The sequence below is a fragment of the Paenibacillus sp. F024 genome (assembly GCF_057814255.1).
Map to the genome: position 1 here is coordinate 57,672 of NZ_JBVASZ010000018.1, position 48,515 is coordinate 106,186.

49 protein-coding genes, 1 pseudogene and 1 riboswitch are annotated in these 48,515 nt (G+C 45.3%); of the genes and pseudogenes, 42 read left to right on the forward strand and 8 right to left on the reverse strand.

Features of this window, described 5'->3' with window-relative positions:
- Nucleotides 1-2,158 precede the first annotated feature (2,158 nt).
- Together ACZYR9_RS18105 and ACZYR9_RS18110 are read left to right on the forward strand one after the other, a co-directional pair.
- Nucleotides 2,159-5,488, forward strand: a complete 3,330-nt coding sequence (locus ACZYR9_RS18105; protein WP_488979911.1) for a helicase-related protein — start codon at nt 2,159-2,161, stop codon at nt 5,486-5,488.
- Between the two features lie 408 nt (nt 5,489-5,896).
- Nucleotides 5,897-6,175, forward strand: coding sequence for a hypothetical protein (locus ACZYR9_RS18110; RefSeq protein WP_488979893.1), 279 nt, complete (start codon nt 5,897-5,899; stop codon nt 6,173-6,175).
- A gap of 55 nt (nt 6,176-6,230) precedes the next feature.
- On the opposite strand, the gene ACZYR9_RS18115 is transcribed toward ACZYR9_RS18110, so the two are convergent.
- A complete protein-coding gene (locus ACZYR9_RS18115; protein ID WP_488979894.1) occupies nt 6,231-6,506 on the reverse strand; it encodes a helix-turn-helix domain-containing protein in 276 nt (91 codons plus the stop codon).
- Nucleotides 6,507-6,737: 231 nt separating this feature from the next.
- Nucleotides 6,738-6,820: riboswitch (cyclic di-GMP riboswitch) on the forward strand.
- Nucleotides 6,821-6,832: 12 nt separating this feature from the next.
- On the opposite strand from ACZYR9_RS18115, the gene ACZYR9_RS18120 reads away from it, so the two are divergent.
- Complete coding sequence (locus ACZYR9_RS18120) at nt 6,833-7,681, forward strand: GGDEF domain-containing protein (protein WP_488979895.1); 849 nt, start codon at nt 6,833-6,835, stop codon at nt 7,679-7,681.
- A gap of 83 nt (nt 7,682-7,764) precedes the next feature.
- Here ACZYR9_RS18120 and ACZYR9_RS18125 read toward each other — a convergent pair.
- The 3 genes and pseudogenes from ACZYR9_RS18125 to ACZYR9_RS18135 all read right to left on the reverse strand — a co-directional run.
- Nucleotides 7,765-8,667 (reverse strand): annotated as a pseudogene (locus ACZYR9_RS18125) (IS3 family transposase); the annotation flags it as partial.
- A complete protein-coding gene (locus ACZYR9_RS18130) occupies nt 8,601-8,942 on the reverse strand; it encodes a transposase (RefSeq protein ID WP_488979896.1) in 342 nt (113 codons plus the stop codon). The pseudogene ACZYR9_RS18125 and the gene ACZYR9_RS18130, both read right to left, overlap by 67 nt.
- Nucleotides 8,943-9,122: 180 nt before the next feature.
- Nucleotides 9,123-9,371, reverse strand: a complete 249-nt coding sequence (locus tag ACZYR9_RS18135) for a helix-turn-helix domain-containing protein (RefSeq protein ID WP_488979897.1) — start codon at nt 9,369-9,371, stop codon at nt 9,123-9,125.
- 327 nt (nt 9,372-9,698) lie between these two features.
- On the opposite strand from ACZYR9_RS18135, the gene ACZYR9_RS18140 reads away from it, so the two are divergent.
- The 15 genes from ACZYR9_RS18140 (at nt 9,699) to ACZYR9_RS18210 (ending at nt 22,386) form a co-directional block, all read left to right on the forward strand.
- The gene (locus ACZYR9_RS18140; protein ID WP_488979898.1) at nt 9,699-10,058 is read left to right on the forward strand and encodes a response regulator; all 360 of its coding nucleotides are present in this window, start codon (nt 9,699-9,701) and stop codon (nt 10,056-10,058) included.
- Between the two features lie 29 nt (nt 10,059-10,087).
- Nucleotides 10,088-11,944 (forward strand): flagellar assembly protein A, encoded by a 1,857-nt coding sequence (locus tag ACZYR9_RS18145; protein WP_488979899.1) that lies wholly within the window; start codon nt 10,088-10,090, stop codon nt 11,942-11,944.
- 8 nt (nt 11,945-11,952) lie between these two features.
- Nucleotides 11,953-12,960, forward strand: coding sequence for an HD-GYP domain-containing protein (locus ACZYR9_RS18150; RefSeq protein WP_488979900.1), 1,008 nt, complete (start codon nt 11,953-11,955; stop codon nt 12,958-12,960).
- A gap of 375 nt (nt 12,961-13,335) precedes the next feature.
- Nucleotides 13,336-13,623, forward strand: a complete 288-nt coding sequence (locus ACZYR9_RS18155; protein WP_488979901.1) for a hypothetical protein — start codon at nt 13,336-13,338, stop codon at nt 13,621-13,623.
- Nucleotides 13,624-13,672: 49 nt separating this feature from the next.
- Nucleotides 13,673-14,623, forward strand: a complete 951-nt coding sequence (locus ACZYR9_RS18160; RefSeq protein WP_488979902.1) for a DUF3991 domain-containing protein — start codon at nt 13,673-13,675, stop codon at nt 14,621-14,623.
- Between the two features lie 166 nt (nt 14,624-14,789).
- Nucleotides 14,790-15,080, forward strand: coding sequence for a type II toxin-antitoxin system Phd/YefM family antitoxin (locus tag ACZYR9_RS18165; RefSeq protein ID WP_274364809.1), 291 nt, complete (start codon nt 14,790-14,792; stop codon nt 15,078-15,080).
- The gene (locus ACZYR9_RS18170) at nt 15,058-15,375 is read left to right on the forward strand and encodes a type II toxin-antitoxin system RelE/ParE family toxin (protein WP_488979903.1); all 318 of its coding nucleotides are present in this window, start codon (nt 15,058-15,060) and stop codon (nt 15,373-15,375) included. Before ACZYR9_RS18165 ends, ACZYR9_RS18170 begins: the two co-directional genes overlap by 23 nt.
- A gap of 282 nt (nt 15,376-15,657) precedes the next feature.
- Nucleotides 15,658-16,023 (forward strand): MobC family plasmid mobilization relaxosome protein, encoded by a 366-nt coding sequence (locus tag ACZYR9_RS18175; RefSeq protein WP_127608053.1) that lies wholly within the window; start codon nt 15,658-15,660, stop codon nt 16,021-16,023.
- Between the two features lie 13 nt (nt 16,024-16,036).
- Nucleotides 16,037-17,458, forward strand: coding sequence for a relaxase/mobilization nuclease domain-containing protein (locus ACZYR9_RS18180; protein WP_141336213.1), 1,422 nt, complete (start codon nt 16,037-16,039; stop codon nt 17,456-17,458).
- The gene (locus tag ACZYR9_RS18185) at nt 17,370-18,332 is read left to right on the forward strand and encodes a PcfB family protein (RefSeq protein WP_236595683.1); all 963 of its coding nucleotides are present in this window, start codon (nt 17,370-17,372) and stop codon (nt 18,330-18,332) included. Before ACZYR9_RS18180 ends, ACZYR9_RS18185 begins: the two co-directional genes overlap by 89 nt.
- The gene (locus ACZYR9_RS18190) at nt 18,329-19,222 is read left to right on the forward strand and encodes a hypothetical protein (protein WP_127608051.1); all 894 of its coding nucleotides are present in this window, start codon (nt 18,329-18,331) and stop codon (nt 19,220-19,222) included. Before ACZYR9_RS18185 ends, ACZYR9_RS18190 begins: the two co-directional genes overlap by 4 nt.
- Before the next feature lie 15 nt (nt 19,223-19,237).
- The gene (locus tag ACZYR9_RS18195; RefSeq protein ID WP_054795919.1) at nt 19,238-19,429 is read left to right on the forward strand and encodes a hypothetical protein; all 192 of its coding nucleotides are present in this window, start codon (nt 19,238-19,240) and stop codon (nt 19,427-19,429) included.
- Nucleotides 19,416-21,191: a VirD4-like conjugal transfer protein, CD1115 family gene (locus ACZYR9_RS18200; protein WP_127608050.1), complete on the forward strand. Its 1,776-nt coding sequence runs from the start codon at nt 19,416-19,418 to the stop codon at nt 21,189-21,191. The genes ACZYR9_RS18195 and ACZYR9_RS18200 overlap by 14 nt, the downstream gene beginning before the upstream one ends.
- Nucleotides 21,188-21,487: a glutamyl-tRNA amidotransferase gene (locus ACZYR9_RS18205; RefSeq protein ID WP_430016623.1), complete on the forward strand. Its 300-nt coding sequence runs from the start codon at nt 21,188-21,190 to the stop codon at nt 21,485-21,487. Before ACZYR9_RS18200 ends, ACZYR9_RS18205 begins: the two co-directional genes overlap by 4 nt.
- 59 nt (nt 21,488-21,546) lie before the next feature.
- The gene (locus ACZYR9_RS18210; protein ID WP_127608049.1) at nt 21,547-22,386 is read left to right on the forward strand and encodes a VirB6/TrbL-like conjugal transfer protein, CD1112 family; all 840 of its coding nucleotides are present in this window, start codon (nt 21,547-21,549) and stop codon (nt 22,384-22,386) included.
- Between the two features lie 7 nt (nt 22,387-22,393).
- Here the strand turns inward: ACZYR9_RS18210 and ACZYR9_RS18215 are convergent, their stop codons facing one another.
- On the reverse strand, nt 22,394-22,726 hold the full coding sequence (locus tag ACZYR9_RS18215) for a helix-turn-helix domain-containing protein (protein WP_127608048.1): 333 nt from the start codon (nt 22,724-22,726) through the stop codon (nt 22,394-22,396).
- A gap of 157 nt (nt 22,727-22,883) precedes the next feature.
- On the opposite strand from ACZYR9_RS18215, the gene ACZYR9_RS18220 reads away from it, so the two are divergent.
- The 13 genes from ACZYR9_RS18220 (at nt 22,884) to ACZYR9_RS18280 (ending at nt 35,111) form a co-directional block, all read left to right on the forward strand.
- A complete protein-coding gene (locus tag ACZYR9_RS18220; RefSeq protein ID WP_054795922.1) occupies nt 22,884-23,072 on the forward strand; it encodes a hypothetical protein in 189 nt (62 codons plus the stop codon).
- Between the two features lie 16 nt (nt 23,073-23,088).
- Nucleotides 23,089-23,460 carry a hypothetical protein gene (locus tag ACZYR9_RS18225; protein WP_127608047.1) on the forward strand — a complete coding sequence of 124 codons (372 nt, stop codon included), beginning with the start codon at nt 23,089-23,091 and terminating at the stop codon, nt 23,458-23,460.
- Nucleotides 23,444-23,794, forward strand: a complete 351-nt coding sequence (locus tag ACZYR9_RS18230; protein WP_127608046.1) for a PrgI family protein — start codon at nt 23,444-23,446, stop codon at nt 23,792-23,794. The genes ACZYR9_RS18225 and ACZYR9_RS18230 overlap by 17 nt, the downstream gene beginning before the upstream one ends.
- A gap of 5 nt (nt 23,795-23,799) precedes the next feature.
- Nucleotides 23,800-26,127: a VirB4-like conjugal transfer ATPase, CD1110 family gene (locus ACZYR9_RS18235; protein ID WP_127608045.1), complete on the forward strand. Its 2,328-nt coding sequence runs from the start codon at nt 23,800-23,802 to the stop codon at nt 26,125-26,127.
- A gap of 160 nt (nt 26,128-26,287) precedes the next feature.
- Complete coding sequence (locus ACZYR9_RS18240; RefSeq protein WP_127608044.1) at nt 26,288-26,548, forward strand: type II toxin-antitoxin system Phd/YefM family antitoxin; 261 nt, start codon at nt 26,288-26,290, stop codon at nt 26,546-26,548.
- Entirely contained in the window at nt 26,541-26,849 is a 309-nt protein-coding gene (locus ACZYR9_RS18245; protein WP_141336214.1) for a type II toxin-antitoxin system RelE/ParE family toxin, read from the forward strand. Before ACZYR9_RS18240 ends, ACZYR9_RS18245 begins: the two co-directional genes overlap by 8 nt.
- Before the next feature lie 891 nt (nt 26,850-27,740).
- On the forward strand, nt 27,741-28,994 hold the full coding sequence (locus ACZYR9_RS18250) for a cell wall-binding repeat-containing protein (RefSeq protein WP_141336215.1): 1,254 nt from the start codon (nt 27,741-27,743) through the stop codon (nt 28,992-28,994).
- Nucleotides 28,995-29,066: 72 nt separating this feature from the next.
- Nucleotides 29,067-29,450, forward strand: coding sequence for a DUF302 domain-containing protein (locus ACZYR9_RS18255; protein ID WP_141336216.1), 384 nt, complete (start codon nt 29,067-29,069; stop codon nt 29,448-29,450).
- 388 nt (nt 29,451-29,838) lie between these two features.
- Nucleotides 29,839-30,177 carry a metal-sensitive transcriptional regulator gene (locus tag ACZYR9_RS18260; protein WP_372814415.1) on the forward strand — a complete coding sequence of 113 codons (339 nt, stop codon included), beginning with the start codon at nt 29,839-29,841 and terminating at the stop codon, nt 30,175-30,177.
- A gap of 25 nt (nt 30,178-30,202) precedes the next feature.
- Nucleotides 30,203-30,403 carry a copper chaperone CopZ gene (gene copZ, locus ACZYR9_RS18265; protein ID WP_054798833.1) on the forward strand — a complete coding sequence of 67 codons (201 nt, stop codon included), beginning with the start codon at nt 30,203-30,205 and terminating at the stop codon, nt 30,401-30,403.
- A gap of 97 nt (nt 30,404-30,500) precedes the next feature.
- Nucleotides 30,501-32,930 carry a heavy metal translocating P-type ATPase gene (locus ACZYR9_RS18270; RefSeq protein WP_127608042.1) on the forward strand — a complete coding sequence of 810 codons (2,430 nt, stop codon included), beginning with the start codon at nt 30,501-30,503 and terminating at the stop codon, nt 32,928-32,930.
- A gap of 47 nt (nt 32,931-32,977) precedes the next feature.
- Nucleotides 32,978-33,601, forward strand: coding sequence for an NAD(P)/FAD-dependent oxidoreductase (locus tag ACZYR9_RS18275; RefSeq protein WP_127608041.1), 624 nt, complete (start codon nt 32,978-32,980; stop codon nt 33,599-33,601).
- A 319-nt stretch (nt 33,602-33,920) separates the two neighbouring features.
- The gene (locus ACZYR9_RS18280; protein WP_236595682.1) at nt 33,921-35,111 is read left to right on the forward strand and encodes a D-alanyl-D-alanine carboxypeptidase family protein; all 1,191 of its coding nucleotides are present in this window, start codon (nt 33,921-33,923) and stop codon (nt 35,109-35,111) included.
- A gap of 62 nt (nt 35,112-35,173) precedes the next feature.
- Here ACZYR9_RS18280 and ACZYR9_RS18285 read toward each other — a convergent pair whose 3' ends face one another.
- Nucleotides 35,174-35,617: a four-helix bundle copper-binding protein gene (locus ACZYR9_RS18285; protein ID WP_306439373.1), complete on the reverse strand. Its 444-nt coding sequence runs from the start codon at nt 35,615-35,617 to the stop codon at nt 35,174-35,176.
- 117 nt (nt 35,618-35,734) lie between these two features.
- Between ACZYR9_RS18285 and ACZYR9_RS18290 the strand changes: the two genes are divergently transcribed.
- The 5 genes from ACZYR9_RS18290 (at nt 35,735) to ACZYR9_RS18310 (ending at nt 41,565) form a co-directional block, all read left to right on the forward strand.
- Nucleotides 35,735-37,927: a spermine synthase gene (locus tag ACZYR9_RS18290; RefSeq protein ID WP_127608038.1), complete on the forward strand. Its 2,193-nt coding sequence runs from the start codon at nt 35,735-35,737 to the stop codon at nt 37,925-37,927.
- A 104-nt stretch (nt 37,928-38,031) separates the two neighbouring features.
- Nucleotides 38,032-38,856: a C39 family peptidase gene (locus tag ACZYR9_RS18295; protein WP_127608037.1), complete on the forward strand. Its 825-nt coding sequence runs from the start codon at nt 38,032-38,034 to the stop codon at nt 38,854-38,856.
- 8 nt (nt 38,857-38,864) lie between these two features.
- On the forward strand, nt 38,865-39,566 hold the full coding sequence (locus ACZYR9_RS18300; RefSeq protein WP_488979904.1) for a response regulator: 702 nt from the start codon (nt 38,865-38,867) through the stop codon (nt 39,564-39,566).
- The gene (locus ACZYR9_RS18305) at nt 39,563-40,642 is read left to right on the forward strand and encodes a sensor histidine kinase (RefSeq protein ID WP_488979905.1); all 1,080 of its coding nucleotides are present in this window, start codon (nt 39,563-39,565) and stop codon (nt 40,640-40,642) included. The genes ACZYR9_RS18300 and ACZYR9_RS18305 overlap by 4 nt, the downstream gene beginning before the upstream one ends.
- A gap of 23 nt (nt 40,643-40,665) precedes the next feature.
- Nucleotides 40,666-41,565 carry a WD40/YVTN/BNR-like repeat-containing protein gene (locus ACZYR9_RS18310; RefSeq protein WP_488979906.1) on the forward strand — a complete coding sequence of 300 codons (900 nt, stop codon included), beginning with the start codon at nt 40,666-40,668 and terminating at the stop codon, nt 41,563-41,565.
- Between the two features lie 62 nt (nt 41,566-41,627).
- On the opposite strand, the gene ACZYR9_RS18315 is transcribed toward ACZYR9_RS18310, so the two are convergent.
- On the reverse strand, nt 41,628-43,289 hold the full coding sequence (locus ACZYR9_RS18315) for a multicopper oxidase family protein (RefSeq protein ID WP_127608033.1): 1,662 nt from the start codon (nt 43,287-43,289) through the stop codon (nt 41,628-41,630).
- A gap of 173 nt (nt 43,290-43,462) precedes the next feature.
- On the opposite strand from ACZYR9_RS18315, the gene ACZYR9_RS18320 reads away from it, so the two are divergent.
- The 6 genes from ACZYR9_RS18320 to lgt all read left to right on the forward strand — a co-directional run bounded on the left by ACZYR9_RS18320 (nt 43,463) and on the right by lgt (nt 47,934).
- A complete protein-coding gene (locus ACZYR9_RS18320) occupies nt 43,463-43,897 on the forward strand; it encodes a BlaI/MecI/CopY family transcriptional regulator (RefSeq protein WP_127608032.1) in 435 nt (144 codons plus the stop codon).
- The gene (locus tag ACZYR9_RS18325) at nt 43,894-44,751 is read left to right on the forward strand and encodes a M56 family metallopeptidase (RefSeq protein WP_127608031.1); all 858 of its coding nucleotides are present in this window, start codon (nt 43,894-43,896) and stop codon (nt 44,749-44,751) included. The genes ACZYR9_RS18320 and ACZYR9_RS18325 overlap by 4 nt, the downstream gene beginning before the upstream one ends.
- 61 nt (nt 44,752-44,812) lie before the next feature.
- Nucleotides 44,813-45,526, forward strand: a complete 714-nt coding sequence (locus ACZYR9_RS18330) for a cytochrome c biogenesis CcdA family protein (protein ID WP_127608030.1) — start codon at nt 44,813-44,815, stop codon at nt 45,524-45,526.
- 61 nt (nt 45,527-45,587) lie between these two features.
- Nucleotides 45,588-46,103: a TlpA family protein disulfide reductase gene (locus ACZYR9_RS18335; protein WP_127608029.1), complete on the forward strand. Its 516-nt coding sequence runs from the start codon at nt 45,588-45,590 to the stop codon at nt 46,101-46,103.
- 13 nt (nt 46,104-46,116) lie between these two features.
- Entirely contained in the window at nt 46,117-46,974 is an 858-nt protein-coding gene (locus tag ACZYR9_RS18340) for a prolipoprotein diacylglyceryl transferase (protein ID WP_488979907.1), read from the forward strand.
- 144 nt (nt 46,975-47,118) lie between these two features.
- Entirely contained in the window at nt 47,119-47,934 is an 816-nt protein-coding gene (gene lgt / locus ACZYR9_RS18345) for a prolipoprotein diacylglyceryl transferase (protein ID WP_488979908.1), read from the forward strand.
- A 159-nt stretch (nt 47,935-48,093) separates the two neighbouring features.
- On the opposite strand, the gene ACZYR9_RS18350 is transcribed toward lgt, so the two are convergent.
- The coding region (locus tag ACZYR9_RS18350) for a transposase (protein WP_488979909.1) at nt 48,094-48,515 on the reverse strand (422 nt) is incomplete at its 5' end.

Consider the following 48,515-nt stretch of genomic DNA (forward strand, 5'->3'; position numbering starts at 1 on the left):
CACGGATATTCACATGAATTATGACAGCAAAGGTATCACGCTGACCCGCGGCTCCATCATAAACCCGGATACGCAAGTCGTGCTGCCGTGGATGAACGTGCAGAAACGTATCGGCGAACTGCTGGCAGCGGGTCGTTACTTGAACCGGCAGGAAGCCGAGCGATTGCCCGCCTTTGCGGAAGAACAGGAGGAAAAGCTGCGGCTGCAAGCGGCGGAATTGGCCAGGTCCGATGTGCCGCAGCCGGATGTATTGCCCTCGGAGGGGTTTCCCCACCCGGAAGCGCAAGCGGAACCGGAACACACGCCGGTGAATCGGGAACGGACGCGCTATGGTTATGACGCAGGCAGCACGGTCTGGATCGGTGCGGACGAATATGAAGTTGTGCAGCTGGAGCAACGAACAGTGGTGCTGCAAGACCGTCAGTTCCCGCTCTTCATCAAAGCATTGAATCGCCGGGATTTTGAGCGGATGCTGCGCGAAAACCCGCTGAACGATCATCTGATTACTGGAGAGCAGGAGCCGGAACGGTCTGACGAAGCGGCCTGGGAAACAGCGGAAGATGCGGTTTCACCGGAAGAGCCGGTGACGGAGGGGCGAGAGCCCATATCGCAGCCAGACACTTCCCTTTCCCCTGATCCTGTGGCCGGCCGCACCGCGCCAGCCCGCCCGTCTGTCCCGGCTATCAACTACCGGATTACGGATGATGAGCTGGGGCATGGCGGCGCAAAAACGAAGTTCAAATGGAACATGGAAGCGATTCGGCTGCTGAACAAGCTGGAGCAGGAGCAGCGGCAAGCGACAGCGGACGAGCAGGCGGTGCTGGCTCGCTATGTCGGATGGGGCGGCATTCCGCAGGCATTTGACGAAGCGAACACGCAGTGGGCAGCCGAATATGCGGAACTGAAAAATGTGTTGGAGCCGGATGAATATGCGTCCGCTCGCGCGTCGACGCTGAATGCCCATTATACGTCTGTGACCGTCATCAAGGCGATGTACGACTGTCTGGAATCGATGGGCTTTCGCAGCGGCAATATTTTGGAGCCGTCCTGCGGCATCGGCAATTTCTTCGGTCTGGTGCCGGAGTCGTTCCAAGGCTCGCGGCTGTTTGGCGTGGAACTGGACAGCATTACGGGCCGTATCGCCAAGCAGCTTTATCCGCAGGCTTCGATTGCGGTCAGCGGTTATGAACAGTCGAATTTGCCGGACAGCTTTTTTGATCTCGCTATCGGCAACGTACCGTTCGGCGGCTATGGCGTGGCGGATAAGCGATACGACAAGCATAAGTTTCTCATCCATGATTACTTTTTTGCGAAAACATTGGACAAAGTGCGTCCGGGCGGCATCATCGCCTTTCTTACGTCCAAGGGAACGATGGACAAGCAAAACCCGTCGGTACGCAAATATATCGCGGAACGCGCCGAATTGCTCGGAGCGGTGCGTCTGCCGAGCAATGCGTTTCTGGCCAATGCCGGAACCGAAGTGACCGCCGACATTTTGTTTCTGCAAAAACGGGATCGCATGGTCGCCGTCAGCGAGCAAACCGAAGCATGGCTATCACTATCCGAGACAGCGGACGGTGTGCCGGTGAATAGCTATTTCGTGGCTCATCCTGATATGGTGCTGGGCACAATGGTCTTTGACGACCGGATGTACGGCAACCGGCAGCAAACATCCTGCAAGCCGTACCCGGATGCCAACCTGGATGAACTGCTACGCGAAGCACTGTCCAACATCCATGCCGAATGGGTGGAGATAGAACGAGAAGACCAGCCGGAGGAGGAAGACCCTTCCCTCCCTGCCGACCCGTCTGTCCGCAATTTCAGCTTTGCGCTGGTAGACGGTCACATCTACTATCGGGAAAACAGCCGCATGCGGCGCGTGGACACTTCAGCTACGGCAGCAGGCCGCATCAAAGGAATGATTCAGCTGCGGGACACGGTGCGCGAGCTGATCGAGTATCAGACCGAAGACTACAGCGATGAGATGATTCAGGAGCAGCAGCGCAAGCTGAATGCGCAGTATGACCGGTTTACTGCACAATACGGCCTAATTAACAGCCGCGCCAACAGCCTTGCTTTTTCGGATGACAGTTCTTACTTTCTTCTTTGCTCGCTGGAAGTTGTGGATGAAGAAGGACGGCTGCTGCGCAAGGCGGATATGTTCACCAAGCGCACCATCCGGCAACGCACCCACGTGGAACAGGTGGATACGGCTTCGGAAGCGCTCGCCGTTTCCATCGGCGCGAAAGCGCGTGTCGATCTGCCGTATATGGCGCAGCTAACCGGCTTAACGGAAGAACAACTGACGGAGGAACTGCGAAACGTCATTTTTCCCAATCCCGAAAAGCGGGATGAAACCGATCAACCGATCTTTGAAACGGCGGATGCGTACTTGTCCGGCAATGTGCGGGAGAAGCTGCGGGTGGCCAGACAGTTTGCCGCATACGATGCCGAACGTTACGGCGAAAACGTCAAAGCGCTTGAAGCGGTGCAACCGAAAGACCTGGACGCCTCCGAAATTGATGTCCGCTTGGGCGCAACCTGGCTGCCGCCGGAAGACATTCGGCAATTTCTGTTTGAGCTGGTGGACACGCCGCCGATGTACCAGACCTACATCAACGTCATGTATTCCGAATATACGGCTGCCTGGAACGTCAAAGGCAAAAGCGATGACCGTAGCAACAATATCAAGGCGAACGTCACGTACGGCACAAACCGCGTCAATGCGTACAAAATTCTTGAAGATACGCTGAATTTGCGGGACGTGCGCGTATTTGACACCGTGTATGAGGATGGCGTGGAAAAGCGTGTGCTGAACAAGCAGGAAACGGCCATCGCCCAGCAAAAGCAGGAGATGATGAAAGAGGCGTTCCGCGACTGGATATGGCGAGATCCGCAGCGGCGTGAACGGCTGACAAGGCTGTACAATGACCGGTTCAACGCCATCCGTCCACGCGAATATGACGGCAGTCATATCCGTTTCACCGGCATGAACCCGGAAATCCGGCTGCGGCAGCATCAGGTCAATGCGGTTGCCCGTGCTTTGTATGGCGGAAACTCCCTGTTCGCCCACTGCGTTGGCGCGGGTAAAACGTTTGCCATGACCGCCGCGGCGATGGAGAGCAAGCATTTAGGGCTATGCAATAAGAGCATGCTGGTCGTTCCGAACCATCTGACCGAACAGTGGGCGGCGGAGTTTTTGCAGCTTTATCCATCGGCGAATATTCTGGTGGCGACCAAAAAGGACTTTGAAACGAAAAACCGCAAAACATTTTGCGCGCGGATTGCCACCGGAGATTATGATGCGATCATCATCGGCCATTCGCAGTTTGAAAAAATTCCGATTTCAACGGAGCGTCAGCGTCAGCAGTTGTATGAGCAGATTTCGGAAATTACAAACGGTATCCGGGAACTCAAGGAAGCCAGAGGCGAACGCTATGCGATCAAGCAGCTTGAAAAAACGAAAAAGACGCTGCAAACCAAGCTGGAAAAGCTGAATGACACCAGCCGGAAGGATGATGTCGTTACCTTCGAGGAATTGGGCGTAGACCGGCTATTCGTGGACGAAGCCGATTCGTACAAAAACCTGTTTCTTTATACGAAAATGCGCAATGTGGCCGGACTGTCGCAAACCGAAGCACAAAAGTCGTCGGACATGTTTGCCAAATGCCGCTATCTGGACGAATTGACTGAAGGCCGGGGCATTATCTTTGCGACGGGTACGCCGATCTCCAACTCCATCACCGAGATGTACGCGATGCAGCGCTACTTGCAATACGAGCGGCTTAAACGTCAAGGCTTGCAGCATTTTGACGCATGGGCTTCGACATTTGGCGAAACCGTCACAGCGTTAGAGCTTGCGCCGGAAGGAACGGGCTATCGGGCAAAAACCCGTTTTGCCCGTTTTTACAATTTGCCGGAACTGATGAATATGTTCAAGGAAGTGGCCGACATCCAGACGGCGGACATGCTCCAGCTTCCCGTACCGAAAGCCCATTTCCACAATGTTGCCGTGCCGCCGAGTGACTTTCAGCGCGACATGGTTGCGGATCTTGCCCGCCGCGCCGAGCGGGTGCGGGCGAAAGAAGTGGAGCCGCACGAGGACAACATGCTGACGATCACCAATGACGGACGCAAACTGGCGCTCGATCAACGGCTGGCGAATCCGATGCTTCCCGACGACGAAGGCAGCAAGGTCAGCGCCTGCGCGGACAATGTCTTCCGGTATTGGGCAGAATATCAAGAGCAGCGGCTCACACAGTTGGTGTTTTGCGATCTATCCATTCCTAAACAGGATGGCTCCTTCAACGTCTACGACGAGCTGCGGCGCAAGCTGATGGAGAAAGGTGTTCCTGCCGAGGAAATCGCCTATATTCACGACGCCAATACCGAGGTCAAGAAAAAGGAACTGTTCGCCAAAGTACGCAGCGGACAGGTTCGGATACTGCTTGGATCGACGTTTAAGATGGGCGCAGGCACCAACGTGCAAACGAAGCTGATTGCCCTTCACGACCTCGACTGCCCTTGGCGTCCGCGGGACCTGGAGCAGCGCAGCGGGCGCATTATCCGGCAAGGCAACGAGAATAGCGAGGTGCATATTTTTCGCTATGTGACGGAGAACACGTTCGACGCGTATTTGTATCAGACACTCGAAAACAAGCAGCGCTTCATTTCGCAGATCATGACCAGCAAGTCGCCGGTGCGTTCCGCCGAGGATATTGACGAGACGGCGCTCTCCTATGCCGAGGTGAAGGCGCTGGCGACCGGCAACCCGTACATCAAGGAGAAAATGGACCTGGACATCCAGGTATCCAAACTCAAGCTACTCAAAGCGAACCACTTGAGCCAACGTTATGCACTGGAAGATCGTCTGCTCAAGCTGCTGCCGCAGCAGATCAAGTCCACCGAAGAACGAATTGCCGGCTATGAACAGGACGTTGCTTTGTATACACGTTCTCTGTCATCCGAGGCGGATGGGACAGATAAATTTCTCGGCATGGTCATCAAGGATTTCACCTATACGGAGAGGGCGGCAGCGGGCGCGGCTTTGCTGGACGCTTGCAAAGGAATGACATCGCCCGATCCGCAGGAATTCGGCAGCTACCGGGGATTTTCCTTGTGGCTGTCCTTTGACAGCTTCCATAAGGAGTACAAGGTCACGCTTCGCGGCGCGCTCGGTCATACGGTGACGCTCGGGGCGGATGCCGGCGGCAATATAAGCCGTATCAACAACGCCTTATCCGACTTGCCTGCAAAGCTGGAACATGCCCGTGAACAGCTTGCTACTTTGCGGCAGCAAATGGAAACGGCGAAAGAACAAATCGCGGCTCCATTTGAGAAGGAGCAGGAGCTTCAAACGAAAGCGGCGCGGCTTGCGGAACTGAATGCCCTGCTGAATATGGACAAACGGGAGAACGAAGCCGTGGACAGCGTGCCGGACGAAGAACCGGAAGCGCTGGAACGGCGGGTGGTGGGCCGTGAGCGATAACGGTCTGACACCGTCGTTCCTCCTCTTGCTTCCTGTTATAGTGGAAGCAGGAAGGGGACGTATTTGGAATCGACGTATTTATCGCGAATGGAGGTCGTATTCGACCAGATTGAAAGCGATAGCGAGGAGATATACGTACGATTGTTCCGACAGTAAAATCATCTCGAAATATTCCGATGATGGCGAGTTGGGGGTTGCACCCTCAACCGATGACATCAACAATACTACTCTCTCTAGAGCTCCATTGGTGAGGATGCCGTATGCAATTTGGTTCAAGGAACTGTTGGAGATGGAGATTTAAGAATCTGGAAAGTAAAACTATAAACATAGAAGAGTTCCAATAATTACTTGAGATACCCCTCCTGTCGCTGTAACATCGGTACATTCTGAAGGAAAGGAGGGTTAAATATGCATCATATCGGTCCAGAATGGTTAAGACCAGCTTTTGATCAACGCTTTATTGAAGTTGCTAAGGAAGCTGGAAGTCAAATGGAGGTTGAACAATTCCGATTTAGGCAGAAAGAAATTAAAACGTTGCTTAAGGATGAATTGTCACAAACTCATTTGGATCTTATTCTCGAATTGGAGGACATTCTTAACCATCGGAGTACACTTGAAAAAGAATGGATATACTTCGCAGGTCTGAAGGATGGTATGCATTTATTGCGGAAACTCAATAACCTCTAAGTTGATCTGACGGAATAGGTAAGAAGAAATCGCATTGTCGGGGAATAAATTCCCTTCAATGCGATTTCCATTTGGTGCGATCATTATTGAGATTTTCATACTCAGTCTCCACAATAGTGAAGAAGTAGGAGGGTTTGATTTTTAAACCTTTGCAGATTTCAAATATTTTGCTGACTGATGGCTCATTCCGACCAACTTCAATCATGGAAATGTATGAACGATCCACATTGCATTCAAAAGCGAGATCTTCCTGACTTAATCCTTGCTTTATTCGAATAGCCTTTACGGTTTTTCCGATGATTTGTTTAATAATGAGAGGGTCATAATCCAATTGAAAAGCTCCTTTCATTCCCATTATCAATGTGCTAAAATGTGAAATACAGATAAAGTATTCAACAAAAAGGAAATATTATACATCCCAATATTTCCTAGGCGACAGTTTTCAAGCTTGTCACATCTAACACTCATGCAATCGGTAACTTTCAAGAGCATCTAAGTTATGGACTTGGAATGCTTATTTTGCTATAAAGGCAACGTTATAGGGAGAATAAATCCAGGTTGAGGACGAGAATGGCACAATTGTCGAGAGGCAGGGGTTCAAGCCGCTGATCAAAGGCAAATTGCACTGATTGCAGGGCTACAGAGAGGGAGATATCATTGATTAATCGTAAGTATATGCTCTTATTTATCATCATTTCATATATGGTTGTAATTATCGTAAATGTCTACATACCAATGGATACGTTGTGGATGCTGTTATTAATCCCTGCACTCGGGGTGGGATACTTGTATCCCAAATGGTTGATATCCTTGATTGTTGGAGCAACGATAGTAGTTACTACGTTGATTACAAAATACATTGCTCAAGAAAGTAATCTCTCGAGTGAGCTATTATTTAGGTTGGTAATAATATGGATCGCAATGTGGGCAATCTTCACCTTATTTTTGTTCCTGCGAAAAAGGTCACTCAAACTCATTTCGGAGTTGGAGAAATTAGCGTTTACCGATGCACTTACGAAAATCCATAATCGAAGATACTTGGAGATGTATATGGACAAGGCGATTCCTTTAGCGGAACGTCAAGGTCAGCCTTTGACAATGATCATGTTTGATATTGATCATTTTAAGAGTATCAATGATACATACGGTCATGGAGCGGGGGATATCATTCTGAAGCGAATGGGGCAGAAACTAAAAGAAATTCTCCGCAAATCGGATGTATTCATTAGGGTTGGCGGTGAAGAGTTCATCATCATTTCTCCGAGTTGTTCTTTATCTGAAGGGTTACAACTTGCCGAACGTATCCGAAAAGCAGTAGAAAGAATTGATTTTATATATAATCAAAATCGGATTCAAGTAACTATTAGTGTCGGGATCGCTGAGTATGTTTATGGATTGAGTCTAAACGAGTTTCTTGAAAGTGTGGACAAAGCCTTGTATCTCGCTAAAGAGTCAGGGAGAAATAGAGTTATGGTCGCTAAAGACTCTATAGTTGGGGTAACATAGGGCACTTGAATACGTATAATCAATTAATAATAAAAATCCGGCGAAATTGATCATACCCCTGTCAAGTAGACATAAGAAAAAAGCTATGCCGCCAGCGCGTGCCGATACTCAATCGGCGCTCGCTGTTTAAGTTTTGCTTGAAATCGCTGATAGTTATAGAAGTAAATATAATCTTCGATGGCTTGATGTATTTCTGCTTCTGACTTAAACTGGTGGAGATACAACTTCTCTGTTTTGAGATGCGAGAAGAAGGATTCGATGCATGCGTTATCCAGGCAGGTTGCTTTGCGAGAGTGGCTGCCTTTGACGCTGAGTGCTTCTAATCGTTTGTTGTACGCTTGAGACGTGTACTGGAAGCCCTGGTCCGAATGGAGCACGGCCCCACCAACGTCTCTTTTTCTTGTCCACTTCTCGATCGTATCCAGCACGAGTTGCACATCATTGCGCTCAGATAATTTCCAGGCTACAATCTCATTGTTAAACAAGTCCTGAATGGCGGACAGGTAATAGAAACGCGTACCATCTGAGATATAGGTGATGTCGGTGACTAACTTCTGCTGAGGACCTATCGCATGGAACTGATGCTGCAGTCGGTTCGGATATATGACGGAAGGCTTGTAGCTGAAGCGTTGTCGTTTCTTCCGAATTACGGACTGTATGGATAGTTCCCTCATCAATCGCCATACTTTCTTGTGGTTAACACAGTATCCAGCCTCCCATAAGGCGTTCATCATGCGAGGGTATCCGAAATAGGGATGGCTCGCGTGTATGGCCATCATATGCTCTTTTAACTCCTGATCCTGATCTTGTTTTTCTAAGCGTAAGGCACGGGTTGTACGCCATTTGTAATAGCTGGCTCTAGGTATGTTCGCGATATGCAACAGACGGGTAACACCATGTACACTACGTAATTCTTCGATTAGCTGGTAGTGATCTTGCTGCTCGAATTGGCCTCCTTTACCAGATTTGGATACCGCTTTTTTAAGTAGTCTACCTGCGCTTTCAGGTAATCTCGCTCTTGCTCTATGCTGGCGAAGCTTGTCCGAGGACGTCCTTTTAGTGGGTTGGCCACACCCTTACGCTCATCAAACTTGACTCCGTTTTTCCATTTCTTTACCCACACCTTTAACTGGGAACAATTACGTATCTTCATTTGCTCTGCGATCATCTTGTAACTAGAAGATCCCTCTAAATAAGCTTTAACCGCCGCCACCTTAAATTCTTCTGTATAGCTCTGAAATATCTGTCCCTTTTTTGCCATAAAGAAATCCCCTCCAAGTATTCACTCATTCCTCATGATAACATGACGGTTTTTTTCGAGTGTCTACTTAAAGGGGATAATACTAAAATGTGGTCACATTTGCCGGATTTTTATTTGTTGGGGGCACTGGGGGCAGAGTCAACTCTTTCGAACTTTTTGCTATTCTCGTATGTAGATAGTTTAGTTTTGATCTGATTCATTATCATTTTCACATTCAATTTCAACAAGTTTAATCATCTCGGAAGCTTTGATGTTCAGTGCTTTTGACAAGGCAAAAAGCGTGGAAATGGTCGGCTGATGAATACCTCTTTCCAGCATGGAGATGTAAGTTCGATCTAGATCACTTCTAAAGGCTAGTTCCTCTTGGCTCAACTTATTATTTACCCTTATCGTTTTTAGAATTTTAGCGAACGATAGTTCAATCTTCATAGTTACCCCCTTTAGAGCTTTATCATTAGTTAGTATGGGAGTAATATCTACTGAGTATACTCTACAAAATGGTTTGATTTAGTGAAAACTTGTAGTAATATTGAACTATACAAGTTTTACCTCGTTAATTGTCACTTTTTGATAGATGATAATGTGTCTAGATTACGACATATTTTTTCTTGGGTGCTTTTTGTTGAAAAATAGGATGCAAATTGTGGACCAAAGGATGTAATTCTATAGTCGCCAGGTTACTGAAAGTGTGGTGAACCTCTAGTACATCTGAACATCTTTATGGGATGTTTTTTATTTTTATATTGGGGGATGCCTATGGCGAGAATTATGATTGCAGACGATAACCCTTCTATTCGTTTGTTGATTTCTGCCTTAGTTACGCACGCTGGTCATGAAGTCGTCTTACAAGCGAAAAACGGTCTAGAGGCATTGAACGCCTATTTCCATACAAAACCCGATTTGTTGATAGTCGATTATCAAATGCCTGTCATGGATGGCATTTCGCTTATAGAAGAAATCACAAAAGTTGATCCTGAAGTCAAAGTCTTGCTATGCACTGCTTCCACTGATGCGTTAGGAAATGATTCTAGATTGATTAAAGACATTACAGTTATTTCAAAACCATTCGACAACAATGAATTTTTAGGATTAGTTACAGTTGCTCTAGAAAATTAGTTCTCACTGCTGTCGATGAGGTGATTCGTATGTCAGACTTTATCAGTGAGCAAGAAGTATTGAAGCTAATGAAGAAACTCGACCAAGATTCCCAAGAGTCGGAAAGTGAACGGATGGGGTCATCTTCAGTAAGGGGGATTAACAATGGTCAAGTAGTGGATGGATATATCAGAGTTGAACACGGTAAAATCATCGTCGTAAATCCCTTAAATGGGGGTAAGATTCCGACTATCGAGGCCCATTCACCTGTGCTCCTATTTGTGGATGGTCAAGAGATCCACAAAAGGATTAAAGTATCATCAGAAAGCGTCATTGAGTGGAAGATTGAAGAAAAGCCATTATTCGAGATTGAAGTTTCAGATGATAAGTTAACAGCGTATTTGATTGTTCATCGTCCACAGAGGTATGCGTGGGTGTTATCTGATAAGACCTCGACTTTAGATTTAAACCTTACAGCCGAGGAAGATTCAACGATTATTTTGGAAACTCTAAACCTGCAAGATATTCTCTCAGTAGTTGAAAACATGAACATCAAAATGAATCTTGATGTGGCAGCGATACAAACCGAAATTATGCAACCTACTTGTAAACCTGTGAAAATAGCCAATGGAAAAGCTCCAACCCAAGGGCAAGACGCTCGCTTAGATATGTTCTTTTCGGAGAATATCGAAAATATCTTTACAGAGGTAAGAGGTTTTGTTGATTTTAAGAATCATATGAATATTCCTTCTGTCAAAAGCGGAGATGTGATTGCAAAGAAGATAGCTCCCGTAGAAGGTCAGGCTGGGTATGATGTCTTTGGTAATGTTTTGCTTCCAGATCCGGTTCATGATATTCGTATTGCAGGGAAAGACAACGTTGAAATAACACCTGAGGATATCGCTATAGCTCGGAAAGAAGGAAGACCGCGAGTCACCGGAAATAAGATAAAGTATTTCGACATTAACACTGCATTCATCGTGCCAGGTAATGTTGATCTGCAGACAGGTAATATCGTTTTTGCTGGAGACGTTATTGTATATGGCGATATCATGGACAACATGATTATTGAGTCGCTTGGGAACATTTATATATCTGGCAGTGTTTATAATTCAACCTTAACCGCGACAGGAAGTATTGCAGTGAAGGGTAATGTAATTGGAAGTAATCTTTATTCGGGGTATTTCGGCATGCTCTACAACAGACTTTATAACGGTTCTAAACAGTTAATGGACTACCTCGAGAAGATGGCGGAAAGTGTAAAATTGTTATTGAATGAAATCAGTAAAAAGAATCTAAACGTTAAGTATGGACAAGCATTATTGTTAATAACGGAGAGCAAGTATCAGCAGGTATGGGGAGTTGTGAAGGAACTGCTTGGCGTTATTTCAAGTCTACAGACTTATAATAAGGACGCTATGCCACAATTGAAAGATTATTTGGAGTTATTCTTGCTACCGACCAAGATAGTTGAAGTGATGTCGGCCCCAAGAATGGAAGATTTCATTCGTGTATTGAAAGAAGTGCACATGAGCGTTGCGTTAAGCCAAGAATCACAAGTTCAGATCAATATTAACCAAGCTCAAAATTCTACATTAAAGTCAAATGGGAATATTTTGATTCGAAGAGAAGGTGTTATTCAATGTGATCTCTATTCAGCGGGCAATATCGTATTCTTCCTAGATAACTCTGTATGTAGGGGATCTAAACTGGAGGCTGGAGATACCATTTCTGCAATGTATGTAGGTGGATTCACTGGAGTTGGGACAAGCCTAAAAGCAATAAATAACGTTATTGTAAAGAAAATGTTTGAAGGCAGAGTAACTGTTGATCGGTATAGTATCGATATCTTTGAACCAGTAGAAGAAATGACTTTTGATCAGAACAGCATCAAGAGACTTGCATAGGGAAGGGAGTGATTCCTATCGACAATACAACATTCATCGGGAGAAGATTAAATAACAATATTTATTCCAGACAAGGCAGTTTGCTTTTACCAAAGAGTACCATATTAAATGATCATAATCTCGATCTCCTACAACAACATGGTGTTAATTTATGGGATGCGGACACCCAACTTATTACCGAATTTATAATAGATGAAACAATCTCTGAAGTTCAATCTATATATGAAAAGATACACCACAGTACCGAGAAGCCATCAAATCAAATGATCCGTCAAAAGGTAATGCCAAAGATTCAGGAATTGTGTTCCAATTATAATATTTCGAATGTCTTATTGGGTTTAAGAAAGAAAGATCATTATACGTATCGACATTGTATTGGGGTTTCTGTGCTATCCTATTTAATTGGTAAATGGTTGGGTCTACATGACATAGAATTGAATGACCTTGCTATTGCGGGTCTGTTGCATGACTTGGGCAAACAAAGAATTTCGCATTCAATCCTGAATAAGGCAGGCAAATTAAGTTCGGATGAGTATGCTGAAATGAAGCTGCATACGGTGTTCGGGTATGAGATGATTATTAAACTTCCAAACATGACGGATCAACAAGCGCTGGTTGCCCTACAACATCATGAACGAGAAGATGGCAGCGGGTATCCATACGGAAAATCTAGTGAAGAGATTGCATACTTTAGTAAGATTGTGGCTGTTGCCGATGTGTTTCATACGATGGTTTCAGAGCGAGTATATAAGAAATCAATTCCACTATACAAAGTTCTTCAGGAAATATATCAACGAGCATTCGGATTATTTGATCCAGTTATTGTTCAACGTTTTATCACTAACTTAATGAACAGAATGATTGGAGATAAAGTTCTATTGTCAGACGGTAGAGTGGCTCGAATTGTTATGCTAAATCCTGATGATTTGATCAATCCACTTGTTGAATCGCAAGGAAAATATTATGATTTAAGGCGGTCTAAAAACAAAATCATGGACTTTGCCAGTAACCAATAATTATTCCGGACTAGTTGACTTTGATAAGTTCATTTAGTGATGTATCTTTCGTGCTTTTCGACCTAAAACCGGATACATTATACTACAGGCGGAGGGATGTGAAATGGACACTTTTCAGGATGAAATTGCATTGACCTGACAACAGAGCTTGTTACTGGCCATAAAGAAATGGGACGAAAATATTTATTGCGGCATGATCGGTAAGAAAGCTTGTTGCGCTTCATCGCGCGGCAGGCTTTTTTGTTGTTTGGGGAATTATGACTTCGATGCGTAGCATTTACAGGTCGAAGATAGCCCCACCTGTTAAAGTAATAAATTACATGACGAAATGGACTCCGACTTCGGGGTCTTTTTCGCATTTCCGGAGGAATGCACATGATGTATGCCATCCCACGCGGTGGCGGATGCTTTTGCCCGATTCTACCGCCTTTTTGTTACGGAACCGGCTTGATCGAGGAGGGAGAAACCGTGCCAACATTGGAGTTGATATCCAAAGAGAAGAACGGATTTGGCGACACGTATTATTACATCCGTAATTCGAACGGGGTGACCAGTAAAGTTTATGAAGGCGATTTAGACGCATATTTGAAAAAGAATGGCGCTACGGAGTTGAAGGAAGGCAGAGCTTATACGTACCCCAAAAAGCGGGGTAAGGCACGATGAACAATATACCCATCGGACGCTGTTTGGATTTCCAAAAGGGGCTGCGGCAATGAGCTACGTAAACAAGGAACAGATCGAACGTGCAAAAAGGCTGGATCTGCTCACGTATTTGCATATGTGCGAGCCTGGAGAACTGGTTCGATGCTCTCGCAATGTCTACACCACCCGGACACACGACAGTTTGAAAATTTCCAACGGCAAATGGTACTGGTGGTCAAGGGGGATCGGCGGACGCTCGGCGCTGGACTATTTGATCAAAGTGCGGGGCATGTCTTTTCCCGATGCGGTGCTGCAAATTGAAGGCGTTCATCCAGTCAGCGCACCTACATTTTCGCAATCTTTGCAACAACGCTCTTCTCCAGCGCGGTTTGAGCTTCCCGAACCGAATCATACATCGCATCGCGTCATGGCCTATGTCAGCAAACGTGGTATCCATCGTACGTTGATCGACTACTGTCTCGAAACGGGGCGTTTGTATGAAAGTCGCCGTTACCACAACGCGGTATTCGTCGGTTTCGATCAGCAAGGAACGCCGCGCTATGCGGCAATACGCGGTACGACAAGCACCCGTTATATGGGGGAAGCCGCCGGCAGCGACAAGCGGTATTCGTTTTCCATTCCGGCCTCGGAAAACAGTACGGAACTGCATCTGTTTGAGAGCGCCATTGATCTTTTATCCTACTGCGCACTGGAACATCTCGCCGGCCGGGATTGGCGGCAGGCGCATAAGCTGTCGCTGGCCGGAATATACAGGCCCAGGACAAATGGGGAGGACTCTACTCCCCCGTCTGCCCTAACGCATTACTTGCAGTGCTTTCCCCAGGTGAATCGACTTGTCTTGCACCTGGACAATGATGAGCCGGGGCGATTGGCGGCAGCCACGATACAGAGGCTTCTCTCCCCCGCCCTTCTCATATCCGATGAGCCGCCTAAGTTCGGAAAGGATGTAAACAACGATTTGATGGAATTCCGACGAAGACGCGGTGAACCATCCCGATAGCGGCAGACGTTGAACGGGTCGGCATCTTTTCTTTTTGCGTGACGGAAAATTCCCACTATATGTGGATGGGATGTGGATAGTTTGGGGATAAGCGCAGCCACGTTGATTGTATAGCATGTAATAGGTATAATAAAATCAAAATAACGCTATGTAAGGAGTGGGCAAGATGATTATCAAGCCTTCCGCCAGTATCCGGCAAAACTATAATGAAATCGCCGATCTATGCAAATCTTCCGGGGAACCGGTTTATCTGACCAAGAACGGTGAAGGAGATCTCGTCGTGATGGACATTGAGACGTTCTCCCGTCGCGAGAGGATGTTAAAGCTGCGCGAAGAACTGCTCGCTGTGCAAGAGGATCGTTTGGCGGGCCGTGTTGGTGTGACGCCGGATGAACTGGACACTTACCTAGAGGGCATTATTGACGAGGTTCAGCATGGAAAAGATGTCCCGTTATAAGATCATCGTTTCCGATCGCGCCCGCCAAATGCTGGCGGCTCATGTGCGATTTCTTGCGGAGAAAAGTCCGGATGCGGCGCGGAAAACGAAAAACGAATTGCTGCATGCGATACGTTCCTTAGCGCGAATGCCGGAACGTTATCCTTTTCTGGAAGCGGAATTTATCCCGTCAAACAAGTATCACAAGATGTTCGTGGATAAGTGGTATCTGGTCTTGTATCAGATTCAGGATGAAATCGTGTATGTCGATTTCATTGTAGACTGCCGCCAAGATTACAGCTGGTTAGTGCGATAACAAAAAAGTTCTGAGGAAGACGCTGAGCGGATCGGCGTCTTTTTTGTGTTTTTGGGCTCCTCTCTTTTTCTCGGCAGGTGCTTTGAAGGCAACGCGAGACGAATGTCTCGTGTTGCAGCAAGCACTGAATTTGGATATCCAAATTCGCTTGTTAGGGGCGCAGCCCCTAAGACCCCATCATCGCGATGCTATCGTTTCGATGATCGAATCGTGTTCAAACTGGTTGTTCATCGCGGCAGCGTTCTGCTTCAAGGAGACATTTATGGAAAGGGGTGATGGTCGATGAGGAAACGTTCGATATCATTTCTGCTTCGCCTGAGTGAAAGCGAACATGCTCGCCTTACTAGAGAAGTGGAAAAAACAGGACTTTCTCGGGAGGCGTACATCCGAGCGCTCATTAATGGATATGTACCGAAGCAGCTGCCGCCACTGGACTACTACGCGATGATTCGTGAGCTGCACGCCATAGGCAATAATCTGAATCAACTGGCTGTGAAGGCACATACGACCGGTCGTCTGGAAAGAGCTGCCTTTCAGGAGGAAGCCGATCACTTGCGCCGTGCTGTTCAGCACATTCAACAGGCGGTAACCGAACCGGAGCGAAGAAGCGAACTACCTTCGATGCATACAAGCGGACATCCGCCGTAAGGGGGCATGACAAATGGCAACGACCGCGATCTGGGATGTGACTGACCGTTTGAAGCGCGTACTGGACTACGCTCGAAATCCCGACAAAACGACACAAGATCGCGCCGAACCAGATAGCTTGCAGCAGGCGCTTGGCTATGCGACAGCGGATGCGAAAACGGAGAGGCAACTGTACGTGAGCGGCATCAACTGCGACCCGCTCACCGCTTATGAGCAAATGCAGCGCACCAAGCGACAATTTCAAAAAACGGATGGCATTGTCGCGTTTCACGGATATCAGTCGTTCGCGCCGGGCGAAGCGACGTCGGAAATTGCCCATGCCATCGGGGTTAGGCTGGCGCAAGAACTATGGGGAGAACGCTTTGAAGTCGTCGTAGCGACCCATCTGGACAAGGGACATTTGCACAATCATTTTGTGTTGAATGCTGTTTCTTTTGTAGATGGCAAGCGGTACTACGACAACAAAGCTTCCTACGCTTTGCTGCGGCAAACGTCCGACCGGCTTTGCCGGGAGCATGCGCTGTCGGTCATTGAACATCCCGAACCAGGTAAAGCTAAGCACTATGGGGAGTGGCAGGCGGAACGCGAAAACAAACCAACTTGGCGGGGATTGATTCGTGAGGACATCGACACCGCCATCGCAGCTTCCATGACAATGACCCAGTTTTTCGCCGCTCTGCAAAAACAAGGGTATGCGATCAAAACCAATGTGAAACATCTGGCAGTGCGTCCGCCCGGCAAGGAGCGCTTCGTCCGCTTGCGCAGTTTGGGATACGAATATACGGAGGAAGCGTTAAAGGAGCGCATCTTGCAAAACCACATGCCGAAGCGCCAGCCCTCACTTCCGCTACCGCGCCGAAAGCGAGTTGTCAGGGTTCGTGGAGTTTGGAGGGCTGGACGTAAATTCAGCGGCTTGCAGGCGTTGTACCTACGCTATTTATATGAAATGGGCATCCTGCCCCGTCAACGTGCGTCCCCGCGAAGGACGCATTTTTTGTTGCGTCAAGACTTGCGCCACTTGACGGTCATCACCGAGCAGACAAGACTGCTGTGTCGCCGCCGCATCACCACGAAGGATGAGCTACTCGCAAATCTCACCGGGCTTCAGGAGGAAATGAAACAAGGGTACAGCGCGCGCAAGGCATTGTACAACCGGCTGCGCCGTTGTAAGCAGCCGGAGCAGCGTGAGGCAATCAAAAGACAAATTGCCGAGGCGACCCGGCAGCTTGCGAAACTGCGAAAGGAGGTGAAGCTTTGCACGGGTATTCTCGCCCGTTCGGAGGGGATGGTCCATTTATTGCGTGAACGTGAACCCGAACATCACATACGAAAGGAGATGAACGCCGATGAGCGGAAACGAAGCGGCCGATCAAGTCGTCAGCATGAGTCTGCGGGGCATCGAGATGGTGGCCAAAATTTCCGGGGAAGGCGCTAAGCATTTGGCGGTGTATTTGTTCGCCGCCTTGCAGGGACAGAAACGGACAAAAGGGCGCATCCGTTTGGAAAGTTTGCTCCGCAGCGGCAAGGAACTCAAGGTGTTTGCCGTGAAAACCGAGGATCTCCCGACTTTTTGTAAGGAGGCCAAGCGGTACGGTGTGCTATATTGCGCGCTACGCGACAAAAAGAACGTGGACGGGCTTTGCGATGTGATGGTGCGTGCCGAAGATGCGTCCAAGATCAACCGGATCGTCGAGCGCTTCAAACTGGCGACGGTAGACACGGCCAGCATCAAACAAGAAATTGCAAATACCCGCAGCGAAAAGCAGCCGGACGAGAGCCAAACTGCGCAAACGCCGGAGTTAAACGGCGAAGCGCCTGAGCGGGAAGGGAGTCCGCCATCTGTCACGGAGGAAGTTCGAGAAGATTTTTTGGACGAACTGCTGGGAAAGACCGAACAGCCGGAGGAGGTTCGGGCAGCAAGCCAGCAACCGGAAGCCGCGCCTCCGGAACCGACTCCCCCGGCAGCCGCACCTTCGGCCGACGAACGAGTGCAGCAGCAGACACCGCTGCCCTCTCCCCCGATGCAGGAGGGAAGAACGATGGAACCGGCCATTCCGTCCGTGCCTATCTCCGGGCACAGCGTCGACAACGTAAGGGATTCGACTGATCGTAAACCGGCGCAGGAAAAGGTGTCGATCCGTCAACTGTTGCGTGAAATTCGTGAAGAAAATCGCGAAGCGGAGAAAAGACGGCGGCAAATGGAGCGTGAGCCGTCTTTGCCTAAACGCAGGGATCGTGGCAAGGCAACATCGGGCGACAAAACGCCAACGCCCACTACCCGGAATCGAAAGCGAGGGAAATCCAAATGAACGAACTGGACGAATTATTCTCTACTCCTTCCATCCAGCGAGAGCAGTCGTTTGACAAGGAAGCGTGGGTTCACCAAAAACAGGAACAGCGGCAGTGGACTTACGACACGATTGATACGACGACGATGACGATTGTTCAAAATGGAGAACAGTTTCAGCGTTATCTGGATGTGCAAAGCCGTTTTGACCGTTACAGTGTCTCCAATGCGCTGCTGATTTTAGCACAACGCCCGGAAGCGACACGCATAGCGGATTTCGAGGGTTGGAAGGAACAAGGCGTATCGATCCGCCGCAAGGAAACCGGTTTTTATATTTTGGAACCGGGCGAGGAATACCGGCGGGAAGATGGAAGCACCGCGACCAGCTACAACCCGAAGAAGATGTTCGATATAGCCCAAACCACTGCAAAGAAACCGGATCAACCGGTCTACCCGGATGATCGCACCCGCATCAAGGCGCTCATGGATCGTGCGCCAGTACCGATCACAATCAGCGATGCGCTTCCTGCGGATGTGCATGCGCTCTACCAACCGGATGTGCGCAACATTGTCATCCGCCGCGGGCTGGCAGCTGGAGACATCTTCCGCGCACTGGCGCAGGAACTGGCGCATGCGGAAATGGATCGCGGCGATAGTCGCTACAGCCGATCAGAATATCAGTTTCATGCCTACAGTGTTGCCTATATCCTTTGCAAGCAGGCTGGAGTTGAAACGACCGCGTTCCGGTTTGACCGGGTGGCAGAACGGTTCAAAGACATGGAGCCGCAGCCGATTCGTGCGGAATTGACGACGATGAAAGAAGCTTCGCATACGATTTCCCGGCGTATGCACCGCATACTGAACCCGCAGCGGCAACCTTCGCAACCAGGTCGAACCGATCCTACCCGCTAAGGAGCGTGAGGAACCATGAAAACGGAAGAACGCATACTCAGTCTCGACCACTACGAGCATGGCATTGTCATCAACGCGTTGAATAAGCTGCGTAATGACTTGATAGGCGAGCGGCGGCCGACCGATGCGGTGGACGATCTGCTACTGAAAACGTTGGATGCGCCCTATCAAAGAATGAAACGCCGGAGTCGCCATGAAACGCGCTAAAGCCGCAAGGAGTCAACTTGTACTCGTTGCGGTTTTTTTTATTCCCGTCATATGGGTGGCGCTGCTCGTCGCCCCGGTGTTATCTGGGGGATTGCCTGCAATCCTGCTTCATCTAAGCGAGGCGAATCCCTTTCAACTCCAGTGGGTTGAGGATTCAATCCGAAGCCTGCTCGTCTGTACGCTGGCTTATGGGCTGGCGGTTGGCGCGTATCTGGCTTCGCCGCGTAATTATCGTCGCCGCGAAGAACATGGCAGCGCCAAGTGGGGCAAGGCGAAACCGATCAACGCCAAATACCAGAGCAAGCAAGCGGAGCAAAACAAAATATTGACGCAGCACGTGCGCATCGGTCTAGATGGACGCAAGCACCGCCGTAATCTGAATGTTCTCGTCGTAGGGGGTTCCGGTTCCGGCAAAACGCGGTTTTATGCGAAGCCGAACGTGATGCAGGCGCACACCTCATATGTCGTACTTGATCCGAAAGGCGAAATATTGCGTGACACCGGTCATTTGCTTCAGACGAAAGGGTATGACATTAAAGTGTTGGATTTGATTCATCCGCACCGTTCCCACGGCTATAACGCTTTCTCCTATTTGCAGGATGATAAGGATGTGCTAAAGCTGGTCACCAATCTGATTCGCAACACGACGCCCAAAAACAGCAATACGAACGATCCCTTTTGGGAACGTTCTGAAACCGCCTTGCTGGAAGCGCTCATGCTGTACTTGCTCTATGAAGCGCCGCCGGAGGAGCAGAACTTCCCGATGATTATGGAAATGATTGCTGCTGCCGAGGTTCGGGAAGAAGACGAAACGTACCAAAGCCCGCTAGATGAATTGTTCGAGCGGCTTGCCATGCGCGACCCGGAACATCTCGCCGTCAAGCAATACAACATCTTCAAGCTGGCTGCGGGCAAGACAGCCAAATCCATTCTGATCGGACTTGGCGTGCGATTGGAAAAATTCAATTTGCACAGCATTGCCGGAATGAGCCTGGTCGATGAAATGGACTTGCCACGTATCGGCACCCGGAAGACGGCGCTATTTGCCGTCATCCCCGACAACGACAGCAGTTTCAATTTTATCGTGGGCATGCTGTACACGCAGCTTTTTCAATGCCTCATGTACGAAGCGGACTACCGTTACGGCGGCCGTCTACCAGTGCATGTGCATTTTGTCATGGACGAGTTCGCGAATGTCGCCCTGCCCGATGAGTTCGACAAGCTGCTCTCAACGATCCGCAGTCGGGAAATATCGGTGTCTATCATTTTGCAAAACTTGGCACAGCTTAAAGTGTTGTACAAGGACGCATGGGAATCCATCGTCGGCAACTGCGATCTGTTCCTGTATCTGGGCGGCAATGAACAATCCACGCACAAGTATGTGTCGGAGCTACTTGGCAAAGAAACTATTGATACGAACACCTACGGCCAAAGTAAAGGACGCAGCGGCAGCTATTCCATCAACTACCAGCAGTCTGGCCGGGAATTGCTTACCCCTGATGAAGTGCGACTCCTTGATAATCGTTATGCGCTGCTGTTTATTCGTGGGGAACGACCGGTGCTTGATGACAAATACGAGGTACTGCGCCATCCTCATATCGCGCTGACGACAGACGGCGCAGGTCAGGCGTACCAGCACGGCGGTACGGAGCATGCGCTCGATTGGAGGACGGTGCAATTGGATGAGAACGGTGAATATGAGCTTTTGTCAGAGGAAGAACTGGAGGCATTATTTTTACATGAAGGGATGGATCGCGTTTGAAACGTAAAACGAAATGGCTGATTGCTTTCTACATGATGACGGTGCTGTTCGGGACGATGCTAGTTTCCACCGCCTATGCCCAAAGCGACCCGATGACGACAGTCAACAACTTGTCCAATTTTATCTTCGGGTTGATTCGCGCGGTCGGCATGATTATTTTGGGGTTTGGCGTTGTGCAGATCGGCTTGTCGCTCAAGTCGCATGACCCTTCGCAGCGAGCGAATGGTTTTTTAACCTTGGCCGGGGGCGTCATCATCACGTTTACCAAAGAGATTTTGGACCTGATCACAGGTTAAGCCATGGAGGATGAGGAATGAGCCGACGCCCGTTCCTCCCTCGACAGAAGGGTGAGCGTATGTCGAAAAACAGTTGGATTGCAGATAATTTGGAGAATGCTCTAGATACCTGGGAGCAGAAAATGAATGAAATCTGGCACCTTGTTACCCAGTCACCAGTCGATTTCAAGGGGGGCACCATTTGGCGCATCATCACGGATATTCACGGCGCGTTACAGGCAACGGGACTGGCGCTGCTGGTTTTATTTTTTGTCGTCGGTGTGATGAAAACAGCGGGTAATTTTGCCGAACTGAAGCGGCCGGAGCTGGCGGTCAAGTTATTTGTCCGATTTGTGCTGGCCAAGGCAGTTGTCACCTATGGTTTGGAACTGATGATGGCTCTGTTTACGATTGTGCAGGGCATCATCTCGACGATGATGTCCCGTTCGGGGTTTGGTGCGGTGGATGGCATGTCGCTGCCGGACACGATTACCCAGGCGATCGAAGATGTCGGGTTTTGGCAAAGCATACCACTCTGGGTCGTCTCTTTGCTGGGCAGCCTGTTTATTACCGTTCTGTCCTTCATCATGATTCTTTCTGTGTACGGGCGTTTTTTTCGGATTTATCTGTATACAGCGATTGCTCCGGTTCCGCTCGCCTCATTCGCTGGCGAGCCGAGCCAGAGTATCGGCAAATCATTTTTGAAAGGATATGCAGCCGCCTGTATGGAAGGGGCGATCATCGTGCTGGCGTGCATCATCTACGCGGCGTTTGCCAGCGCGCCCCCGGCTGTCGAAGCTGGCTCTGGCGCGGTCACGATGGTATGGACGTACATCGGAGAACTCATTTTTAACATGCTGGTCTTGGTCGGCACGGTGAAGATGGCCGACCGGGTCGTTCGGGAGATGATGGGTTTATAGGCGGGAATTATTGGATGGCGGTCAGAAACAGCTTCAGCAGCGCCAGCGAGTCTTTGCGCTGTTTGTCTGTGCATTGCTGGAGCGCGGCCATAATCAGCTCAATTTCATTGGAAGGTTCAGCGTAAACGTTTTGTAGCAGCAAATCATTCGGAGACAGTTTCAGCACATGACAGATGCTGAGCATCGTTTCTATCGACATGCCGGCTTTCCCCCGCTCAATGTCCGCGCAAAACCGGGGAACACGCCCGATCTGCTCGGCCAGTTGCTCGCGTGACATGCCCCATGCTTCTCTCCGTTTGCGTATCCGCTGGCCTACTATTTTTTTATCGTAAACGTGCATCGCTTGTCATCTCTTTCCGAATAGGAGTTCATAGTTCCTATTATGGACAAGCACAGAATTGACTTACATGAGTTTTGAAATTACTATCAGGGGGGGCTAAAAACTCATATCCAGATATGTTAATCGGTAGCCCATCTGAAAACAAGGCGGTGGAAGAATGAGCAATCTATTGCGTAAATTGGAGAAAGAACGACAGGAGCTGAACAAGCTAGGCGAGCAGTCATTGAAGCAATCCATTCGATTATCCGACAACCAGGAATTGCAGGAGCAAAGTCGCAAAGTGGATGAATTGCTCGTTCGTTATGAGCGTACCCGACGCAAACGGCATCGGAGACATGGTAGATGAGAGGTGTGGGCAAACGATGAAATTTCCGCCATGGTTCAGAGAAGCGATTCAAAAACGGCTAGACAATGTATCCGATCTTATTGAAAATCACTCCGAACTTAGCCGCATTCGGGAAAACGAAAGAAAAGCATTTGAACGCTTATTCGCGGGCATGGACATCGGGCGCATGCCGGAATTTGCGGGTTGGGAAGATTGTCAGCACCTCAAGCAAGCAATTATGAATGAATGGCTATATCTGCAAGGTCTGAAAGATGGCATACAGCTTGCGTCCGCGTTATCGAGTCATCTTCATCCGTTCGATGAGCAGGGCTTCGCCAACATAGATAGTCGCCAGCCCGATGCACGGGCGGCAGATTCGGGAGGTCCTACACATGGAAGTCAAAATTAACCGGGAAATCCGGGAATATACCGAGAGCTTGTTTTTTGGACTGTCCTTGCGGCAGTTCTTTTTTTCAGTATTGGCCGTTCTGGTGGCAATTGGCTTGTACTTTGCTTTGCGAGACCGCTTCGGCGTGGAGACGCTCAGTTGGATGTGCATTCTGGGAGCCGCCCCCTGCGCCGCGCTCGGGTTTATTCACTACCACGGCATGACGGCAGAGCAGCTTCTGTGGACGTATGTAAAATCCGAATTTCTCATGCCCAAACGGCTGGTTTATCGCGCGACGAACATTTACTACGAGGTGCTGCATAAGTATGTCCAGCAGCGTGAGCAAGGAGAGTGAAGCTCGTGATTAAAACGCTTAAACGAATTATCAAGCAAGACAAGGAACGGTTCGCCATTCCGAAGGGTGTCCAGCAAGTCATCCCGATTCGTGCCATCTGGCCGGATGGGATTTTTTTTGTGGGCAACAAGTTTTCTAAGTCGTACCGATTTGAAGACATGAACTACGCTGTCGCCTCCAGAGAAGACAAGGAAGCAATGTTCCTAGCCTATTGCGAACTGCTTAATTCTCTCGATAGCGGCGCGACGACGAAAATCACGATTCATAACCGACGTTTAAATCGGCTGGACGTGGAAGACACCTTGCTGATCCCCCATCGTCAGGACGGACTTGATGGATACCGCGAGGAATACAACCAGATGTTGCTCGACAAGGCGATGGGCGCAAACGGCACTTTTCAGGAAAAATATATTACGGTATCTGTGGTCAAAAGAAATGTGGAGGATGCCCGTCAGTATTTCGCCAGAATCGGTTCGGAACTGATGGCGCATTTCTCGCGTCTTGGTTCCGCATGCGTGGAACTGGATGCGATAGATCGCCTGCGCATGCTCCATGATTTTTTTCGAATTGGCGAGGAGGCTGACTATCACTTTGACTTGTCCGCTACCATGCGCAAGGGACATGACTTCAAGGATTACATCAGTCCGGATACGTTTGAGTTCGAACGGGATTACTTTCGGATGGGACGCTACTTTGGCCGTGTCGTTTTTCTACGGGAATACGCGAGCTACATCAAGGACAGCATGGTGGCTGAATTATGCGACCTAAACCGGAACTTGCTGCTATCTCTTGATGTGATACCGATTCCGACCGATGAGGCCGTCCGCGAAGTGGAAAACCGGCTGCTCGGCGTGGAGACGAATATAACGAATTGGCAGCGGCGGCAAAACAACAATAATAATTTCTCTGCCGTTGTTCCTTATGATATGGAGCAACAACGCAAGGAAAGCAAGGAGTTTCTGGACGATCTGACGACACGCGACCAGCGCATGATGTTCGGACTGCTGACAATGGTGCATATTGCGGAGAGCAAGGAGCAGTTGGACAACGATACCGAAGCCCTGTTGACAACTGCTCGCAAGCATCTATGCCAGTTAGCACCGCTGACCTTTCAGCAAATGGACGGACTCAATACGGTGCTTCCGTATGGATTGCGCAAGGTACATGCGTTGCGAACTTTGACGACGGAAAGCACTGCCGTTTTCATTCCATTCCGGGCACAGGAGGTCATCCATCCCGGCGGTATGTATTACGGCCAAAATGTCATCAGTAAGAATATGATTATGGCCAACCGCAAGCAACTGTTAAACGGGAACAGTTTCATTCTGGGGGTATCCGGCTCAGGTAAAAGTTTTACGGCAAAGCGTGAGATAGTCAATCTGGTGCTAGCAGGCGATGACGACGTGATCCTGATTGACCCTGAGCGTGAATATTCTGCGCTGGTGGAAGCACTGGGCGGCGAAACGGTCCATATTTCCGCAACCTCGCCGAATCATATTAATGCCATGGATATCAATCGGCAGTACGGCGACGGGGCCAATCCAATCATCCTCAAGTCGGAGTTTGTTCTGTCGCTGTGCGAACAACTGATGGGCGGCTATCCCCTTGGCGCAAAGGAGAAGTCGTTGATCGACCGCTGCACCGCAAAAGTGTATCGAACTTATTTGCAAAGCAATTTCAAAGGCGACCCGCCTACTTTGCAACATTTTCACGCTGAACTGCTCAAGCAATCTGAACCAGAAGCGCAAGACATTGCTCTGGCGATTGAGTTGTTTACTTCCGGCAGTCTGAATACGTTCGCAAAGCCTACTAATGTTAATGTCTATAACCGGCTCATTTGCTATGATATTCTTGACTTGGGAAAGCAGCTGCTCCCGATTGGCATGTTAGTCGTACTGGATAGTATCCTGAATCGGATTACACAAAACCGGGCAAAGGGAAAAAATACGTTTATCATTATCGACGAGATTTATCTGTTGTTCCAGCATGAATATAGCGCCAACTTTCTTTTCACGCTTTGGAAGCGTGTCCGAAAGTATGGCGCCTTTTGTACGGGAATTACGCAAAACGTGGACGATTTGCTGCAAAGCCATACGGCACGTACCATGTTAGCAAATAGTGAATTTATCGTCATGTTGAATCAGGCCAGCACCGATCGGATGGAGCTTGCCGAGTTGCTTAATATTTCAGACCTGCAACTCTCATACATCACGAATGTAGACGCCGGAAATGGACTTATGAAGGTAGGCAGTTCCCTTGTTCCATTTACCGACAAATTCCCGCGGAATACGAAACTGTATCGCCTAATGACGACAAAGCCCGGGGAGGGATAACAAAACAGCAGTAAGCGGTTGGTCGCCATTAGATCCATCCGCTTACTATTTTATAAAGATGGTGACAGATAGTAGGGATGATTAATAAGATGATTAGTAAGATCATTGAATGTAGGGGATATTTATGGTACAATAAGGCCACGAAAAGGAGCTGGATGTTATGCCTAAAATAATCCCAATTCGCGATTTGAAAAATACGAGTGAAATTTCTCAAATGTGTCAAGAATCTGATGAGCCTATTTTTATTACCAAGAACGGATATGGAGACATGGTTCTCATGAGCATGAAAACGTATGAGGAAAAGATGTTTATGCTTGATGTCTACGAAAAGCTGAATGCAGCTGAAAAACAATTGGCGGAAGAAAAAGTTCTTGATGGCGAATCTTCATTAAAAAGCATAAGAGAAAAATACGATGTATAGATTGATTGTCACAGAACTTGCTCATCAGGATTTAGATAATATTGTTTCATACATTGCAGTTCAGCTGGCAAATCCAACAGCTGCTTCTGATTTCCTTGACGAGGTTGATAAGTGTTATGCTCATCTAAGAAATAACCCTGTAATGTATCCTAAGTGTCAAGATAATCGATTGGAGAAGGAAGGTTATCGAAAGGCGGTTATAAAGAATTATATTCTTGTCTATAAAGTGGACGAAGCCGCAGAAAAGGTAGTTATTTTACGCTTCTTTTATGGAGCACAAGACTATAATAAATTAATATAGAAACATAATATAATCGAAAGCAACTCTTATCTAGGTTGCTTTTTTCTATGCTTTATATATAAATAACAATGCAGTTACCAAGGAAATACGAAATAAGAGATTTTTCAACTGAATCATTCTATAAAGATCGAGATAGATGGAAGAAGCAAATAATTAGGAACAACATACCAATGTAGAATAACCCCTGGCCAACGGCTAGGGGTAACACATTCCTATATAGGCACAGATAAATGGTCAACTTTTTGGGAGTTCAGTTCTCGTTCAAAGTCTTCGCAAACCTCGCTATACACGGATCTCTCCATCATGCTTATCATACATTATGCAACGGTGTCGTTACTAGGCACGTGCGCTCTTTCCCCGGCAAGTTTTGAAAATTTCTTCTCCTGTTTCGAGTAATTAGTTTTTTGTTGCTCAAGATAAAGTTTCATTTTTAAATGCCAATCCACCTTTTTTGTCGGCAACAATCTTCATGATTGAGGGTGTAGGCACCGCATTGTGTAATAGGTGAAGTTATTGCATACCTCCCTTAGGGGCGAATTCGTGATGTTTGCATCACGTATAACAGTCTATGCTAGATAGCATAACATGAACACGGCATGTGCCCAAAATATGATACGAAACCTGAATTCAACAAAGTATGGAAAGATGTATAAATCAAATGGCAAGTTTGATTTATCGTACGCAAAGTAGACATTTTACGCTGTAACCGATTGTTCGTGACCTCATACAGTAGCTTTACTTGTAAATCAAGACTAATTGGGGCGTAAATTCCCCAGAAACAAATGGATAAGACTTTCAGCCGTTTGGAAATAATATACGGGAAGCCGCAAAGGCAGAAGTTTGAAGTACATCTAAAAGTTACAGATGAAAATCCAAGATGGAGGATTTCGCATGAATAAGCGTTTAAAGATCAATATCCTTTTCTTCGCAGTAATATTGACATTAACTGCATGCACACCGGGAGCTACACAAGGCCAACAAACACAAAAAGGTCAAGTAAACGTCGATCAACAGAAAAACAAAGCGTCAGAGCCTCCTTGGATCGCTTCTAAAAATACAACACGTATTAACAACAGTGATCCTTTTCAAACGGCCGTATTGGTGTCCAAAACGGTTTGGATGGCGACAAACGAAAAGAACCAGCCCGGTGGTGTTATTCTGGCCAACCCAGAAGATTGGCAATCCGCACTAGTAAGTGCAGATTTAATTCATCATCCGAATAATGGCCCCGTATTATTTGTGAATAAGAATAATGTGCCAGAGATTACGAAAAATGAATTAAAAAGGCTCAATCCTGTAGGATCGACTTTGAATAACGGAACACAAGTTATTTTGGTCGGAAATCTGGATCAAAATGTTGAGCAGGAAATCAAAGGAATGGGCTTTAAAACAGATTGGATTAAGGGTGAAGGTCCCGCAGCTATCGCTAAAACAGTAGATGATTATTATGCAAGAATTTCACAGGGCTATCCACAATCTGTAATTATAGGCTCTCTGGATAGCCAAGAATATTCACTGCCAGCAATTAACTGGATTGCACACATGCCTGAGCCGCTACTGTATGTAACAAAGGATGAGATTCCAACGGATACAATAGAAGCATTAAAGCTTAGAAATGGAAAGGCATCTATTTATTTATTGGGACCAAAGAGCATTATATCCGAAAATGTTGAAAAACAATTAGGACAGTACGGAAAGGTCGTTCGGATCTCTGGAAACGACCCTTATGAAAATGCCGTTGCATTTGCTAAATATAAAGACCCCGAGACCGGATTTGGATGGGGAATCACTTCACCGGGACATAACTTTTCGTTTATTAGTCTGAATACAGCATCATTGGCTCTCGCAGCAGCGCCTTTCTCACATCTGGGCAAACATGCTCCTATTCTTTGGACTGATAAGGAGAAGATGCCGGACACTGTCATGGATTACATGATGACGGTTCAACCCAAATATAAGAAATCTCCAACGGAAGGGCCGTATAACCATTCTTGGTTAGTCGGCGATGAACAATCGTTGAATAGGGCTGCACAAGGAGAAATTGACGATATGCTGGAGATCATTTCTTCCACAGGCGAAGGACATGGGCAACATGAGGGAAATTCTAAAAACGGCATGTCGGAAATGCCGGCTATGGGTCATTAGATGTTAAATAAAAGGACTTACTTGCGATTGTCTTCATCGCGGGCGAGTTGAACAGGGAAAAGAGGAAAAGTCATGTTCCATTACACTGTTAAGACAGCAAAAACGCCTAAAGAAGCAATTTCAGCCCTTACTGAAAACCTAAAGGAAGAAAAATTCGGTGTCCTCTGGCAATTAGATATGCAGGAAAAACTTCATGAGAAAGGTGTTGATTTTGACAATACTTATCATATTCTTGAAGTATGCAATCCAAATGAAGCCAAACGTGTGCTTTCAGAAAATGCTTTGGTTGGTTATTTCCTCCCATGTAAGCTTGCCGTTTATGAAGAGAGCGGGAGTACCCGGATCGGCTTGCCGAAGCCTACGGCTTTAATCGGACTTGTAGAGAACGATGAACTGATGGCTATCGCTTCAGATATCGAGAAGCGGCTTATAGCCTGCGTGGAAAAAAGCCGTTAATCCGCGATATCCAAAGGACGTTGTGATTAACGCCTCTGGTCTGAAAATATCATTAGCTATAAGGTACGTCTAGACACTGCCTCCGGGTATGTGTCATTTTTCATTGAAATTTAGTGTTTTTGGTATGAGAAAAATGGACTTAAAAAAAAAACTACTGTTCGAAAAAATAGTGACATAAGGGACGGATTAATGAACTGGATGATGGATGGTATGTTCGGAATGTGAATCGTCATGTTTATTGGAATGGCTTTGATTATTGCGGTATCCGGATTTACTGTCTATATCGTTATTAGAAAATTGCTTCAGCGCAAACACCCGAATTTGCGGATAATAATGATTGACAATTACCATAGGGGGGTATACTATAAATACAAGGAGGTGCAATTTAGTGGAAATCATACAAACTGGGGTTACAGATGTTCAAGAACATTGTTGTTCGAGTTTAGATGAACGGAAAAGTCATCATTCCAGTAAAACGAAAGCTGCACTAACAGCTCGATTAAATCGGATTGAAGGACAGGTCCGAGGTATAAAAGGGTTAATCGAAAAGGATACTTATTGTGATGATGTTTTGAATCAAATTGCCGCGGTTCAATCCGCTCTGAACGGCGTAGGAAAACTGTTATTGGCCGAACATTTAAAAAGCTGTGTTGTGGAACGAATACAAGATGGTGAAGTCGAGGTTATTGAAGAACTATTGAAAACAATGAATACTTTAATGAAGTAAATTTCAAATAAAGGAGACCCGTAACATGCAAAATCAAACATTGAAAGTGGAAGGCATGTCTTGCAATCATTGTGTAAATTCTATTGAAGGAGCACTGCGAAATATTGGGGTAACCGCAAAAGTTGATCTAAAAAATGGTACAGTTCAGGTTCAGTATGATGAAAATAACGTTAATCTTGAGAAAATCAAACATGAAATTGAAGAGCAAGGCTATGATGTGGTTTGAAATTTAACGAAGTAGTCACTCGCATCGAGTGACTATTTTCCATCATTTTTTTACTCAAAATTATACCCCCCATGGGTACATGAAAAGGTGACTACAGATGGAATCCAATCAAATCGAATTGAAGCAAAGTTCCCTGCAAATTACTGGTATGACCTGCGCCGCGTGTGCGAATCGTATTGAAAAAGGCTTGAATAAGTTGGAAGGGGTTAAAGAGGCCAATGTTAATTTCGCGATGGAGCGGGCGACGATAACGTACGATCCTACAGTAATGGATCTTTCAAAAATGGAACAAAGCATACAAAAACTGGGGTACGGGACGGCAAAGGAAACAATCGACCTGCAGCTTAGTGGTATGACGTGCGCAGCCTGTGCAAACAAGATTGAAAAATCGCTTAACAAGCTGCCGGGTGTTACGAATGCAACTGTCAACTTTGCGATGGAAACAGCTCATGTGGAATATAGCCCGACGGAAGTTACTGTCGCCGATATGCAGAACCAAGTAGAAAAACTAGGTTATAAAGCAATGCCAAAACAAGCTCAAAGTAATTTGGAGGAACATCGGCATCAAGAGATAATACATCAAAAGCGTAAGCTATTCATTTCAGTCCTATTAAGTTTGCCGTTGTTGTGGTCGATGGTTAGCCACTTTTCATTCACATCGTGGATCTGGATGCCTGAATTATTTATGAATCCGTGGTTCCAATTGGCACTTGCCACCCCAGTCCAGTTTTATATCGGAAAGCAGTTTTATGTGGGTGCCTTTAAGGCTTTACGTAACAAAAGCGCCAATATGGATGTGCTTATTGCACTAGGAACGTCTGCAGCCTATTTCTATAGTTTGTATTTATCGATTGTGTGGGCATCATCTGCGGATGCTGCACATCATGGACCGGATCTGTATTTTGAGACAAGCGCCGTATTGATTACATTGGTTGTTCTCGGAAAACTATTCGAATCTCAGGCGAAGGGACGAACGTCCGAAGCGATCAAAAAACTTATGGGCTTACAAGCCAAAACCGCGCTAGTCGTGCGCGATGGACAGGAACTGACCATTCCGGTTGAAGAAGTAGTGACCGGAGATATCGTACTTGTGAAGCCGGGTGAGAAAGTTCCCGTAGATGGAGAAGTGGTCGAGGGAACGTCATCCGTAGATGAATCGATGTTAACCGGAGAGAGTATTCCCGTAGAGAAAAACGTAGGCGACTTTGTCATTGGAGCGACCGTTAACAAGAACGGAAGATTGAGAGTAAAGGCAACAAAAGTCGGTAAGGAAACAGCGCTGGCTCAAATAATTAAAGTTGTGGAAGAAGCACAAGGTTCGAAAGCGCCGATCCAACGGGTAGCGGATCGCATCTCCGGCATCTTTGTACCGATTGTAGTCGCCATTGCGGTTTTAGCCTTTGGGGTTTGGTACTTCATTGTAACACCAGGCGATTTTGCCAGTGCATTGGAAAAATCGATAGCTATCCTTGTTATCGCTTGTCCGTGTGCGCTAGGTCTTGCAACGCCAACCTCAATTATGGCGGGCTCCGGTCGTGCAGCAGAGATGGGCGTTCTGTTCAAAGGCGGAGAACATTTGGAATCGACGCATAAAATCGAGGCGATCATCTTGGACAAAACCGGCACGATTACAAAAGGTGAGCCGGAATTGACCGATGTATGGGTCGATAATATGGAGGAATCGGATTTCCTGCGCCTAGTCGGTGCAGCTGAGAAGAGTTCGGAACACCCGCTTGCGGAGGCGATCGTGTCAGGTGTTAAGGGGAGAGGTCTGGAACTTCCCGAAGCTAGCGAGTTTGAAGCCGTCCCGGGATACGGCATCCGCGCTGTTGTAGAAGGAAAGGTGATCTTGGCCGGTACCCGCCGTTTAATGGCCAAGTATGGCGTAACTGCGGAGCAGGCGTTCGATCAGATGTCGAAGTTAGAGCAGGAAGGGAAAACAGCGATGCTTATTGCGATCGATCAACAATATGCCGGAATAGTAGCCGTGGCTGATACGATTAAAGAGACTTCAAAAACGGCTGTTGATCGCCTCAAGCGGATGGGACTAGAAGTAATCATGATTACGGGGGACAACGAGCGGACGGCTCGGGCCATTGCATCGCAAGTCGGTATTGATAATGTGTTGGCCGAAGTGTTGCCAGCGGGAAAAGCGGAAGAGGTCAAGAAATTACAGTCGCAAGGCAAAAAGGTGGCGATGGTTGGCGACGGTATCAACGACGCTCCAGCCCTGGCACTGGCGGATATCGGGATGGCGATCGGTACTGGAACCGATGTAGCCATGGAAGCAGCTGATGTAACATTGATGCGTGGTGATTTAAATAGTATACCTGATGCGATATTTATGAGCCGTAAGACAATGCGGAACATTAGGCAGAATTTATTCTGGGCTCTTGCTTATAACTCCGCTGGAATCCCGATTGCGGCAATTGGCTTGTTGGCGCCATGGGTGGCTGGAGCGGCAATGGCGTTCAGTTCCGTTTCCGTAGTGTTAAATGCATTGAGATTGCAGAGAGTGAAAATTTAAGTTTGAACTAAGCTTCATATATATTGAAAAGGGAGAGTGAAAATCAAATGGCTTTTCAGAAATTTGCCGTAACACCTGGGTTTGGAGTGGGTGGTACAATATTTAAGCCTAACCAGCTTGCATTGCTAGGTTCCATCGTAGGGGAAGATGCCCAGATTGAAATGACGACATTCAAGCAGCTTTATGTGGCATTGCAAGAAGAACGTGTGCAAGAAGTGCAGAAACAATTGCAGGAAGCAGGCTTGGAGATTCACCCTGCAGGCTTTTATTCGAAAAGTTTAATTGCATGCAATTTTTGCAGAGGAGCAGAGGATGCAGGGTTGGATGTAGCCGAAACACTCGATAAGGCAATTGTCGGTCATCCAGTTCCCAGTCCATTGAAGATTGGTTATGCAGGTTGTGCGCTCGGTACGAGCGAGCCTTTACTAAAAGACATTGCTATCGTGAAAATGAAAGATAGATATGATCTCTATGTTGGTGGCGATGCCAAAGGTTTGAAGGCGCGGCTTGCGCAGTTGTTAGTACCTGGCCTTAGAGCAGAACAGCTTATTCCTGCAGTCACCCGATTGATTACAGACTTTCAGCAGAACGGAAAAAAGAAAGAGACCTACGCCAGATATGCGGAACGTATATCGCTGGAAAAATTACGAGAAGTTGCTGAAGCAGCTTAATATTTCAGAGGGGACTACTAGTGAAAGAACAGTATAAGGTTGGTGCTGAGCGGTATTTTAGGAAAATCCAATTTAGTTATATCTTATAATCGCTGTATAAATAAAGTAAATGGATGCCAAGGAAATAGTATAGCAGTCCGAAGTTATTTTAACTTTGTACTGCTATACTGTAATTCTTAGATAAAAACTAAAGCGATATGCATTTTCAAAATATTACAAAGGATATTTCAAGGATCTTAAGATCTTGACATTGCACTTTTTAATACACTACAATAAGTAGTGTATTTTTTCAATTCCGTTCATGAAAAGGAAAAGTTCAGTGAAAACATTCTATCATTTTTTTCTTCTATTCGTCTCGTTCATATTCGTTTTTCAAAATACGGTATATGCAACGAAAGATGATCAGCATTTTTCGCTCAACAGCGAAGCTGCTATCTTAATTGACGGAGCAACAGGCACCATATTGTATGAAAAAGAAAGTAATCGCTTAATGTATCCCGCAAGTATCACGAAAATCGTAACAGGGATAATAGCTATAGAAGAGGGCAATTTGGACGATATTGTAACCGTTAGCGAAACAGCTAGAAATGTTATTGGTACGAGAGTTTATTTACTTGAAGGGGAACAGGTTACATTATTAAAACTTGTCCAAGGACTGCTTATTAATTCAGGCAATGATGCGGGAACAGCGATTGCGGAATATTTTGATGGAAGTGAAGCCCAATTTGCAGAACGTATGAATCAATTTGTCAGGGATACGGTTGGAGTTAAGAACACAAATTTTCAAAACCCGCATGGGCTATTTGATGAAAAACATCAAACAACTGCTTATGATATGGCAATTATTACGCAATACGCGATGAAAAACCCGATATTTCGTTCCATCGTTGGAACAAAGGAAATGGAGTGGATCGGGAAAGGATGGGAAACAACACTCTATAATCATAACAAACTACTATGGCGATACGAAGGAACAACAGGTGTAAAAAACGGATATGTGAGTCAGTCCGGAAACACGTTGGTTGCCTCTGTCAAGAGAGGGAATTCAGAATGGATTGCCGTTACCTTGAAAGCCGATTCGTCAGAATTAGCTTACGGTGATATGGTAAAATTGTTCGACTATGGATTTGAACATTTTCAAACCAATAAGATTACTTTAAATCCCTCAGCATTTGAGTCTTATATCGACCGTTTTGTAATCCCGGAACAATTAATCTTTACAAGCGATAAAGACGAAAAATTTGATATCCAGATCGATGATTCTGCTTTCCTAATCGTTGTTTTGAACTTTGACGGAAAAAAAATATATTCAAAAGAATTGGAAATCAATAATAATAAAGAACTTAAACGAGATAATACGGAAGATCCTTCAATTGAAAAAAAGGCAGCATCATCCCCATTCAGCACCAGTATAACATTTATGTTTATGTTAATTCTTACGGTCGTTATTCTAATCTTAAGGAAAAAGAGAAAGCAAAAAAAATTATCTAAACAAATTTTCGAAAATTAGAGAAAAATCCAAATAAAAAAAGAGGGATAACTGAAAGGGGGACAACCGTCCCCCTATCTCAGTCAAGCTGCCATTTTTCTGCATTCTTCAGCGCATTTTCTGCAAAGTTCGGCGCAGTGTTGGCAGTGTTCGTCTTTAAACTTCGCACATTCCGCCGCACAAGCATCACAAATGCTTGCGCAGATATTACAGATTTGTTTGGCATAGGGACTGTTACGTGACATGAATTGAGATGAGATTGAGCAAATATCTGCACAATCCCGCAGCAACTGAATGCATTGAATTCTTGCCTGCACATCCGGTTCATTCAAACACGCGGTTAGGCAATGTTCACAAGCTTGTACGCAGGCATTACATGTGTCGATACAAGATTGGTGATGCTGTGCAGTATGCGTTGTGACTGGCATGGAATAACACTCCTCCTTATATCGTTGGTTACTTCTTGATGTATAATTCCCAAATGATACATCTATATTCGTGAGGGCAGAGAACCATCTTCCTTTCATTTAATTAATCCGGAAAGATATTATAAAAACATCACCCCTTGCTTGGTTTTAAGGTCATCACGATTTGACCAAACTGTTAATATTAACAGGATTACCTTATGAAGGGGAACTATGTCATTGAAGCGAAGCGATCGTAAAGATATGCTGATTACATTTTCATCGGCTTTTGCTTTTTTAGTATATGAAGTATTCCTCTCCCGTTTTTTTTCGGTGATACTGGATTATAACTTCGTCTTTTTAACGATTTCCCTGGCAACATTAGGAATCGGTCTTGGCGGGTTTTTAGCCTACAAATCTTCAGGATTCGTCTTTAGAAACCGCAATGAATGGTTAGGGCTATTTGCTATCCTGTTGATTATTTCAGTTTTAACAATATATGTGCTTCCTTATCAGAATATATGGTTCTATTCGGCTGTAGCACTTTTACCTTTTTTCGCGGGTGGTTCGTTGCTTGCCGCAATCATGCAGGGGCAACGTGAAAATATTCGGACGATATATTTTTTCGATTTAGCCGGTGCCGGAATTGGTGCGGTATTTTCTATATGGTTAATGGATGTACTAGGTCCGATCGAAATGGTCAGTCTAATATCAGCGGCGCTAGTGTTCATTAGTTTTGTTTGCAGCGTCAAAACCGCTGCAAACCCATTAAAATATATATATATAACGGGTCTTGCTATCTTGATTTTCAACTTAGTTCAACCTTTTACTAACTTTCTTCCATTTCGTGCTTACCAAACGAGCCCGGCAAATTTGTTTTTAGGTGAAAAAGACACTCACATTGTTTATTCGGATTGGAATTCATTTTCTCGCACAGATGTATACGACGCGGGAGATGGGCAATTGTTATATATCACGATCGATGGCGGAGCAGTATCGCCAATTTCGAAATATACAGGCGATTTGCAGCAGGTCGATTATTTGCGATGGACAACGAGTTTTCTTGCTTTTCAAGATGTTACAAAAGAACGGGTCTTAATTATTGGTGCTGGCGGGGGACAAGAAGTCCTGACTGCAAAAATGGCCGGTTTTGAGCAGATTGAGGCAGTCGATATCAATCCAGGAAGTTTTCGGGCTGTTGAGGCAATGTCATCTTTTTCAGGCAATGTATTTAAACAGCCTGGCGTTAGGGAAATTGTATCCGATGGCCGTAACTATATCCGGCAAACCCAAAATCAGTATGACTTAATTTACTTATCGTTGGTAAAAAAGGAGTCAGAAAACGCTTTGGGTATGACCTTAACAGAAAACTATATGTTTACAGTTGAAGCGGTAGGAGAATATCTAAAGAAGTTAAAGCCGGGCGGAAGACTTGCCTTTCTGCTTCATAACGAAATGGAATTGGCGAAGGTTATGACTGCTGTTGAAAAATCCCTTAAAAGCGAAGGGGTTACCAACAATCGAATAAGTGATCACATTGCAGTGATTGGTACGTTTCAGCATCTTGGACACGAGGTTTGGGGTATGGGGGGAAGCGTGATAACACGGCCTCTGTTGATCATTAACAAGCGGCCGATTTCGTTAATGTTAGCCAACCGTTTAAAATCGGAAACGGAGAGCATACAGCAAATTCCGATTCACATTCCTCATGTAAATGATCAATACTCTTCGTTAAGTAAGTTATTAGCCGATCAGAAAGTCAACTTGGCTGCGAATAGCGACGATATGCCGTTCTTTTATAACAAAACAGGAAAAATCCCCTATTCGTTTATTTGGATCGTAGTTCTGACATTTTTGTTCGTATTTGTCTTTGCTAGAATAACGAAAAACGGATACGGAGGGACCGCCTATTTTTCAGGTATTGCCATCGGTTTTATTATCATTGAAACAACGCTTGTGCAACGGCTTATTTTACCGTTAGGCCATCCTACGTTGTCTTTTGTATTGGTTCTGGGTATTTTACTGATTGCCGGTGGAATCGGGAGTTTGTTATCCGGGATATGGTTCAATGGACAAACGAAACGATTTGTCCCTTTACTGATAATAACAATTCTTGCGATAGGAGTGAATTCGGGAATTACTTGGTACAATGAGCAAATGTTTTATTTGCCTTTGATTTATCGAATAGCAGTTGCAGCGATATTGTTATTCCCGCTGGGCTTTTTTATGGGTATGCCCTTTCCTTATGGTTTAACTCAAGTTTCGGAACGGCAGACGGCGGTAAGTTGGGCGATAAACGGATTGATGACAGTAGCCGGTTCCCTTCTTTCCGTAATGATTTCCATGACAATGGGATTTACCGTTGCAATGATGATCGGGGCCGCTGTTTACGGATTGCTATACATTGTGCATCCGAAATTGGTTTATAAATAAGTGAGAACAGGTAGTTACAATTATCCAAATATATACTATAATATGTAGTGTATTAAATTTTTAAATTTATTATGAGTGGTTGTACAACGGGAGAGGCAGAAAGTATGTTGAAAACTCTGAAGTACATATTTGCAACAATATTAGTCATCGGCCTTGTTATGACAAGCGCGTTCTTTACGTTGTTATTGTATTTAAAGATAACTGATCAGGAGTTTTTGATAGGTTCTAATCCCGATGACATGCGACAATCCGTCGCTATCTTAACTGAAAATAAAGATGATTATAATGAAAGTGATAATGTTGATCAGAAAAAAGAAAAGCTCGAATCGGCCTTTATTGACGCACCTGTCGTTCTTCAGTTACCCGAACTTTATAACGGATGTGAAATTGCAACATTAACGATGATGTTCAATTTTTACGGCATCGATAAAAGTAAAATGGATTTGCTTCCCGAACTAAAACAGGATCCTACGCCTATTGAGTATAATAAAGACGGAAGCATCCGCTATTGGGGAAACCCGAATTTAGGTTTTGTAGGAGATATAACAGGCAAGAAAAAAGGATACGGTATTTATCACACGGCATTATTTGAATTACTTATCAAATATATTCCAACCGGAATTGATTTTACCGGAAAAGACTTTGATGAACTGGAGCAACAAGTATCTGACGGTTTTCCGGTTCTGGTTTGGACAACCGTTTCATACACGAAGCCGTCTGAAAAGCAATGGATGGTGTGGGATTCCCCACTTGGGCCGATCCGGACGACGTTTCAAGAGCATACGGTGCTCTTGGTCGGTTACGACAATGATCATGTGTTTATAAACGACCCGCGAAAAAATCAAAAAGGAATTAAAGTCGATAAGAAACAATTTATTGAGAGTTGGGAAGCCTTAGGAAAACAGGCGCTATCCTACAGAGTAGATTAATTGCGAGGATGATAGGGTATGAAGAGTTTTTAATAGTCGATGATGAGGAAAAAATCCGCGATGTCATTAGTTCTTATTTGGTAAAGGAGGGGTACAACGTCGTTGAGGCGGGAACGGGTATAGAAGCCTTATCGTTTATCGAATCAACGGCAATCGACTTGGTCATACTGGATTTGATGCTTCCGGATATTCCTGGAGAAGAAGTATGCCAAAAAATTCGTCAGCAAAGCTCCGTTCCCATTCTTATGCTTACCGCAAAGGTTTCAGAAAATAATCGGATACAAGGTCTTTCGCTTGGTGCAGATGATTATTTGATTAAGCCTTTTGATGTTCGAGAGTTGGTTGCCAGGGTTAGGGCAATCCTTCGACGTTCCGATGACAGTTATTTACTTGCTGATCGCGTCTCTTTTAACGATGGCGAGCTTATTATCGATGTTTTACGCCATGAGGTATATTTAAATGGAGCTCCAATTGTGTTAACCCCGAACGAATATAAACTGCTGATGGTTTTAGCCCGACATCCTCAAAGACATTTTACAAGAGAAGAATTGGTGGAAAAAGTGTATGGTTTTGATTATGCGGGGGATGTTCGGTCCATTGATCAGCATGTTAAAAATTTACGTCAAAAAATTGAGCCGGATCCTAAAAAACCGGAATATATCGTTACCCTTTACGGTGTTGGGTATCGCTTTATGGGTGGTACTAGATGAGAAAAGCCGGATTGCGTGCCCGCCTTTCCTTCATTTTTATTTTTACGGTGGCAGCCATACTCGTATTCGTTAGTATAAGTCTTATATTTGAGACGCATTATCACTTCTTGATGTATCAGAACCAGTCGATGGGAATGACTCACGATTTTTCTCAGCTTATTTATCATTTAGAACAAGCATTGATTCAATCCATCGTTTGGACATTTTTGGTAGCGCTTCTTTTGACCATCGGTATTAGCTTATATATAGCGAAACGAGTATCTGCGCCGCTGATCACAATGAAACATGTTGCGGAAAAAATGACACATGGACATTTAGAATCAAGGTCAAACATTAAAGGAAATGACGAGTTGGCGGATCTGGGAGCCTCATTAAATCAACTTGCAGAACAATTGCAAAATCAGGAACATTTGCGCAAAATAATGACTCAAGATATTGCACATGAATTGCGTACTCCGCTTGCAACGTTAAAAAGTCACATGCAAGCATTCCAAGATGGAGTTTGGCAACCGACACCGTCGCGGATTCAAGCCTGTTATGAAGAAATCGAGCGATTAATTCGTTTGGTTGCTGATTTGGAGCAACTCACACATATAGAATCCTCCCAATTTCGATTATCTTTGAAACAAGAAGACATAAGTAAGTTGATCCAACATGGAGTAAGCGTGGTATCAGCTGCCTACATGCAAAAAAATGTTCAACTCATAGTCAAAAGTGCTCCCTCAATCATCATACAGGTTGACAAGGAACGTCTTATTCAAGTTCTTGTTAATCTGTTAAGCAATGCTTTGGAATTTACCCCGGAAAATAGATATGTGGAAATAAAAGCGACGGATAAGGGGGAAAGTGTTCTTATCACTGTGAGTGATACTGGATCAGGTATTTCGCCTAAAGATTTGCCATATGTTTTCGAACGGTTTTATCGGGGGGACAAATCGCGAAATCGAAAATCCGGGGGTGGAGGTATTGGTCTTACAATCGTGAAAAAAATAGTCGAAGCCCACCATGGATCGGTATGGATTGAAAGCAACCATGGAACTATTGTTTATATTCAACTTCCTAAAAATTTGGATTAGTAACTGAAGGAGAAGAGATAAATATGGCCAGTAAGAAAAAAGGATCTTCTTTGAGTATAGGGTGGGTATTTTCGATCGTTATGATTGGAATTTTAGGCGTGGCTGTCTGGGGAATCATAAATAGGACAAGCTCAGCGGACGAGTTAAAACCCGGCTCGGCAACGCATCCTCATGTCTTTAGCTATTCTGCAGATGAATCAACTGTCTGGTTAGGAACGCATACAGGTGTTTATGAATATAACAACGGGAAATGGTTACGCACATTACAACCTTTGCAAAGTAACGACGTAATGGGACTGGAAATCGATCCAACAAATCCGGAAAAAATGATAGTTTCTGGTCATGGTTTTGTTAAGCGATCATTAGACGGTGGAAAGACTTGGGATGTGGCCGAAGACGGGCTGCCGAATAAACAAAAATCAAATGAACCGGATGCGCACCTTTTGGCCATGGATACAAATAACCCTGAGCATCTTTATACAATGCTTGCTGGTCCAGGAGACAATCTGTATGAATCCAACAACGGTGGGAATACCTGGACGAAGGTAGGTGTTATTCCTCAAGCTGCATATTCTATAGCAATTGCACCCGGTCAATCTTCATCCATTATTGCCGGCACAGAAAGCGGGCTGTACCGTTACGATATAATGGATAACAATATAAAAGAGACGAAGATCGGTAATGAGCCGACATTTCAAATTTTTATTACGCCAACCGGGGAAATCATTACTATGAATGAAAGCAGATTTCAAAGATCGAACGACTTAACAACTTGGAAGCCAATGCTAGTCGATTTGAATGGAGAAATGCCGCTTGGGATCAAAGGTTCGAAGAAAGACGCCAACCGTCTGTTAATTGTGACTGAAAGGTATTCGGTATATGAAAGTAAAGACGGTGGTGAGAGCTGGGCGAAAACAAAATAACAACCTGCAAAAAACAGCCTGATTTTACGCTAATTTAAGGCGTAAGATCAGGCCATTTAAGGTTATTCAGGCTTATTGCCGGCATTCGGATCAGGTACAAAATCGCTCTTATAGTCGGTATATTGCAAATGCGTAACCATACCTGCTGCAGCATGGTGAAGTTCGTGACAGTGGAACATCCAGTCTCCTGGATTATCCGCAACAAAAGCCACTTCGTATTCTTCTCCTGGTTTCAAATTAAGTGTGTCTTTCACGATGGGTGAGCCTTCTATAGGCTTACCGTTCTTGCTAAGAACTTGGAAGAAATGACCATGAAGGTGCATGGGATGATCGTCGGTCTTGGAATTATTGACTAATCGGACTTTGACGAGGTCTCCCTTTTTGACTTTGATTTTCTCAGTGTCGGGATATGTTTTTCCATTAATCGTATAGACCTGCTGTCCACTCTGTTGATCCGTATTCAGATCCATCGTGTACTCTAAATCATATTTTTGGTCCAATGTGAACACTGAATTTGATGATTGCCCATAACGTGTCAAATCAAGGATTGGCAGCGCGGCAGTTTCGTTTGGCTTGTCTGTATCTGCGTTTGCGCCTTCGTAGGCAATGATGGCCTTCATGCCTTTCACACGCGGATCATCTCCGTGATCTTCGATATACCATTGCCCGGGGTTGTTCGCTTCAAATTCGAGATCGTAGCGTTCTCCCGGAGCAATCGAAATGACCTGATCATTGATAGAAGCAGGATTGTTGATCGGTTGTCCGTCAGTAGAGACGACTTTAAATTCGTGCCCATGTAAATGGATATTATGCGAAAGTAATCCAGCGTTAACGAGTCGAATGCGAACTTTTTCGCCCTTTTTCACTATAAGTTTATCAATCGAGTCTCCCGACTTCCCATTGATTGAATATATATCGTACATACTCATATCATGACCTTCAGCCGAAGAACCGTGAGCATCATCACCCATATTTCCATGGTCCATGTTATTTTCACTCGATGCCTGGTCTTTTGAAGAATCCATATTCATGTTGCTATGATCCATCGATGACATATCCATGTTCATGCTGCTATTGTCCATTGATGACATGTCCATATCGCCCATGCTCATCCATTCATCTAAAACTAACGTATAATCCCGATCCACTTTCTCATCTGTTCCTTCAACAATAAACGCACCGTAGAGGCCCTTATCCACTTGATTAGCACCGTCTTGATGAGAATGGTACCAGTAAGTGCCGGGAACAGTAGCTTTAAATTCATAGACAAATGACTTCCCAGGTTGTACAGCATTTTGAGTTACACCCGGAATGCCGTCCATTTCGTTGGGAACAGGTAAACCATGCCAATGTATCGTAGTGGGTTCAGGCAAATCGTTTTTTAATGTGATTTTGACGGTGTCGCCTTGTTTAACACGAAATTCGGGGCCTGGCACAGAGTTATTAAATGTCCATACAGGCAACGTTTTTCCAGGAGTGATTTCTAAATTGCTTGTTTTTGCGGTAAGCGTAAATTCCTTCCCCTTTAAGGTTGTCATCTTTGATGTTTTATCTTGTGTATTTACATTAGACTGATTGCTGCTATCCGTATTGGTCATACCGGATTGATTCATGTTCGAGTGATCCATTCCTTCCATCGAATCCTTCGAATCAAAGCAGGCTGTAAGCAAAACAGCAAGTATTGCAAAAACGAATACTAATTTAAAACGTGTACCAATCTTCATAATGCTTCCTCCCTATCCTCAATACTTTTGTCTATAACATTTATCACAAACTAATCATAATGCATGATTATGTAGAACTTATGTAGGGAGGCCGGATTCATTTTTGACCGATTTGTGAGCGATTGACACAGTGTATTTAATAGACTACAATTTGTAGTGTGGGGGGGGAGAAAATGACAAATGTGAAGAAGTTTAATGTGAATGAAGAAGGATTAAATCGTTTTTTCGGCCCACTCGAAGCCAAGATTATGAACATATTGTGGTTGTCCGATGGTATGAGTATCAAGGATGTGCAGTCAATTTTAAATCAGGAAAGTCCTATTTCGTTTAACACAGTGATGACCGTAATGAATCGATTGCTGGAAAAAGGGCACCTTAGTAAAGATACACGTGGAAAAGGCAGGAATAGGGTGACAGTTTTCGAACCTGTGCAAACGAAAGAACAATTTCTGCACGTACAAACTAAGGCGGTTACAGATGGCCTCATTCAAGAATTTGGTGATCTTGTTGTGGGACACATGATTGATGCGTTGGAGGATGCCGACTCTGAATTGATCAATAAATTATCGGATAAATTAAATCAACTGAAAAGCAGGAAAGATTTATGAATCCTGTATTCCGAATAAATTTCATTTTCGGTTCCTTGTTACTCGTCGGTGTTATGATTTTAGTACAAATGGGCCTATATATAGCGCATCAACTATGGGATGTTCGCCTTCCCTGGAACTTTTTCCAATATTGTATAAGTGCATTAAAGGAAGAAACCGTAGCCCATAATGTCATAAAATTTTTGATCAACGTGATCATTTTATATACGTTTGGGAAAATGATCTGGCGTCTTTACAAGCAATTACGTTTAACCCAAAAATGGCTCAGGGTGTTTCATAGCAAGAAACATACGAAACTTACCAAACAACTGAATGATAAGTATAAAAAGTGGGGGACAGAGTTCATTGTTGTTAATGATGAGAAGTTTATTGCTCTAACAATAGGATTCTTCCAGCCCCGAATTATTGTTTCAACCGGAGTATTGAGCATGTTTTCCAATCATGAAGTAGAAGCCATTCTGCTTCATGAGTGGTACCACTGCCGGAATCGTGACCCATTGAAAATGTTCCTGTTAGCTTTGATCCTTGACGGGTTAGGGTATATACCGACGATGAAGGCGATGGTACGTGATTTTAAGACATGGAAGGAATTGCTTGCCGACCGATTCGCCATTAAGCAAATGGGGACGGAGTATTATTTAGGCAATGTTCTACTAAAGCTATCAAAAGTAGGCAAGATGCAGCACTCTACTGCAGTTGCTTACTTTGCAGAAAATGCAATCAATTATCGAATTATGCAAGTTCTTGAACCGAAACAGCGGATCCATGTTCCCATGTCTGACTTTAAACCGTTGTTACTGACCCTATCTCTTATATTTATTATGAGTAGCATTATTTTAGGTGGGTGTTCGTAAGCCCGCCCTTTTCAAAACAATTTACACTACAATCAGTAGTGTGAAAAGGGAGGTAACCTTTTTGAATGCTGCAGATTTAAGCATTTGGCTTGTATTTGGCGCAGGTCTTTTATCATTTATTTCGCCCTGCTGTCTTCCATTGTATCCTTCTTATCTATCATACATTACAGGTATTTCTGTAAAAGATTTGCAAGAAGGTAAAGGAATGCTCCACCGGCAAGCGATGATGCATACGGTGTTTTTTATGATCGGTTTCTCAATTATTTTTATTGCTCTCGGTATCTCAGTTAGTTTCATAGGAAACTTATTTACTGATTATCAAGACCTGATACGCAAACTTGGAGGTATTATGGTCGCTGTTATGGGTCTGGTTATGCTTGGAGTTTTTACACCCAAGTTCTTAATGAAAGACGCGAGAGTTACTTTCAAGAACAAGCCAGTTGGTTATTTTGGTTCCGTACTTGTCGGGATAACGTATGCGGCGGGTTGGACACCCTGCGTCGGACCAATTTTGTCGGCGGTGATTATGCTTGGAGTGGCCAATCCGAATCAGGCAATTATCTATACCGTTGCTTACACAATTGGTTTTGCTATTCCGTTTTTCGTGATGGCATTCTTTATCGGACGATTAAAATCGATACTTAAATATTCAGGCATCTTGATGAAAATTGGTGGGGCCTTGATGGTATTGACCGGAATTCTGTTGTATACGGACCAAATGACAAAAATTACGATTTTCTTGATTCAGTTATTCGGTGGATTTACAGGATTTTAAAAGGAAGTAGTATGCTGGAAAATATAACTTTTTGAATATGGTAATGGAGAGAAGGAAAAGGATGAAAAAACAATGGATAGTGCTAGCGACTATTGTTGTTCTCACCGTTGCGGCTGTTTATCAATCGCCATCACCAAATAATAAGGAAGAACTGCCCAAAGTAGGGTATCGAGCCCCGCAGATTTCACTAACTGGACTTGATGGGAAGGCGTATTCTTTTGATGACTTGAATGGCAAACCCGTTGTTATTAACTTTTGGGCATCATGGTGCGGCCCATGCAGGATTGAGGCGCCCGATTTGGTGAGACTGTATGAAAAATATAATGAACAGATCGAGATTTATGCAGTAAACGTTACTGTCGGCGACAGTATTGATGGAGCAAAAGCTTTTGTGGAGGAATACGGTTTTGATTTCCCCGTTTTACTGGATCCGGAAGGAACAGTGTCTGGGCGATATCAGATCAGGCCAATTCCAACAACCTTTTTTGTAAATGGGAAAGGCGTCATTGTGGATCAGGTAATCGGAGTTGTAGATTCCCGAGATTTGGAAAGTAAATTTAAGCGACTTATTCGTTAGGGGGCAAAGGGTTATGCCGGAAATACTGCAATTTGGACCCTTTATGATTAAATTGGACTGGCTGCTGATGGGGTTTTCAGGAATGGTTGGCTACTATGTACTGCAAAAGCTAATCAAAAACTCCCCTTTCTATGATCGTCCAATTCTTGATAAGCTTTTCAATAGTTTTATTATCGTATTCTTCGTCTGGAAATTCAGCCCCTTGCTTTTCTCGCCGTCTATTTTATGGAGTAACCCGTATCGATTAATTACTATGATTGGTTCTTCAACGGGATTATGGATAGGAGTTACGGTTGCCGTATTTTACATGACCATAAGTATACGGCGATTGAAAGTTCCGGCTTTTTTTATTGGTGACCTGCTTGCTATTGGAACCATCACGTCAGTCCTCGTATACAGTTTGATTGGATGGCAATACGGTTCGGCTACTTCGTTGCCTTGGGGAATTTCGATTGAAAGCCCTCAGTTTAAATATCATCCTATCAATGTTTACATGCTGTTTATTACAGTTCCCATGCTCATTTACTTGTGGAGACAACGGTCGAAGGTCGGTTCGGGAAACATAGTTGTTCTGTTTTTAACTTATTTTGGTGCAGGCTTGATGCTAGTGTCGTTATTTAAGCCGAAAGCAATTTTTCTACTAGGGTTATCTGGACAACAAATCGTGTATTTGTTGATGATGGCAGCGGGATTTATATCTTCCATGTTCTTAAACAGATTGAAACATCATGAACAGACATCAATAAGCGAAAGGGATGAAGATCAACATGATGCCGCGTGGGTATTATCTTCTGATCCAGGAAATTCTGTTGCTGACCAAATCCGATCTGAAAATTCGGGCAAAGAGAACAGGACAATATTTTCAGATTAAACAAGATGCATTATCGTTTATACAAACAGAATGGTTTGAAGCGCTCTGCTTTGCGGTGGATTTAGACCCGGATGCGGTAAGGGACTGTTTTTTTGGGCGAACGCCTAATTTGCAAAACAATTATAGGGCAAGGTAGGGTATAGGATGAGAGTGATTCTTTTTTCGATTGGCGATTTCCAAGTTCGATCATATGGATTGGTCGTTGCTTTAGCCATCATGTTGGCCATGGGTGTGGCGTATTATTTAGCAAAAGGGACAACATATCGCAAACATATTCCAAACATGATGTTTTATGTACTAATCGGAGCAATCTTGGTTGCAAGAATTTGGCATGTGTTCTTCTTCCAATGGGACTATTACTCCAAACATTTAGTGGAGATACCTGCTATTTGGAACGGAGGTATTGCCATTCAAGGAGCGCTAGTAGGTGGATTTATCGCTGCGGCGATTTACGCCCGAGTGGCTCGGATTTCATTTTGGGAGCTGGCGGACACGATGGCGCCAGCTATTATATTTGGCCAGGCTATCGGTCGTATCGCTTGCTTTTTAAATGGAGATGCGTATGGATCACCTACAGGCTCAAGTTTTGGCATCGTTTATCCGGAAGGCACAATGGCATATGCCGAATACGGTCCGCAACCACTTTGGCCAGCCGAGATATGGGAAGGTCAGTGGGATTTCATTGTATTTGCGATTTTATTGATCATGAAAAATAAAACATGGCCTAAAGGGTTTTTGTTCTTATCTTATAACATCTTGTATGCGATCGGAAGGTTTATGCTGGAGTTTTTAAGAGGTGACTCTCCTAGATATCTTTTTAATTGGACAGCAGGACAATGGACGAGTGTAGTTGTGATTGTAATTAGTCTGGTAATCATGATGATCTTCACTTTAAGACAGAAACGAAAAGACCCCGAAGATCTTTCGCCCAAGTCCAGCGGTAAGATGTCAAGTCCCTGATTCGCGGTAATTGGAAATTCTTTTGATGGAAAATCGCTTTGAGTCAGGAAAAATGGCATCACGAAATAAACCCTGAGTAAAATCGAGCGTTTTTTCCAGGATATACCTCGATTTTACTGGGAATTCCCAATGGGCTTCGCAGAAAGTAGGTGAGAAGCTTTAGGCGTTAGTCACCTTCCTCCGCGGCGTGTAGACTTGGTCGTTGCGTAGCAGCACATCGACCAGACGCACAAGTTTTCTTGCGGTTAAGACGAGGGCGCGTTTGTGTTGGTGCTTCGTGACTTCGTTGTATTTTTTCCGGTAGTACTCTCCGAATTCTGCGTCGCGGTTCTTTACCAAGTTGGCAGCTTCAACCAGGTAATAACGCAGAAACCGGTTGCCGGATTTAATACGGGACGTTTCTTCGGCTTCAAACTTGCCAGACTGATTCTTTCGCCAAGTAAGCCCAGCGTATTTCGCCAGAGCGGCTTGATCGTCAAAGCGATGGATGTCACCGATTTCGGCGATAATACCAGCGCTGTAGATCGGGCCGATACCGGGGATCGTCTTCAGGACGTTTTCACCGGGTAAGCCGGCGATAA

Bases quoted from the DNA above. Each gene is read 5' to 3' on its own strand.
- ACZYR9_RS18340 (WP_488979907.1), top strand. From the start codon at position 46,117: ATGCCGGAAATACTGCAATTTGGACCCTTTATGATTAAATTGGACTGG.
- ACZYR9_RS18160 (WP_488979902.1), top strand. From the start codon at position 13,673: ATGAGCTACGTAAACAAGGAACAGATCGAACGTGCAAAAAGGCTGGAT.
- ACZYR9_RS18170 (WP_488979903.1), top strand. From the start codon at position 15,058: ATGGAAAAGATGTCCCGTTATAAGATCATCGTTTCCGATCGCGCCCGC.
- ACZYR9_RS18310 (WP_488979906.1), top strand. From the start codon at position 40,666: ATGGCCAGTAAGAAAAAAGGATCTTCTTTGAGTATAGGGTGGGTATTT.
- ACZYR9_RS18185 (WP_236595683.1), top strand. From the start codon at position 17,370: ATGAGCGGAAACGAAGCGGCCGATCAAGTCGTCAGCATGAGTCTGCGG.
- lgt (WP_488979908.1), top strand. From the start codon at position 47,119: ATGAGAGTGATTCTTTTTTCGATTGGCGATTTCCAAGTTCGATCATAT.
- ACZYR9_RS18140 (WP_488979898.1), top strand. From the start codon at position 9,699: ATGGCGAGAATTATGATTGCAGACGATAACCCTTCTATTCGTTTGTTG.
- ACZYR9_RS18155 (WP_488979901.1), top strand. From the start codon at position 13,336: ATGATGTATGCCATCCCACGCGGTGGCGGATGCTTTTGCCCGATTCTA.
- ACZYR9_RS18255 (WP_141336216.1), top strand. From the start codon at position 29,067: ATGTTCCATTACACTGTTAAGACAGCAAAAACGCCTAAAGAAGCAATT.
- ACZYR9_RS18220 (WP_054795922.1), top strand. From the start codon at position 22,884: ATGAGCAATCTATTGCGTAAATTGGAGAAAGAACGACAGGAGCTGAAC.
- ACZYR9_RS18175 (WP_127608053.1), top strand. From the start codon at position 15,658: ATGAGGAAACGTTCGATATCATTTCTGCTTCGCCTGAGTGAAAGCGAA.
- ACZYR9_RS18210 (WP_127608049.1), top strand. From the start codon at position 21,547: ATGTCGAAAAACAGTTGGATTGCAGATAATTTGGAGAATGCTCTAGAT.
- ACZYR9_RS18315 (WP_127608033.1), bottom strand. From the start codon at position 43,289: ATGAAGATTGGTACACGTTTTAAATTAGTATTCGTTTTTGCAATACTT.
- ACZYR9_RS18240 (WP_127608044.1), top strand. From the start codon at position 26,288: ATGCCTAAAATAATCCCAATTCGCGATTTGAAAAATACGAGTGAAATT.
- ACZYR9_RS18275 (WP_127608041.1), top strand. From the start codon at position 32,978: ATGGCTTTTCAGAAATTTGCCGTAACACCTGGGTTTGGAGTGGGTGGT.
- ACZYR9_RS18270 (WP_127608042.1), top strand. From the start codon at position 30,501: ATGGAATCCAATCAAATCGAATTGAAGCAAAGTTCCCTGCAAATTACT.
- ACZYR9_RS18335 (WP_127608029.1), top strand. From the start codon at position 45,588: ATGAAAAAACAATGGATAGTGCTAGCGACTATTGTTGTTCTCACCGTT.
- ACZYR9_RS18250 (WP_141336215.1), top strand. From the start codon at position 27,741: ATGAATAAGCGTTTAAAGATCAATATCCTTTTCTTCGCAGTAATATTG.
- ACZYR9_RS18145 (WP_488979899.1), top strand. From the start codon at position 10,088: ATGTCAGACTTTATCAGTGAGCAAGAAGTATTGAAGCTAATGAAGAAA.
- ACZYR9_RS18300 (WP_488979904.1), top strand. From the start codon at position 38,865: ATGATAGGGTATGAAGAGTTTTTAATAGTCGATGATGAGGAAAAAATC.
- ACZYR9_RS18285 (WP_306439373.1), bottom strand. From the start codon at position 35,617: ATGAAAGGAAGATGGTTCTCTGCCCTCACGAATATAGATGTATCATTT.
- copZ (WP_054798833.1), top strand. From the start codon at position 30,203: ATGCAAAATCAAACATTGAAAGTGGAAGGCATGTCTTGCAATCATTGT.
- ACZYR9_RS18320 (WP_127608032.1), top strand. From the start codon at position 43,463: ATGACAAATGTGAAGAAGTTTAATGTGAATGAAGAAGGATTAAATCGT.
- ACZYR9_RS18135 (WP_488979897.1), bottom strand. From the start codon at position 9,371: ATGAAGATTGAACTATCGTTCGCTAAAATTCTAAAAACGATAAGGGTA.
- ACZYR9_RS18195 (WP_054795919.1), top strand. From the start codon at position 19,238: ATGAAAACGGAAGAACGCATACTCAGTCTCGACCACTACGAGCATGGC.
- ACZYR9_RS18180 (WP_141336213.1), top strand. From the start codon at position 16,037: ATGGCAACGACCGCGATCTGGGATGTGACTGACCGTTTGAAGCGCGTA.
- ACZYR9_RS18230 (WP_127608046.1), top strand. From the start codon at position 23,444: ATGGAAGTCAAAATTAACCGGGAAATCCGGGAATATACCGAGAGCTTG.
- ACZYR9_RS18165 (WP_274364809.1), top strand. From the start codon at position 14,790: ATGATTATCAAGCCTTCCGCCAGTATCCGGCAAAACTATAATGAAATC.
- ACZYR9_RS18190 (WP_127608051.1), top strand. From the start codon at position 18,329: ATGAACGAACTGGACGAATTATTCTCTACTCCTTCCATCCAGCGAGAG.
- ACZYR9_RS18215 (WP_127608048.1), bottom strand. From the start codon at position 22,726: ATGCACGTTTACGATAAAAAAATAGTAGGCCAGCGGATACGCAAACGG.
- ACZYR9_RS18130 (WP_488979896.1), bottom strand. From the start codon at position 8,942: ATGGCAAAAAAGGGACAGATATTTCAGAGCTATACAGAAGAATTTAAG.
- ACZYR9_RS18105 (WP_488979911.1), top strand. From the start codon at position 2,159: ATGTTCACCAAGCGCACCATCCGGCAACGCACCCACGTGGAACAGGTG.
- ACZYR9_RS18225 (WP_127608047.1), top strand. From the start codon at position 23,089: ATGAAATTTCCGCCATGGTTCAGAGAAGCGATTCAAAAACGGCTAGAC.
- ACZYR9_RS18245 (WP_141336214.1), top strand. From the start codon at position 26,541: ATGTATAGATTGATTGTCACAGAACTTGCTCATCAGGATTTAGATAAT.
- ACZYR9_RS18295 (WP_127608037.1), top strand. From the start codon at position 38,032: ATGTTGAAAACTCTGAAGTACATATTTGCAACAATATTAGTCATCGGC.
- ACZYR9_RS18110 (WP_488979893.1), top strand. From the start codon at position 5,897: ATGCATCATATCGGTCCAGAATGGTTAAGACCAGCTTTTGATCAACGC.
- ACZYR9_RS18200 (WP_127608050.1), top strand. From the start codon at position 19,416: ATGAAACGCGCTAAAGCCGCAAGGAGTCAACTTGTACTCGTTGCGGTT.
- ACZYR9_RS18305 (WP_488979905.1), top strand. From the start codon at position 39,563: ATGAGAAAAGCCGGATTGCGTGCCCGCCTTTCCTTCATTTTTATTTTT.
- ACZYR9_RS18325 (WP_127608031.1), top strand. From the start codon at position 43,894: ATGAATCCTGTATTCCGAATAAATTTCATTTTCGGTTCCTTGTTACTC.